We start from the raw sequence: 56,223 nt of genomic DNA, 5'->3' as shown, positions 1-56,223 counted from the left end.
ACATACTGGATCGGCATCGCGTTCGGAGTCGTCGGCGTCGCCGCCTGCCTCGTCGTCACGTTCACCCCCGCATCCCGCCGCCGCCCCCGCGCGACCGCGGCCGCCAGACCCGAGGCGGCACCCACCCCCGTACCCCAGGAGCATCGATGACCGCACCGATGAGCGGCCCCGCCGACCGCACGAAGATCACGAGCACCCCGGTGCTGCGCACCACCCTCATCTGGTCGGCGGTCGTCACCGCCGTCCTCGCCGTGATCGGCGCGATCCTCGGCTTCATCGCCGCCGGCGCGCACGGACTGTTCAGCGCACTGGCCGGCATCATCCTCGCCGCGGTGTTCCTCGGCATCACCGGCGCGAGCATCCTCATCGCCAACCGCTGGTTCGGAGACGCGCTGTACGTGCCGATCTTCTTCGGCATCGTCCTGGGCGGCTGGCTGCTGAAGTTCGTCGTCTTCATCGTCGTGCTGCTCGTGCTGCGCGGGCAGCCGTGGGTCGAGCCCACCGTGTTCTTCGTGGCGCTCGTGGCGGGAGTGCTCGCATCGCTCGTGATCGACGTCATCGTGATGACCCGGATGCGTGTTCCCGCCGTGGCGGTGGATCTGCCGCACGAGGTGCCCGACGAGCAGGCCCCGGGCGCCGATGAGACCGGGAAAGACGTCTGAGGGCGCGACTCGCCGACGCTGTGAGTTTGATAGGGTAGGAGAGCACCCGCCCGCTCGCGTCTGACGCTGAGTCGACTTGCGAGTGCGTCTCATCGACCATCGTCGCAACGGTTTCGACCGATGCCCCGAAGTTGGAGCCCGCGCTGTTCACCCTAGCTGCGACCATGTTTGTGAAAGCCGCTGATGACGGCGGCTTCCACCCGCCGTCGATCGACGAATTCTTCCCGCCGGTCGTGCTGTTCGAGGGTACTCCCTTTGCGCTCACGCGCATCAACCTCATCCAGATCATTGCAACGGTCGTCCTGATCGCGCTGTTCGTCATCGGCACCCGCCGCATGAAGCTCGTCCCGGGCCGCTTCCAGAGCGTCGTCGAGATGGGCCTCGACTTCGTGCGCAACGGCATCGCACACGACCTGCTGGGCCGCAAGGACGGCAACCGGTTCCTCCCGATCATCACCACGATCTTCTTCATGGTGCTGTTCATGAACCTCACCGGCATCGTGCCGTTCCTGAACATCGCGGGGACCAGCATCATCGCGGTCCCGCTGCTGCTGGCGATCGTGTCGTATGCGACGTTCATCTACGCCGGCGTGAAGAAGAGCCCGAAGGGCTTCGTCAAGAACTCGCTGTTCCCGTCCGGCATCCCGGTGTTCCTGCAGTGGTTCGTGGCGATCCTCGAGTTCCTCTCGACGTTCATCATCCGCCCGGTCACGCTCACTCTGCGTCTGCTGATGAACATGATCGTCGGCCACCTCATGCTGGTGCTGTTCTTCTCGGCGACGTGGTTCTTCTTCTTCACCGCCGGCAGCTGGTGGAGCCTCCTGGGCGCCGGAACGCTGGCATTCGGCTTCGCCTTCACGATCTTCGAGATCCTGGTGGCAGTCCTCCAGGCGTACATCTTCGCAATCCTCACCGCGGTCTACATTCAGCTCGCGATCGCGGACGAGCACTGAGCGGGCCGGCACAAGCCGACCCACCCAACGAAAGGAAAAACCCGTGGAAGCTACTACGGTTCTGGCCGCCGTCAACGGTTCGATCGCGACCGTCGGCTACGGCCTCGCCGCCATCGGCCCGGCCATCGGCATCGGCCTCGTCGTCGGCAAGACGATCGAGGGCGTCGCGCGTCAGCCCGAGCTGGCCGGCCGTCTGCAGGTTCTCATGTGGATCGGTATCGCGTTCACCGAGGCGCTCGCGTTCATCGGTATCGCCACCGGCTTCATCTTCGGCTACAACTAAGCCCCCTCTTCACGTAAGGAGACAGGATGCTTCCGGCTCTTGTCACTCTGGCCGCGGAGAAGGACGCCCCGAACCCGCTGCTGCCCGAGATCTATGACCTGGTCTGGGGTGCGCTGTGCTTCATCGCGATCCTCGTCGTGTTCTGGAAGTTCGTGCTGCCCCGCATGCAGGACATGCTCGACCAGCGCGCCGCTGCGATCGAGGGAAACATCGAGAAGGCCGATGAGGCCCAGCGTCAGGCCGAGGCCGCGCTCGAGCAGTACACCGCGCAGCTCGCCGAGGCACGGCGGGAGGCCGGCGAGATCCGCGAGGCCGCTCGCGAAGACGCCAAGAAGATCGTCGCCGAGGCGAAGGACGCCGCGACCGCCGAAGCGGCTCGCGTGACGTCGGCCGCGCACGCGCAGATCGAGGCCGAGCGCCAGAGCGCCCTCGTCTCGCTCCGCAGCGAGGTCGGCACACTCGCACTCGACCTGGCCGGCGGCGTCATCGGGGAGACCCTCTCCGACGACGCGAAGGCGCAGGCCGTCGTCGATCGCTTCCTGGCCGACCTCGAGGCATCCGAGTCCGAAACGGCAGCCCGGTAATGGGCAGCGCGACCACTCAGGCCCTCGCGGCATCGAACGCGGCTCTCGACGCCGCGTCCGGTGTCGACCTCGGCGTCGCCGGCGAGCTGTTCGCCGCGGGACGCGCCCTGGCCGACACGCCGCAGCTGAGCGGCGCGCTGGCCGACTGGGGCTCGACCGAGGACGCCCGGGCGAACGTCGTCGCCGCGGTCTTCGCGACCGCGTCGCCCACGGCGAAGGGCCTCCTCGAGACCGTGGCGCGTCAGCGCTGGTCGGGCGCCGACGACCTCGTCGACGCCGTCGAGGAGCTCGCGATCCGTGCGGCTTCGAAGGCGGATGCGTCGACCGACCTCGAGGGCGAGCTGTTCGGGTTCGGTCGCGTCGTGGCCACCGATCCGCAGCTCGAGCTCGCACTGGGCAGCCGACTCGGCGACCCGGAGCAGAAGGGCGCGCTCGTCGCGTCGCTGCTGGACGGTCGCGCGAGCGCCGCGGCCACGCTGGTGGCGGCATCCGTCGTCCAGCGTCCGCGCGAGCGCCGGGTGCGCGAGCTGCTCGCGCGCGCCGAGCGGATCGTGGCGGCCGAGCGGGGTCGCACGGTGGCCACAGTCACCAGCGCGGTGCCGCTCAGCTCCGCGCAGACCGACCGGCTCGCGGCGATCCTGAAGAGCAAGTACGACACCGAGGTCTCCGTGAACACGGTGGTCGACAGGTCCGTGGTCGGAGGACTGCGCGTGCAGGTCGCCGACGACGTGATCGACGCGAGCGTCTCGTCCCGACTGAGCGACCTGCGACAGAGACTCGCAGGCTGACAGACTTCCCGTCCCGCGGGACGGCGACTTCGGGGCCGAGGCCCCTCGAACAAAAGGAAGACAATGGCAGAACTCTCCATCAGCCCCGACGTCATTCGTGACGCGCTGAAGGATTTCGTCGCCGCCTACGAGCCCACCGGGGCTGCGGCGACCGAGGTCGGCACGGTCGTCGACGCGGCGGACGGCATCGCCCACGTCGAGGGCCTGCCCGGCGTCATGGCCAACGAGCTGGTCACCTTCGCCGACGGCACCCAGGGCCTCGCCCTGAACCTCGACGAGCGCGAGATCGGCGTCGTGGTCCTCGGCGACTTCTCCGGCATCGAGGCCGGCCAGCAGGTCACCCGCACCGGCGAGGTGCTCTCGGTCGGTGTCGGCGACGGCTACCTCGGCCGCGTGGTCGACCCGCTCGGCAACCCGATCGACGGGCTCGGCGACATCGAGACCGTGGGCCGCCGTGCCCTCGAGCTGCAGGCGCCGGGCGTCATGCAGCGCAAGAGCGTGCACGAGCCGCTGCAGACCGGCATCAAGGCCATCGACGCGATGATCCCGGTCGGCCGCGGTCAGCGCCAGCTGATCATCGGCGACCGCCAGACCGGCAAGACGGCGATCGCGATCGACACGATCATCAACCAGAAGGCCAACTGGGAGTCGGGCGACGAGAACAAGCAGGTCCGCTGCATCTACGTGGCGATCGGCCAGAAGGGCTCGACCATCGCCTCCGTGAAGGGCGCGCTGGAAGACGCCGGAGCGATGGAGTACACGACGATCGTCGCGGCTCCCGCCTCCGACCCGGCCGGCTTCAAGTACCTCGCTCCGTACACCGGCTCGGCCATCGGCCAGCACTGGATGTACGACGGCAAGCACGTCCTCATCGTGTTCGACGACCTGTCGAAGCAGGCCGAGGCCTACCGTGCCGTGTCGCTGCTGCTGCGCCGCCCGCCGGGGCGCGAGGCCTACCCGGGTGACGTGTTCTACCTGCACTCGCGTCTGCTCGAGCGCTGCGCGAAGCTGAGCGACGAGCTGGGTGCGGGCTCGATGACGGGCCTGCCGATCATCGAGACGAAGGCCAACGACGTGTCGGCGTACATCCCGACCAACGTGATCTCGATCACCGACGGCCAGATCTTCCTGCAGTCCGACCTGTTCAACGCGAACCAGCGTCCGGCTGTCGACGTCGGCATCTCGGTGTCGCGCGTCGGCGGTGACGCCCAGGTGAAGTCGATCAAGAAGGTCTCCGGCACGCTGAAGCTCGAGCTCGCGCAGTACCGCTCGCTCGAGGCGTTCGCGATGTTCGCCTCCGACCTCGACGCGGCCTCGCGCCGTCAGCTCGAGCGCGGCGCGCGGCTGACCGAGCTGCTCAAGCAGCCGCAGTACTCGCCGTATCCGGTGGAGGAGCAGGTCGTCTCGATCTGGGCCGGCACCAACGGCAAGCTCGACACGATCGCCGTGGAGGACGTGCTGCGCTTCGAGCGCGAGCTCCTGGACTACGTGCGCCGCAACACCGACGTGCTCGACCGCCTCCGCGAGACGAACGTCCTCGACGACGAGACCCTCGCGAAGCTCGAGAAGGCCACCGACGCCTTCATCCCCGAGTTCCAGGCGGGCGCCGGCCAGTCGATCGGCGCGCCGGGCAGCGAGGAGCACGAGGCGGCCGATGCCGCCGACGTCAACCAGGAGAAGATCGTCAAGGGTCGTCGGGGCTGAGGCGCACGTAAGACATGGGCGCACAACTCCGGGTCTACAAGCAGAAGATCGCTTCTGCTCAGACGACCAAGAAGATCACGAAGGCGATGGAACTCATCGCGGCTTCGCGCATCCAGAAGGCGATGGCGCGCGTACGCGCCGCCTCGCCCTTCGCGCAGGCCGTGACGCGTGCCGTGTCCGCCGTCGCGACGCACTCCGACGTCGACCACCCGCTGACCCGCGAGCCCGAGCAGATCCGTCGTTCGGCCGTGGTCATCTTCACCTCCGACCGCGGACTCGCCGGCGCGTTCAACTCGCAGATCCTGCGGGAGGGACTCGAACTCGGCCAGCTGCTGCGCGACGAGGGCAAGGAGCCGGTGTACTACCTGATCGGTCGCAAGGCCGTGGGGTACTTCCAGTTCCGGCAGATGGCCGCCGCGGCCGAGTGGGTGGGCGACACCGACACTCCGCGCTTCACGTGGGCCGAGGACATCTCGGCCACCCTGCTCGACGCGTTCGAGCGGGGCGGTGAAGACGGCGGCGTCGACGAGATCCACCTCGTCTACAACCGCTTCGTCAGCATGATGACGCAGAGCCCCGAGACGGTGCGCCTGCTTCCGCTCGAGGTGGTCGAGGCCGGCGCCGACGACGCGAAGGCCGCGGTGTACCCGCTGTACGAGTTCGAACCGGATGCCGAGACGGTGCTGGATGCACTCCTGCCGGTGTACATCCAGAGCCGCGTCTTCAACGCGCTCCTGCAGTCGTCGGCGGCAAAGCACGCCGCGACGCAGAAGGCGATGAAGTCGGCGAGCGACAACGCCGACAAGCTCATCACCGACTACACGCGCCTGCGCAACAATGCGCGCCAGGCGGAGATCACGCAGCAGATCGCCGAGATCGTCGGCGGCGCGGACGCCCTGGCGTCCGCCAAGTAGACCCCATCGAAAGAGAAGAAGCCATGAGCCTCACCGCACAGGACACCGCGACGCAGGTCGTCGGCCGTGTCGCTCGCGTCAACGGTCCCGTGGTCGACATCGAGTTCCCGCACGATGCGATTCCGGACATCTACAACGCGCTGAAGACCACGATCACGATCGACGAGACCTCGAGCGAGATCACCCTCGAGGTCGCCCAGCACCTGGGTGACGACCTCGTCCGCGCGATCTCGCTGAAGCCGACCGACGGCATGGTCCGCGGTCAGGAGGTGCGCGACACCGGCGGGCCCATCACGGTGCCTGTCGGCGACGTCACGAAGGGTCGCGTGTTCAACGCGACCGGCGACGTGCTGAACGCCGAGCCGGGCGAGACCATCGAGGTCACCGAGCGCTGGGGCATCCACCGCCAGGCGCCGAGCTTCGACCAGCTCGAGTCGAAGACGACGATGTTCGAGACCGGCATCAAGGTCATCGACCTGCTCACCCCGTACGTGCAGGGCGGCAAGATCGGCTTGTTCGGCGGTGCGGGCGTCGGCAAGACCGTCCTCATCCAGGAGATGATCCAGCGCGTCGCGCAGGACCACGGCGGCGTGTCGGTGTTCGCCGGCGTCGGCGAGCGCACCCGTGAGGGCAACGACCTCATCCACGAGATGGAGGAGGCGGGCGTCTTCGACAAGACCGCGCTCGTGTTCGGCCAGATGGACGAGCCGCCGGGGACGCGTCTGCGCGTCGCCCTCTCCGCCCTCACGATGGCGGAGTACTTCCGCGACGTGCAGAAGCAGGACGTGCTGCTGTTCATCGACAACATCTTCCGCTTCACGCAGGCGGGTTCCGAGGTGTCCACGCTGCTCGGCCGCATGCCGTCGGCGGTGGGTTACCAGCCGAACCTCGCCGACGAGATGGGCGTGCTCCAGGAGCGCATCACCTCGACCCGTGGTCACTCGATCACCTCGCTGCAGGCGATCTACGTGCCCGCCGACGACTACACCGACCCGGCTCCGGCCACGACGTTCGCGCACCTCGACGCGACGACCGAGCTGAGCCGCGAGATCGCATCGAAGGGTCTGTACCCGGCGGTCGACCCGCTGGCGTCGACGAGCCGCATCCTCGACCCGCGCTACATCGGTGAGGACCACTACCGCGTGGCCACCGCCGTGAAGCAGATCCTTCAGAAGAACAAGGAGCTGCAGGAGATCATCGCGATCCTCGGTGTCGACGAGCTGAGCGAGGAAGACAAGATCGTCGTGTCGCGTGCACGCCGCATCCAGCAGTTCCTCTCGCAGAACACCTACATGGCGAAGAAGTTCACCGGTGTCGAGGGCTCGACCGTGCCGATCAAGGAGACCATCGAGTCGTTCGACGCGATCGTCAAGGGCGAGTTCGACCACGTCGCCGAGCAGGCGTTCTTCAACGTCGGCGGCATCTCGGATGTCGAGGCGAAGTGGGCCCAGATCCAGAAGGAGAACGGCTGATCATGCCGCTGCAGGTCACTCTCGTCTCCGCCGAGGCCGAGGTCTGGTCGGGCGAGGCCTCCCTGGTGATCGCCAAGACCGTCGAGGGCGAGATCGGCTTCATGGCCGGCCACGAGCCGGTGCTGGCGATCCTCGCCGAGGGCCGTGTGCGCATCACTCCGGTGACGGGCGAGAAGATCGTCGCCGATGCGAAGGACGGCTTCGTCTCCGTGGAGAACGACCGTGTGACGATCGTGGCAGGCCAGGCGGCGCTCACCTCCTGACCCTGCGTCGAGATCGTACGATCTCGCCGAGAGCACATCAGACTGCGCGCGGTCTGATGTGCTCTCGTCGTTGTGATGTGCAGTCGCGCGGCGCGCGGTCTGAAAGAGGAGTGCTTGTGCTGCTGCTATTGCCGCCGTCGGAGACGAAGCGTCCCGGCGGCCGCCGCCGCCCCCTCGCCCTGGGCCGGCTCGCCTTTCCGCAGCTGACGCCGCAGCGCGAAGCCGTCGTCGAGGCGCTCGTCGCCCTGTCCGCCGACGAGGACGCGGCGACCCGCGTGCTCAAGCTCTCCGCGCGCCAGCGCGGCGAGATCGCCGACAACGCCGCACTGTGGACGGGGCCGACGATGGCGGCTGTCGACCGGTACACGGGAGTGCTGTTCGACGCCCTGGACGCGGCGACGCTGGATGCCTCGGCCCGACGCTGGCTCGGCGCGCACGCGCTGATCCACTCCGCGCCGTTCGGTCCGATCGGAGCCCTCGATCCGATTCCCGCGTACCGCCTCGCCGCCGGGACGAGCCTGCCGGGACTGCCGCCGCTGCGCAGGCTGTGGGCGGATGCGACGACCGCCGCGCTGTCCGACGCCCGTCCGCCGTTCGTGCTCGACCTGCGCTCCGAGGCGTATGCCGCACTGGGGCCGGTGCCGGAGGCCGTCGAGAGCGTCTATCTGCGGGTCGTGACGCCGGGCCCCGACGGTGCCGTGCGCGCCCTGAATCACTTCAACAAGCATGCGAAGGGCGCCCTCATCCGGCGGCTGGCGACCGAACGCCCGCGCATCGGCTCGACGGCGGCGTTCCGCCGCTGGGGCGCAGCGGCCCGTCTCGTGCTGCAGGACGGGGCGCACGGCGAGCTCGCGCTCGTCGTGTGAGACTGAGCGCCTACTTGATCAGGCGGAGCGTGAACGGGTAGCGGTAGCTGCCGCCGGCGTTCACCCGCACGCCGCCCATGATCGAGAACACCACGTTCAGCACCCACCAGACGAACGGCAGCCAGTTCAGCAGCAGAGCGAGCGGCCACGCGCCGACGGCGAACAGGATGGCGTTGAGGATGCCGACCACGATCCACAGCACGACCATGCCGATCGTGAACGTGATCTGCCAGTTGAGCGCTTCCTTGGCCTCGGTGTTCGTGCGGGGCCCCCGGTCCTTCAGGATCAGCCAGATCAGCAGCGACGGCAGGAAGCCGACGATGCCGCCGATGTGCGCCCACATCGCCGCCTGCTTGTCGGCTTCGGGGGAGAGCGGTGCGGCGGGAGCGGCGTACTGCGGCTGCTGCCCGTACGGCCGCTGCGGTGCCTGTCCGTACGGCTGCTGCGGTGCCTGCTGCCCGTACGGCTGCTGTCCGTAGGGCTGCTGTCCGTAGGGCTGCTGCGGCTGCTGTCCGTACGGCTGCTGCTGCTGAGGCGCCTGCGGCGGCTGCTGCGGAGCCTGCGCCGGCTGCTGCTGAGTCGGGTCGGTCGGCTGCTGGGGTGTGGCGTTCGGGTCACTCATCGCGGTGCCTTTCATCGGGTGGTCCCGGCCACGGAGTCGGCGGCCGGGAAGACAGAGGACGGATCAGGACAGACCTGAACATAGCGCGTGCACAGCCCCGGAGCAATGATCGGCGCACGCCCGGAGCGACGGCGATAGCGTGGGATGCGTGACAACTGTGCACCAGCGCCGGGTCGGCGCATCCGGTCTTCTCGTCAGCGTCGTCGGTCTCGGCTGCAACAACTTCGGACGGTCCGGCACCGCCACGGAGACTCTCGAGGGAACCAAGGCGGTGCTCGACGCCGCGATCGACGCGGGCGTGACGTTCCTCGACACCGCCGACATCTACGGCAAGGAGCCGGGGCTGAGCGAGACGCTCATGGGGCAGGCGCTGCGCGGCCGGCGCGACGAGGTCGTGCTCGCGACGAAATTCGGCCATTCCGCGATCCCCGCCGGGATCACGGGCGCCGCGAAGGGATCGCGCACCTACGTGCGGCGTGCTGTCGACGCATCCCTCCGCCGGCTGCAGACGGACTGGATCGACCTGTACCAGCTGCACACTCCCGACAACGACACTCCCATCGAAGAGACGCTCGACGCCCTCGACGACCTCGTCCGCGAGGGCAAGGTGCGCTACATCGGTCACTCGAACTTCTCCGGCTGGCAGATCGCCGAGGCGCATTTCGTCGCACGCGAGCGCCGCGACACCCCGTTCGTCTCGGCGCAGAACGAGTTCAGCCTGCTGCGCCGCGGCGCGGAGCGGAACGTGCTGCGCGCGGTGGAGCGGTTCGGGCTCGGGTTCTTCCCATACTTCCCGCTGCAGAACGGGCTGCTCACCGGCAAGTTCACGCGGTCCGGCGGTCCGGCGGACAGCCGCATCATGCGCCAGCGCCAGCATGTCTGGAAGGACGCGCCGTGGGATGCGCTCGAGGCGTACCAGGCGTTCTGCGACGAGCGCGGGATCACGATGCTCGAGGCGACGTACGGCTGGCTGCTGTCGCACCCGGCGCTGTCGAGCGTCATCGCGGGGGCTACGACGCCGGAGCAGGTGCGCGCGAACGCCGCCGCGGGTGCCGCCTGGACCCCGGACGCCGACGACCTTGCGGCGATCGACGGCTTCTTCCCCGGGCCGGAGCCGGCGCTCTGATTCCGCTCAGCGGGTGCGCAGGCCGTCCAGCGCCACGGCGTACACGTCGTCGGCCAGCTGTTCGGGATGCTCCGGCCCGGACGGCCGGTACCACTCCACGAGCGAGTTGACCATGCCGAACACGAGGCGGGTCGCGACCGGTGCCGCGATGTCGGCGCGCACAGAGCCCTCCCGCTGCGCGTCGCGCACGAGCGCGGTGACCCGCTGATCGAAGGCGCGGCGGCGGTCGAGCGCCGCCCGCTCGATGTCGCTGTTGCCGCGCACCCGCAGCAGCAGGGTCACCGAGGGCAGCTGAGCGACGAGCACCTGCACGGCCCCGCGCAGCACGGCTCCGAGCCGGTCGGACGCGGAGCCCGTGCGCGCCTGCGCGGTCTCGAGCACCGCCTCGAGTCCGCCGAGCGCGCGATCGAGTGCGACGGCGAGCACCTCCTCCTTGGAGGCGAAGTGGTGGTACAGCGCGGCCTTGCTCACGCCGAGCCGCTCGGCGAGCTGCGCGACCGAGGTGGCGTCGTATCCCTGCTCGTTGAACAGCGCCACCGCCGCGTGCAGCATCTGCTCCCGGTCGTACCCGGGGCGACCGCGCCGCGCCTGTTCGCTCACCGTGTCAGTCTGGCACGGCTGGGAGAATTCCTGAACGATCGGTAAGGTATTCGGTGTGGGCGAAGACGACACACCGACCGATCCGCTGCTGATCGAACGAGCGGATGACCGCGTCGTGGCGCGGCTGAACCGGCCGTGGGTGCGCAACGCGATCGATCAGGACCTCGTCGATCGACTGCACGCACTGTGCGGGGAGCTCGAGGAGCAGCCGCGGATCCTCATCATCACGGGCACCGACGGAGTGTTCGCGTCGGGCGCCGACATCGCGCAGATGCGTGAGCGCCGCGCGGCCGACGCCCGCGCCGGCATCAACACCCGGGTGTTCCAGCGCATCCGCGCCCTGCCGATGCCGGTGATCGCCGCGATCGACGGCTACGCGCTGGGCGGTGGCGCCGAGCTCGCGTTCGCGGCCGACCTGCGCATCGGCACCCCCGCCGCGAAGATCGGCAACCCCGAGACGGGCCTCGGCATCATCGCGGGGGCGGGCGCCACCTGGCGGCTGCCGGAGCTCGTCGGCGAGGCGCGCGCCGCGGAACTGCTGTTCACCGGGCGCATCCTCGACGCCGACGAGGCGCGGGAGTGGGGCCTGCTCTCGGCCATCCACCCCGCGGGCGAGCTGCTCGAGGCGGCCCACGCCCTCGCCGACAGGATCGCCGCGAACGACCCGCTCGCGGTGCGGCACACGAAGACCGCGCTGCGCGCCCCCGCGCACGCACATCCCGACATCGACCTCGAGCTGCAGGCCGAGCTGTTCGAGAGCCCCGAGAAGATCCGCCGCATGACGGCGTTCCTCGAGCGGAGGAAGCGATGATCCCCGCTCGCGTCGGCGTGATCGGCGGTGGGCGCATGGGCGCAGGCATCGCCCATGCGTTCGCCTGCGCGGGCGCCCAGGTCACCGTGGTCGAGCGCGACGAGCAGGCGGCGGATGCGGCGGCCTCCCGGATCCGCGCCCTCATCGCCCGCTCCGCGGAGCGCGGCACACTCGACCGCGACGCGGCGGAGGTCGACGCATCCGTCGTCACCGCGGCCGACGCGCTCGCCGACTGTGAGCTCGTGGTCGAGGCGGTGCCCGAGGACCGCGCACTCAAGGCCGAGGCGTTCGGCCGGGTGGAAGCCGTCATCTCCCCCGACGCGGTGCTCGCGACGAACACGTCGTCGATCTCGATCGACGCGCTCGCCGCGGCGGTGCGGCATCCTGCCCGATTCGTCGGCATGCATTTCTTCAACCCGGTCCCCGCCTCGAAGCTCGTCGAGGTGGTGACGGGAGCGGCGACGGATGCGTCGGTGGTCGCGCGCGTGCGCGGGTGGGTCGCCGATCTGGGCAAGACGGCGGTGGTGGTGCGTGATGCGCCGGGGTTCGCGTCGAGCAGGCTCGGCGTGGCGCTCGGGCTCGAGGCGATCAGGATGGTCGAGGAGCGGGTCGCGACCCCCGCCGACATCGACGCGGCGATGGAGCTCGGCTACGGGCACCCGATGGGGCCGCTGCGCACCACCGACATCGTGGGGCTCGATGTGCGGCTCGGCATCGCGGAGGAGCTGCACGCGCGGCTGGGGGAGCGGTTCGCTCCGCCCGCGCTGCTGCGCGAGATGGTCGCCGACGGGCACCTGGGCCGAAAGACGGGGCGTGGATTCTACGAATGGAGCGAAGGATGATCGTGCCGAGCTTTGTCAGTGGCGCCTGGTGGACGCCCGCCGAGGACGCCGACGCCGTCGTCGTGCGCGACGCGTCGACCGGTGCCGAGGCGGCGCGGGTGTCGAGCCGCGGCGTCGATCTGGCCAGGGCGCTGGAGTACGCGCGCACCGTGGGACAGGACAGCCTCGGCGAGCTGACGTTCCACCAGCGCGCGGTGCTGCTCAAGCAGTTCGCGCAGGCGCTCACCGAGCGCAAGGCGGAGCTGTACGAACTCGCGAAGACCGCAGGCGCGACGCAGCGCGACTCGCTGATCGACGTCGACGGCGGCATCGGGGTGCTGTTCACGTACTCCTCGAAGGGGCGGCGCGAGCTGCCGAACGCGACGATGTACCTCGACGGACCGGCTGAGACGCTGGCGAAGGACGGGTCATTCCTCGGCCGGCATGTGTACACGCGCCTTCCCGGCGTGGCGGTGCAGATCAACGCGTTCAACTTCCCGAGCTGGGGTCCGCTGGAGAAGTTCGCGCCTGCGTTCCTCGCCGGCGTGCCGTCGCTCGTCAAGCCGGCGACCCCCACGGCGCACCTCACCGAGGCGTGGGTGCGCATTCTGCTCGAGACGGGTCTCGTGCCCGACGGGGCGCTGCAGCTCGTGTCGGGCGCCGTCCCGGGCCTGTTCGACCTGCTGCGGCTCGGGGATCTCGTCGCGTTCACCGGCAGCGCGTCGACCGCCGACGCGCTGCGGGCGCAGACGCCGGAGGGGGTGCGGTTCACGGCCGAGACCGACTCGATCAACGCGTCGGTGCTGGGTCCGGATGCGTCACCCGGCACGCCGACGTTCGACGCCTACATCCGTCAGCTCATGGTCGAGCTCACCGCGAAGGCCGGGCAGAAGTGCACGGCCATCCGCCGGGCCGTCGTTCCGGCGGGACTCGTCGGCGCCGTGGCCGAGGCGCTGCAGGGCAAGCTCGCGAAGGTCGTGATCGGCGACCCGCATGCCGACGGCGTCACGATGGGGCCGTTGGTCTCGACCGGCCAGCGCGACGAGGTGCTGCGCGCAGTCCAGACGCTGCGCAACGCGGGCGGCACGCTGCTTCTCGGCTCCACGGAGGCGCCCGATGTGACACACGCCGACGGCAGCGTGGGGCCGGCGCCCGACGGAGCGTTCGTGTCGCCGATGCTCGTCGGGTTCGCCGGGGCGGTGCCCGAGGCCGCGCACGAGGTCGAGGCGTTCGGGCCGGTCTCGACGGTGCTGGGCTACGAGACGGTCGAGGAGGCGGCATCCCTCGTGAACAGCGGGGGCGGGTCGCTCGTCACGAGCGTGGCGACCGACGACCCGGCCGTCGCGGCCGAGCTGCTCACGCGCATCGGCGCGTACAACGGCCGCGTGCTGTTCCTTGATGCGACGGATGCGCGCACGTCGACGGGCCACGGATCACCGGTGCCGCACCTCGTGCACGGCGGGCCCGGGCGCGCCGGCGGGGGAGAGGAGCTGGGTGGCATCCGTGCCGTGCTGCACCATATGCAGCGCACCGCGGTGCAGGGCTCGCCCGAGATGCTCACCGCCGTCACCGGCGTCTGGCATGCGGGGGCGCCGGCGTCGACGGATGGCGTGCATCCGTTCCGCAAGCCGCTGTCGCAACTGCGCATCGGCGATCGCATCACGTCACAGTCTCGGGAGGTCACGCTCGACGACATCGAGACGTTCGCGCACTTCACCGGCGACACGTTCTACGCGCACATGGACGAGGAGGCGGCGGCGGCGAATCCGTTCTTCCCGGGGCGCGTGGCGCATGGGTACCTTCTCGTCTCGTTCGCGGCGGGGCTGTTCGTGGATCCGGAGCCGGGACCGGTGCTCGCCAACTACGGTCTCGAGGATCTGCGCTTCGTCACTCCGGTGTCGCCGGGCGACAGCATCCGTGTCGAACTCACGGCGAAGCAGATCACTCCGCGCGAGACCGACGAGTACGGCGAGGTGCGTTGGGATGCGGTGATCCGCAACCAGGACGACGACCTCGTCGCGTCGTACGACGTGCTCACGCTCGTCGCGAAGGATTAGCTCCGCGCTCAGCGGGGCTGGTCGGGATCGTCGGGGACGTTCTCGTCGGCGACGGGGCGCTCATCGTGGACGTGGACGTCGTGGACGTCTTGCTCGGAGACCGGCGCCGAGCCCGCTGGGCCTGTCTCGGCAGTCGTCGGGACGGTCACCGTCTGCTCGGTCACGATGTGCCGGCGCATGCGCGCCCGGCGGGGCGGTTCTGGCTGTGCGTCGGTCGGCTCTTCGCGACGGTCACCGACGTCGTTCGCGCGGTCGGTGGAATCGTCGTGCCGGTCGTGGGCCGTGTCGATGCGGCTCTCGTCCGTCTCGTCCGACGCCCCGCCGGCATAGTGCGCCCAGATCCTGTCCTCCTCCTCATGGGAGAGCTCGCGGTCGGGGTCGATGCGCGGCGCGTCCTTGATGGTGTCCTTGTCGTACCGCACGCGCAGGTCGTGACCGTCGAAGTCGGCGTCGCGCAGCGGCACGAACGACTGCGACATGCCGAAAAGGCCGGTGCTGACGGCGACGAAGAGCGGATCGCTGGTCTCGCTGTCGAGGTAGACCTGCTTGACGGTGCCGACCTTGGTGCCGTCGCAGTCGAAGACCGTCGCGTCGAAGATGCTGTTCACGCTGCGGGGATCGATCATGGTGGTGGCCTTCCTTCTGGTCGTCTTCGTTCGGGTCGGACTCGCGGTGGGTCAGCGCCCGAGCCCGGCGTGGTCGACCTTGCGGTGGTAGCGCATGCCGGCGGTGCCGCCGAGGACGGCGCCGACGAGGCTGATGACCGCTGCGGCGATCACCGTGATGATGCCCGTGACGGTGAGCGTTCCCTCGTCGACGGGGATGCGGGGGAAGCCGTTGAGGTTGCCGAGAACGTTGAACTGTGCGCCGGCGACCGCGGCGATGATCGCGACCACGATGGCGATGACGATCGCCCAGATCCAGACGGCGAGCCCCTGCTTCGCGCCCGAGAAGCGCGCCATGCGACCGGCGACGTAACCGCCGCAGTAGTACGAGACGAAGAGGATGACCGCCAGCGCGATCGCTCCGATGATCGTGACGGCGCCCGGGTTCGAGGTGAGGTCCTTCGTGGCCTGAGTCGCATCGCCGTTGTTCGTTCCGAGGCCGACGCCGGCGCCGACGGCGCTGAGCACCGCGGTGAGGAGGACGGCCATGCCCATCGCGGCGAGCCAGCCGAAGAACGCCGATCCCCACTTGAAGCCGCCGAACCTCTCCTTCTCACGGTCGACGACTTCCTCACGGTGGGTAGCGCCGCGTTCGGCCGCCACGGCGTGCGAGCCTTCGGGGCGCGGGTCGTTGTCGATGGGGTCACTCATGTCTCACTCCTGACCTCGGGCGGCGCGGCGGCGCCGCGTGTCACTTCTGCGAGACTCCAGCAGCGCGCGGCGTCTCACGAAGGGATTGACCTCCCGGGCGATTGCGGGTAGGGGCCCATCCGCGGCACAAAGCACCGGGCACGAAAGGCGGAGATCTCGCCGAAGGCGGAGGATTCGGCGCGGATGGGCCCGTCTTATGCGAGATCTCCGCCCTTCGTGGCGGGCGTGCGGCTACCGCAGGTCGTACACGCGCTTGTACTTGCCCTCGCTGCGGGGAAGCGCGCCCGGTTCCTCGAGCAGCACCTCGACGGTGGTGCCGATCTGCGCCTTGACGCGCTGCTTCAGCACTTCCGACGCCGCCTCGCAGACCTCGAGCGCCAGGGCGGGATCGCGCTCGATCCGCACCGTCATCGCGTCGAGCTGCCCGTTCTTCGTCAGCTCCAGCACGAAGTGCGGAGTGAGCGATTCGATGCCCAGCACGAGCTCCTCGATCTGTGTGGGGAACAGGTTCACGCCACGCAGGATGATCATGTCGTCGTCGCGGCCCGTGATCTTCTGGATCCGACGCATCCCCGGCCGCGCCGTACCCGGCAGCAGCCGCGTCAGATCGCGCGTGCGATACCGGATGACCGGGAACGCCTCCTTCGTCAGCGATGTGAACACGAGCTCACCCAGCTCGCCGTCCGGCACCGGATCACCCGATTCGCCGTCGATCGTCTCGGGCAGGAAGTGGTCCTCCCAGACGTGCGGCCCGTCCTTCGTCTCCACGCACTCGCTCGCGACGCCGGGGCCCATCACCTCGCTGAGCCCGTAGATGTCGACGGCGTCGATGCCCAGCCGCCGCTCGATCTCGGCGCGCAGCTCGTTCGTCCACGGCTCCGCCCCCAGCACGCCGATGCGCAGCGATGACGACCGCGGATCGATCCCGGCCTCCTCCATCGCGTCGGCGATCGTCAGCAGGTAGCTCGGCGTGCAGGTGATGACCTCCGGCTCGAAATCGCGGATCAGCTGCACCTGCCGCGCCGTCTGCCCACCCGAGATCGGGATCACCGTGGCCCCGAGCAGCTCCGCGCCGTCGTGCAGGCCCAGCCCGCCGGTGAACAACCCGTAGCCGTACGCGTTGTGCACCTTCATCCCGGGACGCACTCCCGCGGCGCGCAGCGACCGCGCCACCAGCTGCGCCCACCGGTCGAGGTCGCTCTCCGTGTACCCCACGACGGTCGCGCGTCCCGTCGTGCCCGACGACGCATGGATGCGGCGCACCCGGTCCATCGGCACTGCGAACATGCCGAACGGATACGTCTCGCGCAGGTCCGCCTTCGTCGTGAACGGCAGGCGCCGCACGTCGTCGAGCGACCGGATGTCGTCGGGATGCACGCCGGCCGCATCGAACTTCCGTCGATACAGCGGCACGTTCGCGTACGCGTGGTGCACGGTCCACCGCAGCCGCTCGAGCTGCAGCACCCGCAGCTCGGTCTCGCTCATCCGCTCCTCGACGTCGAGGTCATCCACGCGCGTCCCCCTCCATCAGGCGATTCGTCATCAGCGACCTGCCCCGGAACTCGGCCACGACATCCTCCGTCTCGTCCGTCACCGTGACGTCGTACAGCCCGTTGCGGCCGCTGACCGTGCGGCGGACCGCCGTCGCCGTCAGGGTCTGTCCGAGACGCGTCGACTTGAGGAACGTGATGTCCGCGCCGGCTGCCACCGTGACGCGCTCGTCCTCGTTGCAGGCGATCGCGAACGCCGTGTCGGCGAGGGCGAACACGAAGCCGCCGTGCGTGATGTCGAAGCCGTTGAGCATGTCCTCCCGGACCGTCATCGACACCACGGCGCGCCCCGGCTCATCGAGTTCCACCCGCAGTCCGAGCGCCGCCGACGCGCGGTCACGCTGCATCATCGGCCGCGTCGCGGCATCCGTCATCGTCGCCTCCCACGGCGCACCCTCGCGCCGCGACGAGTATGTCATAATTACTGAACGAGCGGTAGGTAATTACCCGAGGAGTCGACGATGACCGCGGTGACAACCACAGACGACGAGACCCAGCAGGCGGCGTTCGACGCGCTCGTCGAGGCCGACTCGCGCATCGAACCGCGCGACTGGATGCCCGAGGCGTACCGCAAGACGCTCATCCGGCAGATCTCGCAGCACGCGCACTCCGAGATCATCGGCATGCAGCCCGAGGGCAACTGGATCACCCGGGCGCCGAGCCTCAAGCGCAAGGCGATCCTGATGGCGAAGGTGCAGGATGAGGCGGGGCACGGACTCTATCTCTACTCGGCTGCGCAGACCCTCGGGATCGCCCGCGACGAGATGACCGAGCAGCTCATCAACGGGCGAGCGAAGTACTCGTCGATCTTCAACTACCCGACGCCGACGTGGGCCGACATGGGCGCCATCGGGTGGCTCGTCGACGGCGCGGCGATCGTGAATCAGGTGCCGCTGTGCCGCTGCTCCTACGGCCCATATGCGCGCGCCATGGTGCGGATCTGCAAGGAGGAGTCGTTCCACCAGCGACAGGGCTTCGAGATCCTGCTGACCCTCATGCAGGGGACGGATGCGCAGAGGGAGATGGCGCAGGACGCCGTCGACCGCTGGTACTGGCCGAGCCTCATGATGTTCGGGCCGCCCGACGACGAGTCGCCGAACTCGGCGCAGTCGATGGCCTGGAAGATCAAGCGGTTCAGCAACGACGAGCTGCGGCAGCGCTTCGTCGGGATGCTCGTGCCCCAGGCCGAGGTGCTCGGAGTGACCCTGCCCGACCCGGACCTCAAGTGGAACGACGAGACGCGGCAGTACGACATGAGCCCGATCGACTGGGACGAGTTCATGGCGGTGCTGAAGGGGCGCGGACCGATGAACGCCGTCCGCATCCAGAACCGCCGCACGGCGCACGAAGACGGCGCCTGGGTGCGCGAGGCCGCCGCCGAGTACGCGCGCAAGCAGGAACAGCGCGAACGGGAGGCGGCATGACCGAGACCTGGCCGCTCTGGGAGGTGTTCGTCCGCGCCGGACGCGGGCTCTCGCACGTGCACGTCGGCTCGCTGCACGCGCCCGACGCCGCGATGGCGGTGCGCAACGCCCGCGACCTGTACACCCGGCGCGGGGAGGGGGTGTCGATCTGGGTCGTCCGGTCCGACGCGATCACGACGAGCGATCCGGATGCGAAGGGCGCGTACTTCGAGAGCCCGGCCGGCAAGAACTACCGGCACGCGACCTACTACACCGCCAGCGAGGGGGTGCCGCACCTATGACCGGCTCCGGCGCCACCCATTCGACTCGGGCCTCCGGCCCTCGCTCAGGGACCACCCATTCGACTCGGGCCTCCGGCCCTCGCTCAGGGACCGCCCGAGCGGTGCACATCAGCGTCGACGAGGTCGAGCTCGCAGCCGAGCTGGCAGGTGAGGAGGGCCGCGTCGCGAGTCCGGATGTCGCGGAGTACGCGCTCTGGCTCGGCGACGACGCCCTCATCCTCGCGCAGCAGCTCGGCGGCTGGATCGCTCGTGCGCCCGAGCTCGAGGAGGACGTCGCCCTCGCCAACATCGCGCTCGACCAGCTCGGTCACGCCCGCAGCCTGCTGCGCTACGCCGGCACGGCGGACGGCCGCAGCGAAGACGACCTCGCGTACCTGCGCGACGAGCCCGACTTCCGCAGCGCCTGGCTCTTCGAGCAGCCGAACGGCGATTTCGCCCACACGATCGCGCGCGCGCTCGCCGCATCCGTCTACCAGTTCGCGCTGTACTCCGCGCTGCAGGAGTCGTCCGACCCGGTCCTCGCCGCCGTGGCCGCGAAGGCGGTCAGGGAGGTCGAGTACCACCGTGACCACGCGATCCAGTGGACGCTGCGCCTGGCGGGCGGCACCGACGAGTCGCGGCGACGCATGCTGCAGGCCGTCGACGACGTCTGGCCGTACGTCGCCGAGCTCTTCCAGGACGAGCAGCTGATCGACCGGCTCGAGGGCGTCGCGGTGCGGCCCTCGAGCCTCAAGGCCTCCTTCGACGACGTGATCGGCGCGGTGTTCGCGGAGGCCGAGATCGAGCCCCCCACCCGGTTCACGTCGTCGGGCGGCGGCCGCCGGGGCCAGCACTTCTCGAACCTCGGGTATGTGCTCGCCGAGATGCAGGTGCTGGCGCGGCAGCATCCGGGGGCGACATGGTGACCGGGGCCGATGTGCGCCAGCGGGCGTGGGATGTCGCATCCGCCGTGTGCGACCCCGAGGTGCCGGTGCTCACGATCGCCGACCTCGGCGTGCTCCGCGACGTCCGCATCGAGGACGAGCGCGTCGTCGTCACGATCACCCCCACGTACTCCGGATGCCCGGCCGTCGACGCGATCCGCGACGACGTGATCCTGGCGCTGACCGCGGAGGGGTTCGCCGACGTCGAGGTGCGCACGGTGCTCGCCCCGGCGTGGACGACGGACTGGATGAGCGACGACGGCAAGCGCAAGCTCGAGCGGTTCGGCATCGCCCCGCCGACGGGTCGGCGCGCGGCGGGACCCATTCCGCTGCGGCTGTCGGTCCGCTGCCCGCACTGCGGGTCGCTCGACACCCGCGAGATCGCCCGCTTCGGCTCCACCGCGTGCAAGGCGCTCTACGAGTGCCGCGGCTGCCTCGAGCCGTTCGACCACTTCAAGGCGCACTGATGGCGGCCGACACGGCGGAAGCCGAACGCCTCGCCGACGCGTTCCTCGCCGGAGCTGTCGGCGGCCCGACCCCGCGCGGCCGCGCGCGCTTCCACACCCTGACGGTCTCCGACGTACGACCGCTCACCGACGACGCCGTCGAGGTCACGTTCGCGGTGCCCGACGACCTCCGCGCGGAGTACGACTATCTCGCCGGGCAGCACGTCGCCCTGCGCGTGCAGCTCGACGGACAGGAGCTGCGCCGCTCCTACTCGCTGTGCCGTCCCCCTGCCGGCGGCGCCCTGAGTGTCGCGATCAAGCGCGACCTCGGCGGCCGGTTCTCGACCTGGGCGCAGACCGAGCTGCACCCTGGTGACACGATCGACGTGATGAGCCCGCAGGGCTCGTTCACGACGCGGCTGCCCGACCTGGACGGCCGGCACCTCGTCGGCATCGCCGCCGGAAGCGGGATCACGCCGCTCATGGCGCTCGCCGCCACGGTGCTCGCGCGCAGCGCGACATCCCGGTTCACCCTGATCTACACGAACCGGTCACGCTCCGACGTGATGTTCCTCGACGACCTCGCCGACCTGAAGGATCGCCATCCGGGGCGGCTCGCGCTGCACCACGTCCTGTCGCGCGAGCAGCGCGCGGCACCGCTGCTGTCGGGCCGCATCGACGAGCAGAAGCTGCGCACCATGCTCGACGTGCTCGTGCCGCCGGCGACGGTCGACGAGTGGTTCCTCTGCGGGCCGTTCGAGCTCGTGCAGCTGTGCCGTGACACCCTCGTCGATCTCGGCGTGGAGCGTTCGCACATCAGGCACGAGCTGTTCACGACGGGGGAGCCGGGGCAGCCGCTGCCGAGCGCCGGTCGCCCCGTCACTGTGAAGACGGATGAGCCGGTGCGGCACATCCGGTTCACGCTCGACGGGCAGGAGGCGAGCGTCGACAGCCCCGACAGCGCGCACGAGACGATCCTCAACGCCGCGCTGCGGGTGCGCCCCGACGTGCCGTTCGCCTGCGCCGGGGGAGTCTGCGGCACGTGCCGTGCGCGCCTCGTCGAGGGCGATGTGCGCATGACGGAGAACTTCGCGCTCGAACCCGACGAGCTCGAGCGCGGCTACATCCTGACCTGCCAATCGCATCCGACGACCGAGTCCGTCGTCGTCGACTACGACGTGTGAGGAGCATCCGTGATCGAATCGCGGGTCGACGGCGGTGTCGCCGAGATCGTGCTGAACGCCCCCGACAAGCTGAACGCCCTCGACGAGCAGGCGCTGCGCGACCTCGACGCGGCGTACGCCGACGCCGCGCAGGCGAACGTGCGCGCGCTGCTGCTGCGCGGTGAGGGGCGTGCGTTCTGCGCCGGTCGCGACATCGCCGGCGTGGATCCCGCCACCGACGACGTGCCGGGATACCTCGACGGCCTGCTCACGCCTCTGCTGCGACGGATGGCGGCGTTCCCCGCCCCGACGTTCGCCGCGGCGCAGGGAGCCTGCCTGGGTGTCGGCCTCGGACTGCTGATCGCCACCGACGTCGTGTACGTCGCCGACACGGCGAAGATCGGCTCTCCCTTCGCGGCGTTGGGCGCGACGCTCGATTCCGGGGGACATGCGCTGTTCGCCGAGCGGCTCGGGCCGCACAAGACGCTCGACCTGATCTACACCGGGCGGCTGATGTCGGGAGAGGAGGCGGTGACCTCCGGTCTGTTCTCGCGGTCGCTGCCGGCCGACGATGTGCGGGGTGCGGCGTCCGCCGCCGCACGGAAGGCCGCCGCCGGCGCGACGGCCGCGTTCCTCGCGAGCAAGATGATCGTCACACGGCTGCGCGACGAGCGGATGAACCTGTGGGAGACGATGGCGGCGGAATCCCTTGCGCAGACGCAGCTTGCGCAGACCGACGACTATCGAGAGGGCTTCGCGGCTTTCCAGGAGAAGCGGCAACCGCGATTCGAGGGCCACTGATCCTGTGCTGCGTCGAGGGGCGCCCAGGAGCGCCGTTCGCGCTGAGCGTACGTCCCGTTCTTGCGGAGTGAGTGCTCACTCACTAGTTTCGTACGGGTGACGGATCCGGCAGAGACCCTCGAGGCGCCCGCAGCGGACCGCCCCGGCGCCGAGCCCGTGTCGCCGGGGCAGCGCACGCGCGCCGAGCCCATGGCGCCCGAGCAGCGCCGCGCGATGATCGCCGAGCAGGCGCTGCCGCTGTTCCTCGAGCATGGGGCAGCGCTCACGACGCGTCAGATCGCCGAGGAGCTGGGCCTCGCCGAGGGGACGATCTTCCGCGCATTCGGCGACAAGGAGACGCTCGTCCGCGCGGTGGTCGAGACGTTCTTCGCGCAGGGCCGCGCACGGCTCGCGGAGGGGCTCGTCGACCCCGCGCTGCCGCTCGAAGACAAGGTCGCCGCGCTCGTGCACGGCACGCGGGTGTGGACGCAGAAGATGATGCGGGTGCTCTCGCTCGTTCCGCGCGACGACATCCCCGCTCTCTTCGGCGAGCCGCGCGACGACGCCTACCGCACCGCGGTGGCGGAGGTGTTCGCTCCCAACGCCGACGAGCTCACGATCGAGGTCGATCGGATGGCCTCGATCCTGCGGATGGCGGGGATGGCCGCCAACGCCGCCCGATTCGACGGACATGCCGCGTTCACCGACGAGGAGCTCGTCCATTTCATCCTCCACGGCATCGCGGGACGCCCCCGCGGAAGGGACTGACATGCTGGGAAGAATCCTCGCCCGCTACCTCGCGCCGGGCTGGCCGCTCATCGTCGGCGTGCTCGTCTTCCAGATCGCCCAGGCGCTCGCCTCGCTGTGGCTGCCGACCCTTCAGGCGGACATCATCGACGAGGGAGTGCTGAAGGGCGACATCGGCTTCATCTGGCGCACCGGCGGCATCATGCTCGCGATCAGCTTCGTGCAGATCGTGTGCTCGATCGTCGCGGTGTATTTCGGGTCACGCCTCGCGATGGGCCTCGGTCGCGACATCCGTCGTGATCTGTTCCATCGTGTGGTCGCGTTCTCGCAGCGCGAGGTGGGCCAATTCGGTGCTCCGTCGCTGATCACCCGCAACACGAACGACGTGCAGCAGGTGCAGATGCTCGTGCAGATGTCGGCGACCCTCATGGTCTCGGCGCCGATCCTCGCGATCGGCGGAGTGATCTTCGCGATCCAGCAGGATGTCGGGCTCTCGTGGCTGATGGCGGTCGCCGTGCCTGTGCTGCTCGTCATCGTCTCGCTCATCGTGGTGCGGATGGTGCCTGCGTTCCGCGCGATGCAGCGTCGCATCGACCGCGTCAACCAGGTGATGCGCGAGCAGCTGACCGGCATCCGCGTCGTGCGCGCCTTCGTACGCGAGCGCCAGGAGCACGGCCGCTTCGAGCGCGCGAGCGCCGACGTGATGGAGTCGGGCGTGCGGGCGGGGAACCTGATGGCGATCATGTTCCCGGCCGTCATGCTCGTGCTGAACGTCTCGGGTGCGGCGGTGATCTGGTTCGGCGCGTCGCAGGTACAGGACGGCGACGCGCAGATCGGCACGCTGTTCGCGTTCCTCACGTACCTGATGCAGATCCTCATGGGCGTCATGATGGCGACGTTCATGTTCGTCATGGTGCCGCGCGCGGCCGTCTGCGCGGGCCGCATCGGAGAGGTGCTCGAGACCGAGCCCTCGGTCGTCGCACCGGCGGGGCCGGTGACGGCCGAGCCGTTCGCCGAGCGCGGCGAAGACCTCGACGAGGAGCTCGAGCGCCTCCAGTCCGAGGCACAGCCGCGCGGCCGCGTCGTGTTCGACCACGTCGACTTCGTCTATCCCGGCGCCGACGACGCCGTGCTGCACGACATCTCGTTCACCGTCGAGCCCGGCACGACGACGGCCATCATCGGGTCGACGGGATCGGGCAAGACGACGCTCATCGGCCTCGTGCCGCGTCTGTTCGACGTGACCGGGGGACGCGTCACTGTCGACGGATTCGATGTGCGGGAGCTCGACCCCGACGAGCTGTGGAAGAAGATCGGCCTGATCCAGCAGCGCGCGTTCCTCTTCTCCGGCACGATCGCGTCGAACCTCCGCTACGGCGACGCCGCGGCGACCGACGACGACCTCTGGGAGGCCCTCGACATCGCGCAGGCCAAGGACTTCGTGGCCGCTCTGCCCGAGGGCCTGGATGCCGCGGTCGCGCAGGGCGGAACGAACTTCTCCGGCGGGCAGCGCCAGCGGCTGTCGATCGCCCGCGCCCTCGTGCACCGCCCCGAGGTGTACATCTTCGACGACTCGTTCTCGGCGCTGGACCTGCGCACGGATGCCGCGCTGCGGCACGCGCTCGACGAGCGGCTGCCCCAGGCGACGCGCCTCGTGGTGGCGCAGCGGGTCTCGACGATCCGCCACGCCGACCAGGTCGTCGTGCTCGAGCACGGCCGAGTCGTCGGCATCGGCACTCATGACGAGCTCGCGGAGTCGAACGAGACCTACCGCGAGATCGTCGATTCGCAGCTCTCGGCACAGGAGGCAGCATGAGCGGGCAGGGACCACGCGGCCGCGGGCCGATGGCGGGTGCGGGCGCTCCGGCGCAGAAGGCGCAGAACTTCGGGCCGAGCGCGAAGCGCCTGCTCGGGATGCTGCGGCCCGACGCGCTCTGGCTCGCGATCGTCGTCGCGTTCGGCGTCGTGAGCGTCACCCTCAGCGTCATCGGACCGAAGCTCCTCGGCCAGGCGACGAACGTCGTGGTGGCCGGGTTCGTGTCGATGCAGTTCAAGGACGTGCCGCCCGGCGTGACGAAGGCGCAGATCATCGAGCAGATGCGGGCGTCCGGCAACGGCCAGGTCGCCGACATGCTCGCGGGGATGCAGTTCACGCCCGGGCAGGGCATCGACTTCGCCCACCTCGCGTGGCTCATCGGGGCCGTTCTGACGGTGTACATCGTGTCGGCCGTCTTCATGTGGCTGCAGGGCCGCATCCTGAACGTCGTCGTGCAGCGCGCGATGCACCGCATCCGCATGCAGGTCGAGGAGAAGCTGCACCGCCTGCCGCTGTCGTACTACGACCGCACGCAGCGCGGCGAGCTGCTCAGCCGGGTCACGAACGACGTCGACAACATCGGTCAGACGCTGCAGCAGAGCATGTCGCAGGTCGTGATCTCGCTGCTGACGGTGGTCGGCGTGCTCATCATGATGTTCGCGATCTCGCCGCTGCTCGCAGTGATCGCGCTCGTCACCGTGCCGCTGTCGATCGTGATCACGGTGCTCGTCGCCAAGCGCTCGCAGAAGCTGTTCGTCGCACAGTGGGCGGCCACCGGCGTGCTGAACGCCCGCGTGGAGGAGACGTTCTCGGGTCACGCGGTCGTGAAGGTGTACGGGCACCAGCGCGACGTGGAAGACGACTTCAGCCGCGAGAACGAGGCGGTGTTCCGCGCGAGCTTCGGCGCCCAGTTCGTCTCGGGCATCATCATGCCGGCGATGATGTTCGTCGGGAACCTCGTGTACGTCGGCATCGCCGTCGTCGGCGGACTGCAGATCGCGAACGGTCTCATCTCGATCGGCGATGTGCAGGCCTTCATCCAGTACTCCCGGCAGTTCACGCAGCCGCTGAGCCAGCTCGGGTCGATGGCGAACCTGCTGCAGTCGGGAGTCGCCAGCGCCGAGCGCGTGTTCGAACTGCTCGACGAGCCCGACGAGTCGCCGGACGCGGATCCCGCGCAGACGGTGCCCGACGACGCCAGCCGCCTCGCGTTCGACGACGTCGCCTTCCGGTACGTCCCCGACAAGCCCCTCATCGACGAGCTGAGCCTGACCGCCGAGCCCGGCAGCACCGTCGCGATCGTCGGGCCGACCGGCGCCGGCAAGACGACGCTCGTGAACCTCGTGATGCGGTTCTACGACGTCGACAGCGGCCGGATCGTCCTCGAGGGACTCGACACCCGCGCCATGACGCGGGACGACCTCCGCCGCCGCACCGGCATGGTGCTCCAGGACACCTGGCTGTTCTCGGGGACGATCCGGGAGAACATCCTGTACGGCCGGCCCGATGCAACCGAGCAGGAGATCGTGGATGCGGCGACCGCCGCCTACGTCGACCGCTTCGTGCACGCGCTGCCCGACGGCTACGACACCGTGCTCGACGATGAGGCGACGAACCTCTCCGCCGGAGAGCGTCAGCTCGTCACGATCGCCCGCGCGTTCCTGGCGAACCCGAGGATCCTCATCCTGGACGAGGCGACGAGCTCGGTCGACACCCGCACTGAGCTGCTCATCCAGCGGGCGATGTCGAATCTGCGCGCAGACCGGACCTCGTTCGTCATCGCACACCGACTGTCGACGATCCGCGACGCCGACCTGATCCTCGTGATGGAGGAGGGGCACATCGTCGAGCAGGGCCGGCACGACGAGCTGCTCGCCGCGCGCGGAGCGTACTGGCGGCTGTACAACGCGCAGTTCGAGGCCCCGGTGGTCGACTCCGGCGCACCGCCCGTTCCGGCGATGGCGGGAGCGCCGGTGGGCGGGAACGCTCCCGCGCCGGCGGCCCGCGAGCCGGAGGGCGAGGACGGCGTCAACTAGTATGTGAACGTCGTCGGCCACCCTCGACGGCGCCGCTCCACCGTGAGGGAGGACCCGCGTGCCCGACGTGCGCACTGGATCGCGATCGATTCCGTCGAACGATGGCGCCGTCGATCTCGCGTGGGCGGCCGCCACCGATGTGGGCCGCCGCCGCGAGGTGAACCAGGATGCGCTGCTCGCCGAGTACCCGCTGTTCGTGGTCGCCGACGGCATGGGCGGGCATATCGGCGGCGAGATCGCCAGCACGAGCACGATCGAGCGGCTGCGTCCGGTGGCCGAGTCGGGCACGGTCACGCCCAAGGCGATCGAGAAGGCGCTCTCGCGTGCGGTGAAGGACATCGCATCGCATCCTGAATCCACCGACGACGGCACCGGCACGACGGTCACGGGAGTGTACTTCGACCACGCCGCGAGCGACCCGCACTGGGTGACGCTGAACATCGGCGATTCCCGGGTGTACCTCGTACGCGACGGGCAGATCGTGCAGATCACCACCGACCACTCGGTCGTGCAGGAGCTCATCGCCGCCGGCCGGCTCAGCCCCGAAGAGGCCGAGAACCACCCGTACGGGAACGTCATCACCCGCGCCGTCGGCGCGACCGACAGTGTCAAGCCCGACTACGTGCGGCTCGACCTCGTCGACGGCGACCGCTTCGTGATCTGCTCCGACGGGCTGACGAAGGAGCTCACCGACTACGGAATCCAGCACTTCCTGGCCGAGCATCCCGAGCCGGCCGAGGCCGTCGCGGCGATGCTCGACGCGGCGCTGGAGAACGGCGGACGGGACAACATCTCGATCATCGTCCTCGACGTGACCGTCCACGGGTCGAGCCGCCGCACGGTCGACGACGACTTCGACGACACGGCCGAGTCCGGCGGAGCGAACGCCGGCGCCGACGCCGGCCGCGGCGGCGCCTCCACAGACGCCGGCTGACGAGCGGTTCTCCACCGATCCGCGGGGGCCCGGCACGGACAGGGCCGCCCGGGTCTTGACTGGGAGCTATGTCCTGGCTCACCGCTTCTCCCGACGCGACGGCTCTCGAGCGCCCCGCACGCGACGACGATGCGGACGACGGCGCCCTGCGCCTCCCGCAGTCGGCTCCGCCCGCGCGACGGAGCACGATCCCGCTCGTGGCGTCGGCCGTGCCGGTCGTCGCGGCGGTGGGCCTGTGGCTCGCGACCGGTACGACCACGATGCTCTGGTTCGCCGCGCTCGGCCCCCTCATCGCGGTCGCCTCACTCGCCGACACCGCCCGGACCACCCGGCGCGACCGGCGCCTCGCCGCCCACGGCGCCGAGCGCGCACGCCGGCGCGCGACGGCCGCGATCGACGCGCGGCACGCGTCGGAGCGCGACGCACTCTGGGCGCGCCATCCGGACGTGCTGCGACTGCTCGAGCCCGAGGGGCCGCTCGACGAGGTCTGGCGTCCGGTCGCGGGCCGCGAGGGCACGCTCGTGGTGGGGTGCGGCCCGGCACGCAGCGCCGTGCGCCTCGAGGGCGGAGACGACGACGCCGAGACCCGCGAGCTGCGTCGCCGTGCGGCACGGCTGGATGCCGCCCCTGTCGCCGTTCCGGCCTCCGGCGGCGTGGCGGTGGTCGGGCCTCCCGCCCTCGCGGCCGCGGTCGTGCGCGCCCTCGTGCTGCAGTTGTGTCTGGCGCTGCCGCCCGGCCGGCTGCGCATCCGCCCGCTGGACGGTGGCGCCGACATCGACGAGTGGCTGGCCGGTCTCCCGCACGCCGCTGCCCGCCCGAGGCGCACCGATCGCCACGATGCGCTGATGCTCGCGGTCTGCGGGCCGCGGGATACGACTCCCGCCGATGCTGACATCGTCATCGCGCGCGTGACACCGGGCGAGCCGGCTCCGCCGCGCTGCCGTGCCGTGCTCACGCTCACCGGAATCGACACCGCGCGGCTCGCGCGCGACGGCGAGTCGACGCACGTCCAGATCGAGGGGATCGGTGCCGAACAGGCGCGTGCCGTCGCGCGCTCGCTCGCCGAGCGTGCCGAGGCGGCCTTCGGCCCGACCGCATCCGACGACCCGGTCGGGCTCGCGGACCTCCTCGCGGCCGACTCCACCCGTGCCGGGGCCGGAGCGTCGGACGTCCCGTCACGTTCGGGGCTCTCGGCCGTCGTCGGGACGGCAGGTGGCCGGCCGTTCCGCCTCGACCTGGTCGCCGACGGGCCGCACGCCGTCGTCGCCGGGGTGACCGGCTCCGGCAAGAGCGAACTCCTCACCACGTGGGTCACCGCACTGTGCGCGCGGTACACCACCGACGAGGTGACGTTCCTGCTGGCCGACTTCAAGGGCGGTACGGCGTTCGACGCCCTCGCGGGCGTGCCGCACGTGACCGGCGTCATCACCGACCTCGACGCACGCGGCGCGGGCAGGGCGCTGCAGAGCCTGCGTGCGGAACTGCGGCGGCGCGAGGCCGAGATCGTGCGTGCCGGCGGCCGCGACATCGATGACACGGATCTTCCGCGCCTGGTCATCGTCGTCGACGAGTTCGCCGCGCTGCTGGCCGGTCACCCCGAGCTGCACGAGCTGTTCACCGACATCGCGGCCCGCGGCCGAGCGCTCGGGATGCACCTCATCCTCGGCACGCAGCGTGCGACCGGCGCCTTCCGCGACGCGCTGCTCGCGAACTGTCCCCTGCGCATCAGCCTGCGTGTCACCGACCCGGCGGACAGCCGCCTGCTCGTGGGCACGGAGGACGCCGCCGCGCTGTCTGGAGCAGCCGAGCACCGCGGTGTGGCGCTCGTGCGGCGCGGCGCCGACGCCGACCCGACGACGGTGCGGATCGCGCTGTCGTCCGCGCAGCTCGTCGCGTCGGTCGCGGCCCGCGCACGCGGTCCGGTGCCGCGTCGCCCGTGGCTTCCCGCGCTTCCGGCACAGCTGTCGCTGGCCGAGGCATCCGCATCCGCCCCGCCGGGCGTCGTGCTGGGGCGCGCCGATGAACCGGAGCGGCAGCGGCAGTCGCCGGTGGTCCTCGAGCCGGGTGACCGCGGGCTGTGCGCGGTCGGAATGCCGGGCTCGGGCCGCACGTCGCTTCTCGAGCTCGTCGCCGCACAGGCGGGCACGGCGGTCTGGATCCCGCCGCACCCGGAGGCCGCATGGGACGTCGTCGCACGGCTCGCCGACGCCGTGCCCGAGCACGGAACCGTCATCCTCGCCGACGACCTCGACGCCCTGCTCGCGCAGTTCCCGCTCGATTACGCCCAGGCGCTGGGGGAGCGGCTCGAGCGGCTCTTCCACGCGGCCGGAGGCGGCGGGCCGCAGGTCGTGATGTCGGCGCAGCGCGTGACCGGGGCGCTGTCGCGCCTCGCCGATCTCGTGCCGCGTCGGGTGATCCTGCGCTGCGCCTCACGCATCGACGTCGTGAGCGCCGGCGGCGAAGCCTGCGACTTCGACGACCGGATGCCGCCGGGCCGCGCCGTTCTCGACGGGGCCCTCGTGCAGCTGGCGAGGTCGCCGCGGCCCGCCGTTCACCCCGCGTACGACCCGATGTCGTGGCGGCCGCACGACGGACTCACCGGAGTGGTCACCCGCCCCGGCGCGGCACGCGCCGTCGCCGCGCACGCCGACGCCTCGGGTGCCGAGACGATCACGGTCGATGCGGCCGCCGCGCGCTCGGTCGACGGCGTCGCCGGGCCGCTCGTCGTCATCGGCGACGGCGAGCAGTGGCAGCGATCGTGGCGCCTGCTGCAGACCGTCCGTTCCGAGGGCGACCTGCTGGTCGATGCCGGATGCGGCGCCGACTACCGGCTGCTCACCGGCGACCGCGCACTGCCGCCGTACTGCCTGCCCGGCCGCGGCCGGGCGTGGCTCGTGCGGGGCGGGGCGGCGCCGGTTCGCGTGGTCGTACCGGGATGATCAGCCGGCCGATCAGCCGATGAGCCGGTCGACCGGCGTGTGCTCCTGACCGTGCGCGGCGGCGACGCCGGCGTTCGCGATCTTGCCCTCGACCGTGTTCAGACCCGCTGCGAGCGCGGGATCGGCACGGAGCGCGTCGCGCCATCCGCGCCGCGCGATCTGCCGGATGTACGGCAGCGTCGCGTTCGTGAGCGCCGACGTGGACGTGTTCGGCACCGCTCCCGGCATGTTCGCGACGCAGTAGAAGACGCTGTCGTGTACGGGGAACGTCGGGTCGTCGTGCGTGGTGGGATGCGTGTCGGCGAAGCAGCCGCCCTGGTCGACGGCGATGTCGACGAGGACCGATCCCGGCCGCATCCGCGCGACCATGTCGTTCGTGACGAGCTTCGGCGCCTTCGACCCGGGCACGAGCACCGATCCGATCACGAGATCGGAGTCGACGACGGCGCGATCGAGATCGAGCGGGTTCGACGCCGCCGTCTTCACGCGGCCCTGGAAGTGCTCGTCGAGGTAGCGCAGACGCTGGACGTTCGTGTCGAACACCGTCACGTCGGCTCCGAGGCCCGCGGCGATGATCGCGGCGTTCGCGCCGGCCACCCCGCCGCCGATGATCGTCACGCGCGCCGGGCGGGTTCCCGGAACGCCCGACATGAGGAGGCCGAGACCGCCCGACGACCTCATGAGGGTGTGCGCACCGACCATCGGGGCCAGCCGCCCGGCGACCTCGCTCATCGGCGCCAGCAGCGGCAGTGAGCCGTTCGGCAGCTGCACCGTCTCGTATGCGATCGCCGTCACGCCGTCGTGCAGGAGCCGCTCGGTGAGGGCACGGTCGGCGGCGAGGTGGAGATACGTGAACAGCACGAGGTCGTCGCGGAAGTAGCCGTACTCGGTCGCGACCGGCTCCTTCACCTTCAGCAGCAGCTCGGCGCGCTCCCAGACCTCGGCGACGTCGGCGAGCATCGTCGCCCCGGCGGCCTCGTACTCCGCATCCGGCATCGACGAGCCGATGCCGGCGCCGCGCTGCACGAACACCTCGTGCCCTGCCGAGACCAGGTCGTGCACGCCGGCCGGCGTGAGAGCGACCCGGTACTCGTTGTTCTTGACCTCTGCGGGGACGCTGATCCTCATCGTGGGTCCTTTCCGCTCCTGGTGGGAGCTCGGTCGGGCTCCGACACTGGAGCCGATCTAGAACGCGGGGCGGATGGCCCCGACATCCCGTCCGCCGCCGGTGACGGCGAGCGGAAGCTGTGCGGCCGTCTCCGCGACCGACGACGGGTCGAGGGAGCCGGCCAGCTCGAGGAGGCGCAGCGCCACGATCGCCGAGGCGCGCGACGACCCGTCGAGCATCTTCAGCGCCACCGTGGTGCCGTCGGGGGCGACCATGATCTGCACGCCCTCGGCGCCGAACTTCGAGAACACCCCGAGCCGCTCCACCACGATCGTGTCGGCCTGGCCGGGCCCGGCGATGGTCCACGGGTTCTCGCGCACCGCGCGCACGAGCGCGCCGGCGTTGCGGTGCAGCGCGAACGGCGAGCTGGCCGACGATGTGCCGATGCGGTGCATGGCCCTCCCGAGCGCAGCGAGCGTGACAGCGTGCACCGGGGCACCGCATCCGTCGATCGCGGTCGCCGCGACCCGCGCGCCGGTGAGGCGCTCCACGAGCTCACGGATCTGCACCTGCAGGGGATGGTTCACGTCGAGGTATCCCGTCGTGTCCCAGCCGGCCGTGCGGCAGGTCAGGAGCATTGCGGCATGTTTTCCCGAGCAGTTCATGCGGATGCGCGCCGGTTCGGCGTGATCGCGGATCAGCTCCGCACGCGTCGCGGCGTCGGTCGGCCAGGCGGCGGGGCAGCCCAGGTCGTCCTCGCCCAGTCCGCCGGCGGCCAGGATGTCGCGGACCACGGCGACATGCCGATCGGTGCCCGTGTGACTGGCCGTCGCCATGGCGAGCTGCTCACCGGTGAGCGGTGCTCCGGCACCGAGGCACGCGAGGGCCTGGATCGGCTTCAGCGTCGAGCGGGGGAGGATCAGGGCGTCGGTATCGCCGTACTCCCGCACCGGTTCGCCATTGGGCCCGAGGACGATCGCCGTGCCCACGTGACGGGACTCGACGAACCCGCTGCGCTCGATCACGGCGAGCTCGACGGCGGCGTCGGCGGCGAAGGTCTGCGGCACGACTTCAGCCTAGCGCCGTGCCAGACTGGGCCCATGATCGGCGAGCACCACTACCGCCTGCGCGCGGTCTGGACGGGCAATCGGGGCGCCGGCACGACCGGCTATCGCGACTACGACAGGCTCGTGACGCTGTCGGCCGAGGGCAAGCCCGACCTGCACGCATCGTCGGACAAGCCGTTCCGGGGCGACCCGTCGCGCTGGAATCCGGAAGACCTCCTGGTGGGGGCGCTCAGCGAGTGCCACCTGCTGTCGTACCTGCACGCGTGCGTGGGCGCCGGTGTGGTGGTCGTGGGCTACAGCGACGACGCATCCGGTGTCATGCGCGAAGACGGGCGCGGCGGCGGTGCCTTCGAGGAGGTGGTGCTGCGGCCCCGCGTGCAGGTGGCGGATGCGTCCATGGTGGAGGCGGCGACGCAGGCCCACCATCAGGCGCACGAATGGTGCTTCATCGCGAACTCGGTGAACTTCCCGGTCCGCGTCGAGCCCGCCGTCGAGGTCGGCGTCAGCGACGCTCGTGCGGAAGGGCCTGCTTGATGCGCTCGATCGGCGTCTGGGCGGGCACCTCGTTGTAGGCGTGCGCGAGCTCCTGACCGCTCAGCGCGTGGATCGCCGCCATGATCTCGTCGGTCGCGAGGCGGCGCGCACGCCCCGAGGAGGCGGGACCGTGGGCGCTCACGTCGATCGGCTCGCCGAACCGCACCGACACGCGCGGGCGGAGCCGCGGAAGCTTCGCGCCGACCGGCATGATCTCGTTGGTCCCGACGAGGCCGACGGGGATCACCGGCGCCCCGGTCTGCAGGGCCAGGAACGCGACGCCGGTGCGGCCCTTGTACAGCCGCCCGTCGAGCGACCGGGTGCCCTCGGGATACAGGGCGATCGCCTCGCCGTCCTCCAGCAGCTGCTTCTGCTGATCGAGCGCCTCGAGCGCCGCCTGCCCCGCACCGCGGCGCACCGGGTTCGCGCCGAGCGCGGTGAAGAACGTCTTCGAGAACCAGCCCGACAGGCCCTTTCCCTCGAAGTACGCGGCCTTCGCGAGGAAGCGGACGTTGCGGGGGGACGAGACCGGGATCGCGATCGAGTCGATGAACGACAGGTGGTTGCTCGCGAAGATCACCGGGCCGCTGCGGGGCACATGCTCACGGCCGGTGATGTGCGGCCGATACAGCACACGCGCGAGCGGCGTCAGCACGAAACGGCCGACGGCGTAGGCGAACGCGACCGAGGTCGACGACGAACCGGGCGTGGCATCGGACGCGGGGATCTCCGGATCTGTCACCCATCGAGGGTACTGCCCCGCCCATTCCCGATGCGGAATAGCAGCGCAGTTCGGTCATGGTGCCCAGGCCGCGGTGACGGCTTTCCCAGCAAGCACTTGAGAAAGTGCGGGACGATGGACGTTCCGCCTTCCCCGAGAAATCTGAGGATCTCTGTGCGTATCCGCCCCATCATCGCTCTTTCGGCCGTCGCGCTCGCCGCGGTGGCGCTCGTCGGCTGCTCGTCGCAGGCAGCACCGAAGACGTCTCCCACGTCGACGTCGGCCGCCGCCGACCTGTGCACGGCGAAGGTCGCCTCCGGCGCCGCATCCGACGCCGTGAAGGTGACCGGCGAGGTCGGCAAGGAGGCGAAGATCAGCTTCACCAAGCCGCTGACCGTCGACAAGCTGCAGAGCACCGTCGTGACCGAGGGCAAGGGCGACAAGCTGAAGGCCGGCGACCTCGTGCAGTTCGCGCTCACCGAGTACAACGCGAAGACCGGCGACAAGAACGGCGCCATCGGGCAGACCGCGTCGAGCCTGCTGCCCCAGCAGGTCTCCGCCGACAGCGTGCTCGGCAAGGTGCTCGGCTGCGCGGGCGTCGGCACGCGCGTGGTCGCGACGATGCCCGGCGACGAGTCGACTCCGGCGAGCATCGACGTCGTCGACGTGCTGAAGATCGTGCCGACCGCCGCATGGGGCGCCGCGCAGGCTCCGGTGGCGGGAATGCCGACCGTCGAGCTCGCGAAGAACGGCACACCCTCGATCACGATCCCCAAGGGCGCCGCCGAGCCGAAGGACCTGAAGATCGCCGTCCTCAAGAAGGGCGACGGGGCGAAGGTCGCCGAGGGCGACCAGGTGCTCACCCAGTACCTCGGGGTCACCTGGGCCGACGGGAAGAAGTTCGACTCCAGCTGGGAGCGCGGCGCCCCCGCCCCCTTCAACACGCAGGGCGTGTACCAGGGCTTCGGCAAGGCCATGGTCGGGCAGACCGTGGGCAGCCAGGTCCTCGTCGTGATGCCGCCATCGATGGGCGACACCTCCGGGTCGCTCAAGGGGAAGACCCTCGTCTTCGTGATCGACATCCTCGGCGCGCAGCACGCGGGCACCCAGTAACGCGGTCCCGGCGCGCCGCGCGGCCCGGCATAGGCTGACGGGATGAGACGCGTCCTCATCCTCGGGTCCACCGGGTCGATCGGCACCCAGGCGCTCGACGTCATCCGCGCGAACCCGGGCCGGTTCGAGGTCGCCGGCCTCGCCGCCGGCACCGACGCCGAGGGCGTGGCGGCGCAAGCCGCTGAGTTCGCGGTCGAGCACACGGCGCTCGGCGCCGCCGAGGCCGAGCAGCTCGTCCGGGATGTCGACGCCGACGTCGTGCTGAACGGCATCACCGGCTCGGTGGGTCTCGGGCCGACGCTCGCGGCGCTGGAGAGCGGCCGCACGCTCGCCCTCGCGAACAAGGAGTCGCTCATCGTCGGGGGAGACCTCGTGACGGCGCTCGCGGCCCCGGGGCAGATCGTGCCGGTCGACTCCGAGCACTCCGCGATCGCGCAGGCGCTGCGTTCCGGCGCTCCCGCCGAGGTGCGCCGGCTCGTGCTCACCGCATCGGGCGGCCCGTTCCGCGGTCGCGGCCGCTCGTCGCTGCAGCAGGTCACCCCCGGGGAAGCGCTCGCGCATCCCACCTGGACGATGGGACGCATGGTGACCACGAACTCGGCGACCCTCGTGAACAAGGGGCTCGAGGTGATCGAGGCGCATCTGCTGTTCGCCGTGCCCTACGACAGGATCGACGTCGTCGTGCACCCCCAGTCCGTCGTGCATTCGATGGTCGAGTTCGTCGACGGATCCACGATCGCGCAGGCCTCGCCGCCCGACATGCGACTGCCGATCTCGCTCGGCCTCGACTGGCCGCACCGCGTCGCGGGGGTCGGCCGGCCCCTGGACTGGACGACCGCGTCGTCGTGGACGTTCGAGCCGCTCGACGGCGATGCATTCCCCGCCGTCGCGCTCGCGAAGCGCGTCGGCGCCGCCGGCGGCACGTATCCGGCGGTCTACAACGCGGCGAACGAGCAGGCGGTCGACGCGTTCCACGACGGCCGGCTGCCGTTCCTCGGCATCGTCGACACGATCGCCCGGGTCGTCGACGCACACGAGGCGCCCGGCGCGCTCACCCGCGAGACGCTCGGCGAGGCCGAGCGCTGGGCTCGCGCCGAAGCCGATCGGCTGATCGCTTCGCTCCCGGCGTGAACGCCGAGGGCGGTCAGGCCGGGCGCTCCGGATCGGAGGCCGGCGTGGAGTCCTCGGGATACGGCACCGGCCACTGCGGATCGGGCACGGCCCATCCGGCATCCCGCAGGGCGCGGCGCGACAGCTCGCGTGCGGAGTAGGGCGCTCGGCGTCCGCGGATGTCGCGGTAGTCCTGGTGGCCTGGCCCCGCCCACAGCACGGCGTCGCCGTCGCCCACGAGCTTCACGGTCTCGCGGATGGCGCGCTCGGGCGGCGAGAACTCGTGGATCTCGGCATCCGGGCGCGCCGAACGGGCACCCGCCACGAGCGTCGCACGGATCGCGTCGGGGTCCTCGAAGCGCGGATGGTGGTCGGTCACGACGAGGATGTCGCTGCCTTCCACGGCGGTGCGGGCCATGTCGTATCGCTTCGTCGCATCGCGGTCGCCGTCGGCGCCGAACAGCATCACGACCTTGCCCGGGGTCACCCGTCGCACCGCGGCGAGCGTCTTCTCGAACGCGTCGGGGGAGTGCCCGAAGTCGACGAAGATCGCCGGGCCCTCGGGACCCGACACCAACTGGGTGCGGCCGGGAAGGTACGCATCGATGCGTCGGCCGTCGAGCGCCGCGACGATGTCGTCCCACGGATAGCCGGCCTCGAGGATCATGACGATCGCGAGACCCGCGTTGGCCGCCATGTGACGGCCGATCGTCGGGACCACGGTCGTGAGCCGGCGCCCATCGCGCCCGTGCAGCGTGAAGGTGGTGCCGTCCTGGCGCTCCTCCACGATCTCGACGGTCCAGTCGGCGTCGGCCTCGGGATCCACCGCGATCGCCGGGGTGACGATCGTGGTGCACGGCACCTCGCAGCGGGCGACCACATCGACGCCCGACGCGGAGTCGAGGCACACGACGGCGCGGCGGGCGCGGGCCGCCGTGAACAGCGGCAGCTTCGCCTCGAAGTACTCGCGCATGTCGGCGTAGTCGTCGAGGTGGTCGTGGGACAGGTTCGTGAAGCCGGCGACGTCGAACATGAGACCGTCGACCCGGTGCCGACTGAGGGCCTGGGCGCTGACCTCGACCGCCACGGCCTGCACGCCTCGCTCCCGCATGAGCGCGAGCAGTGCGTGGAACTCGGATGCCTCGGGAGTGGTCAGCCGCGAGACGATGACCTCGCCGGCGATGTGCCGCTCCGCCGTCGAGGACAGCCCCGTGACCACGCCGAGCTGCCCGAGGACCCCCTCCAGCAGGTGCGAGACGCTCGTCTTGCCGTTCGTGCCGGTGGTGCCGAACAGCAGGGGCAGATCGTCGTGCGCGCCGGTCTGGTACACCCATGCCGAGAGATCCCCGAGCAGGGCGCGCGGATCGTCCACCACGATGAGCGGCAGCCCCGCGTCCGCCGCGATGTCGGCGCCGGCCGCGTCGGTGATGACGGCGACGGCGCCCTTCTGTGCAGCGGCGGCGGCGAACTCCGCGCCGTGCCGGAGGCCGCCGCGGATCGCGACGAACGCCTCGCCGGCGCGCAGGTCGGCGGTGGCGAGGGTGATGCCGGTCAGCGTCACGCCGTCGACGGTGCCGCGCACATCGCCCGAGAAGCGGGCGGCGAGCTCGGCGAGCGAGCGGATCGGGGGATGCTCCGGCCGCAGGACGGGCGGAAGGTTCGAGGGTGCGGAATCTGCGCTCATGGCTGGACAATCATCTCATCTCGCACCCTCGAGCCCTCCGTCAGCCGCGGGCGCGGCGGCGCGTGGCGGATGTGATCGCGACCGCCAGCGCGGCGACGCCGGCGACGAGGCCCCCCGCTCCGAGCCAGCGGGCCAGCGGGTCCGCCTCGGCCGTCGTGCCCTGCCCGGCTGCGTCGACGCCGTGGTGGTCCGCATCCGCGCCATCGGCCGACTTCGGGCCGACGGTCACCGCGGGCGCGGGCGTGTCGAGGTCCTCCGCGCTCTTGCCGGCGGGCGGGACCTGCGTCCAGTCGGTCTGGCCGGTCGTGCACTTCTGCACGACGGGGAAGGCGATGGTCTTCCCCTCAGCCGAGGTGTCGAACAGCACGTCCATCGACACGGAAGCGGAAAGGCCCGATTCGATGGGCTTGTCGGCCGTGTACACGACACGGGTGGGAACGCCGTTGTCACCGAGGGTGCGCTGGATGGTCCACCCGCCTTCGACCACGGGCGTGACGTTGCCGATCCCGTCGGGGATCGTCACCTCGAGGGCCGTGGTCGGGGCATCGTCGCAGCCGTGGTGGAACGTGAAGGTCAGCCCAGTCGTGGCGCCGGCGGGAGCGCTGTCGGGCCCCACCTCGACATGCGCGGACGCGGCAAGCGGCACGGCGACGGCGAGAAGAGCGCCGGCGGCGAGGCCGGCGCCCAGCCGGACGGCCGACCGGCGGCCGGCGCTCGTGCGGACGCGGCCGTGGCCGTGGACCGGGCGGGGAGAGGAGTGGGTGGTGCGGTTGTGCATGAGAGTCCTTCGATGTCTGCGGGCGCGACGAACGGCGTGCGGGCTCGACGAGCACCGCGCCGGTCGCGGGATGAGGGAGTGTCAGGCGCAGAGGGGCGGACCGCGCCGCAGCAGCGCGGTCTCGAAGAACCGGCGTGCGGGAGTGCGGCGGTCGTGGCCGTGCACGACGCGCACGACGGCGACGGGCGGGAGGTCGACGGCGATCGCCGGCAGGAGGCGCCGGATGCCGTGGCCGAGCGCACGCAGCATGCGCTCGCCGTCGTGCAGCAGTGCGACGGTGACGGCCGCCGCCACGAGATGGGCCGCGATCATCGGCGCCGACAGCGTGTGGACGCCGTCGTGCATCGCGTGGGCACTGTGCATCGCGTGGGCACTGGGCACCGCGACCATCGACATCGCGGAGTGGGCGTGGATGCCTGTCCCGGTCGGGAGGTAGGCCACCGCGCTGCTGTCGCCGAAGAGGGCGAACGCGCCGTGGAACACCGCCTGCGCGGCGGCGACGGCCGCCGTCGTGCGCATGGCGCGCGCCCGTCGGCCGATGAGTGCGACGGCGATCGGGGCGGCGAGCACGACCGCGATGCCGACCAGCATCGGCGACGGGGCGCCCCCGCCGGCGAGGGTGTGCGCCGTCGCGGCGATGACGACGGTGAGAGCGGATGCCGCGACGCCGCGCAGTGCGCGCAGCTGTCTCGTGACCCGGTCCACGACTCCAGCGTAGGGCGTGCTCGGCTCCTTCAAAGCAGGCCCCGCTACCGTGGGGGCGTGACCGTCCTCGCCTTCGTCATCGGCATCGTCCTCATGATCGTGGGGCTCGCCGTCTCGATCGCCCTGCACGAGCTCGGCCATCTGCTGCCGGCGAAGAAGTTCGGCGTGCGCGTCGGCCAGTACATGATCGGCTTCGGGCCGACGCTGTTCTCCCGCCGAAAGGGCGAGACCGAGTACGGCGTCAAGGCCATCCCCCTCGGCGGCTACATCTCGATGGCCGGGATGTACCCGCCCTCTCCGAAGGAGGCGGCCCGTGGAGGACGGGCGGCCGGCGGGTTCTTCGCGACGATGGTGCAGGACGCGCGCGCCGCGAACGACGAGACGCTGGTCGGCGATGACGACACGCGCGTCTTCTACCGGCTGCCGGTCTACAAGCGGGTGATCGTGATGCTCGGCGGTCCCCTCATGAACCTGCTCCTGGCGATCGTGCTGTTCACGATCGCGTTCAGCGGCATCGGGGTGCAGACCGCGACCACCACGATCGCGAAGGTCAGCCCGTGCGTGCCCTCCTCGGCCACCGCGACCTCGTGCACGGCATCCGACCCGGTCTCGCCCGCCAGCCAGGCCGGTCTCGAGCCGGGCGACCGCATCGTGTCGATCGACGGCACCCCGGTCGAATCGTTCGCCGCGGCGTCGAAGATCATCCAGTCCTCGCCGGGGGAGACGATCCAGCTGGTCGTGGAGCGCGACGGCGGCGAGCAGACGATCGCGCTCACGCCCGCCCCGCGGCAGACCGACGGTGAGACCGTCGGCGTCGCGGGGATCACCTCCCAGCTCGAATACGTCCGCCAACCCATCGGGGACGGGCCGGCGGCGGCGTTCCAGAACGTCGGCGCGGTCACCCAGATCATCGTCCAGCTCCCGCAGAAGCTCTACGGGATCGTGCACTCGATGATCACCGGTGGGGAGCGGGATCCGAACAGCCCGCTGTCGCCGGTGGGCGTCGGCGTGCTCGCAGGCGAGGCGGCGTCGTCGACCGCGCCGATCCTCGACCGCGTGTCGTTCTTCCTCGTGCTGCTCGGATCGCTGAACGTCTCGCTGTTCGTGTTCAACCTCGTGCCGCTGCTGCCGCTCGACGGCGGTCACGTCGTGGTCGCGCTGTGGGACGGCGTGAAGCGAGCGTGGGCGAAGCTCTTCCGCCGCCCGCCCCCGAAGCCGGTGGACGCCACCCGCCTCGTGCCGATCACGTTCGTCGTCGTGGTGCTGCTCGTCGCGATGGGCGCGGTGCTGATCCTCGCCGACGTGATCAACCCGATCTCGCTGATCGGACGGTAGTCAGGACCCGATCGCGTGCGCGACGAGCCGCTGCAGCGTCTGCAGCCCGTCCCGCGAGAGGATCGACTCCAGATGTCCCTGGACCGACGCGAACCGGGGACCGTGCAGCGCCGACACGTCGCCGGTCGTCGCATCCGCCGCGATCACGGCCGGGCCCGCGTCGGCGTCGCCGGGGGCGATGCGCGCCGTGAACGTGTTGTAGAACCCGATCGACGCCGGCTCGCCGAACATGTCCACCGTCTTCTGCAGCCCCTGGTGCGGGCGATCGAGCGGCACGAGGCGCAGCCCGAGCCGGTCGGCGAGGATCTGGTGGCTGAGGCAGACCGCGAGCAGCGGTGTACCCGCATCGAGGCGCCGCGCGACGATCTCGCGCACGCGGCGGATGCGGGGACTGGCGTCGTCGCGGGGGTCGCCGGGGCCGGGTCCGGATACGACGAGGGATGCGTCGTCGACATCGGCATCCGTCACCTCGTGCCACGGGGCGATCCTCACCTCGAGGCCGAGATGACGCAGCTGATGCGCCAGCATCGTCGTGAACCGGTCCTCCGCGTCGACCACGAGCGCGTCGACCCCGAGGAACGGCGCATCGGCCGCGGGGCCCTGCGGGTCCAGCCAGAACGGCGCGAGGCGGGCGTTGCGGGAGGCCAGCAGCTCCGCGACCGCGGGGTCGTCGGCGAGTCGCCGGGGCTCGGTCGGCGCGTCGTCGTCGGGTGCCGTCTCCAGCGGGGCGGCGTCGCGCGCCACGGCACCGATCGCGCCCAGCACGCCGGCGGCCTTGCCGTGGGTCTCGCCGACCTCGCCATACGGGTCCGAGTGGCGCACGAGCGTCGCGCCGACGGGCACGCGCAGCCGGCCGTCGACGAGGTACGCGGTGCGGATGAGGATCGGCGCGTCGAGGTCGTGCGTCGGCTCTCCGACGGCGAGGGTCTCGCGCGGCGTGAACAGCGCCGCGACGCCGGAGTAGTAGCCGCGGGGACTCCGCTCGTGACGCGTGATCACGGTGCACGCGTTCTGCATGGGGGAGCCGGTCACGGTCGGCGCGAACATCGTCTCCCGCAGGATGTCGCGCGGGTCGAGGCCGCTCCGCCCCCGCAGGACGTACTCGGTGTGGGTGAGCCGTGACATTTCCTTGAGGTGCGGTCCGGTGATCCGTCCGCCGTCGGTACAGACGGCGCTCATCATCTTGAGCTCCTCGTCGACGACCATGAACAGCTCCTCGGTCTCCTTCGTCGACGACAGGAACTCGGTGAGCGTCTCGGCCGTGGCACCGCCGGCCGGATGCCGGAAGGTGCCGGAGATGGGGTTCATCGTCACGATGCCGTCGTGCGCGACGACGTGAGCCTCGGGGCTCGCACCGACCGCGAGGTGGCCCTCGGTCGCGACCACGAACGTCCAGTACGCGCCCCGCTCATGCTCGAGAAGGGCGCGGAACCACGTCAGACCGGCGGTGCGCGCGTCGGTGGAGACGCCGGCGGTGAAGTCGCGCCGGATGACGAAGTTCGCCCCTTCGCCGCGGCCGATCTCGTCGCGGATCACGGTGCGCACGATCTCGGCGTACTCCTCGTCGGGGATGTCGAAGCCCGCGTCCTCCAGCGGGACGGCCTCGGTCGGCAGCGCGGCGATCACCTCCCGCCGTGGAAGGGAGATGTGCTCGCCGACGACGAGGCAGCGCAGCGGCGCATCGTCGTCGTGACACACGAAGCCGCGCTCGCGCACCTGGCGGAACGGCACGAGGGCGAGGACCTCGCGCGCAGTGCCGGATGCGTCGACGAGCGGGATGTCTGCGAGCAGCTCGACGTCGACGACGTCGCCCGTGAGCACCTCGACCGTGTCGGCGTCACGCGCGAGCAGCGCGAACGGCCGGTCGCCGGTGCGCAGGGCGTTCAGGACGTCGGATGCGGTGGCGGGGCTCGGGGTCATCGCCGGCCTTTCGTTCTGGGCGGCCGCATACGCAAAGACCGCCACGGGGGCGGTCTGTCGTCAGTATCGCGAAAGCACCGCCTCAGCGGGCGGGCCACCAGGAACGGGTCGCGAACATGCGCCGAAACTACCACACGGCTGCCCGCGTCCCTGCCGTGTGACGCCGTCGCTGTCCGGGGCGACGAACGGTCCGCGGCGTAGGCTGTTCGCGTGCCTGCAGTGAACCTCGGGATGCCCCGCGCCCCGCACGTGCTCTCCCCGCGTCGCAAGAGCCGGCAGATCAGGGTGGGCGCGGTCGCCGTGGGAGGCGATGCCCCGGTCACGGTGCAGTCGATGACGGCGACGCCGACGACCGACATCAACGCGACGCTGCAGCAGATCGCCGAGCTGACGGCATCCGGCTGCGAAATCGTCCGCGTCGCGGTGCCCAGCCAGGACGACGCCGACGCGCTGCCGGTCATCGCGCGGAAGAGCCAGATTCCGGTGATCGCCGACATCCACTTCCAGCCGAAGTATGTGTTCCAGGCGATCGACGCGGGTTGCGGCGGAGTGCGGGTCAACCCCGGGAACATCCGTCAGTTCGACGACAAGGTGGGCGAGATCGCGAGAGCGGCGAAGGACGCCGGAGTCTCTCTGCGCATCGGCGTCAACGCCGGCTCCCTCGACAAGCGGCTGCTGGAGAAGTACGGGGCGGCGACGCCGGAGGCGCTCGTGGAGAGCGCGGTGTGGGAGGCGTCGCTGTTCGAGGAGCACGACTTCCACGACTTCAAGATCTCGGTGAAGCACCACGATCCGGTCACGATGGTCCAGGCGTACCGGCTGCTCGCGCAGCGCGGCGACTGGCCGCTGCACCTCGGAGTGACCGAGGCGGGGCCGGCGCTGCAGGGCACCGTGAAGTCGGCGACGGCGTTCGGCATCCTCCTCGGCGAGGGGATCGGCGACACGATCCGGGTGTCGCTGTCGGCGCCGCCGGTCGAAGAGGTGAAGGTGGGCCACCAGATCCTGCAGTCGCTCGGGCTGCGCGAACGCACGCTCGAGATCGTGTCGTGTCCGTCCTGCGGGCGGGCGCAGGTCGACGTGTACTCGCTCGCCGAGGCGGTGACCGACGGCCTGAAGGACATGACGGTCCCGCTGCGGGTGGCGGTGATGGGATGCGTCGTGAACGGCCCTGGGGAGGCGCGCGAAGCCGACCTCGGGGTGGCGTCGGGCAACGGCAAGGGGCAGATCTTCGTGAAGGGGCAGGTCATCAAGACCGTGCCGGAGGACGAGATCGTGCCGACCCTCATCGCCGAGGCCAACCGGCTTGCCGACGACCTGGGCCCGGATGCCGCCGTGGGCACCGCTCAGGTCGTGACGGCCTGACGCCTCACTCGAGGCAGAACTCGTTCCCCTCGGGATCGCGCAGCTGGTAGTACAGCTCCGGCCACGGTCCCCACTGCTGGTCGATGAGTCGCACGACGGTCGCGCCCAGCGCGACGAGGCGGTCCTTCTCGGCCTCGAGCCGCTCACGGAACGGCGCCTCGCCGTCGGGGGTGCGGATGTCGAGGTGGAGGCGGTTCCGGTTCGCCTTGGGGCCGTCGGCATGATGGAAGATCAGGCGGGGGCCCTTCTTCTGCGGATCCTCGGCCAGTCCCCGGGTGGCGAGGTCGGCTTCGGTGAGCCCGGCCGCGAGGAGCTGCTCCTTCAGTGGGCCCTCGAAGTCGGCGTGCGGGTAGCCGAACACGTCGCTCCAGAAGTGGGAGAGCGCGCGGGGGTCGTCCGCATAGAACGTGATGTTGCCGAGGGTCGCCATATCGTTCCTCCTGAGCGGTGCGGTGAGCCGGTGTCGTCACGGTAGCGCGAGGCCCGGACATCGAGCGGGTTGATAGTGTGCGAGGCGCGAAGGAGGCCCATGTCAGCGACAGTCGTGACGTTCCCCGAAGGTGCCGTGACGGGGGAGGGTGTGGTGCAGTACGTCGTCGGCGAGGTGGCGGTGCTGGATGTCACTCCCTTCCATCCGGTCGACCACACCTGGCCGGATCAGCCCGGCGATGCGGGCTACCTGCGCGCCGATGAAGCCGCCGTGCGCGTCGAGGAGGCGGTGATGGCCGCCGTCGATCCCGAAGGCGAGGTCTTCGTCGGAACCGACATCCCGGTCAAGCGCGGCGTCGACGGCTGGACGTGGCTCGTCGCGCATCGGCTCGACGGCGGCCGGCCGGTGTGGCTCGCGCCCGGAGTGAGCGTGACGGCCGAGGTCGACGCCCCGCGGCGGGAGGGGCTCAGCCGCGGCCACACCGCCTGCCACCTGGCGTCGCTCGCGCTTGACCTCGCACTCGCCGACCTGTGGCGGAAGGACCCCGGTGGCGACGCGCTGGGAAACCCCGACTTCGAGGGCCGCGCGAATCAGACGAGCCGCATCCGCGAGGACGGCTCGGTGGACGAGTACCGCCTCGGCAAGAGCCTGCGCAAGGCGGGGTTCGACACGGAGGGCTTCGCGGCCTCGATCGGCGAGCGCGAGGAGCGGATCAACGATCGGCTCGCCGCGTGGGTCGCGTCTGCCGCGCCGAGCCGCCTCGTCGTCGAGGGGCCGTCGATCGTCGATCGACGGCGGTGGGAGTGCGACCTCCCGGAGGGGACGGCCTCGATTCCGTGCGGCGGCACCCATGTGGGGTCGCTGGAGGAGTTCGCGTCGATCACGGTGTCGCTCGACCTGTCCGACCCGCAACTGCTCGTCATGACGACGACGGCCGTCCCCCGCTGACCCGGTTCCCGGTCGTCGGGCGAGCGGCGCGGCGACCGAGTCGGAACGCGATGGCTTAGAGGCCGGGAGCGTCGGCCGCGAGCTGTGCTGCCGTGTGCCGCCCGAGCGCCGCGAGAGCGGGGTGATCGTCACTGGCCACCAGCAGCGCCGACGCCATGATGGCAGCCCATGCCCGCGCGCGACGCCAGGTCGCGGCATCCGTCCCGGTCAAGACGGTGTATCGGTCGATGAACGCCGACCGCCCGACGGCGGTGAAGCACAGCCAACCGGCGGCGAGATCGGTCGCCGGGTCGCCTGCGGTCACGTCGCCGAAGTCGATGAGCGCCACCAGCGCGCCATCCCGGCACAGCATGTTCAACGGATGCGGATCACCGTGGATCCACAGCGGAGCGCCATCCCGCTCGGCAGCGGCGAGGCCCGACGCGAGCGCCGCCCGCAACCTCTCGACGAGGGGCCGGGGAAGAGCGTCGTCGAGCAGGGCGAGACGCTCGTGAACCGCGTCGGCGCGGTCGGCGAGCGGGACTCCCCGCACCGGGTTCGCCGGCGCGTCCGCGTCTGCCGGCGCGTGGAGCGCCGCCATGACTCCGGCCAGCTGGCCGGCCCAGGCGTCCCGTTCGTGCGCCGGGTGGGCGGCGGCGACCTCGCCCTCGAGCCACGGGACCACCGACCAGGCCCAGGGATAGAAGCCCGTCGGGCGTCCCACCCGCACGGGGACGGGAACCGCGATGGGCAGCGCCAACCGCGGCAGCACGAGCTGCTCGTGCTCGACGAGCCGCGCCGCCGCCTCCCGTCGCGGCAGCCGAACCGCGAGGTCATCGCCGAGCCGGACCATCACGTTGTCCCAGCCGTTCTGCGCGATCCGCATCGGCCGACCGGCGAGGTCGGGATGCTGCTCGCGCAGAAGGCGCGCGACCAGATCAAGGTCGATGTCGACCTCGGCCTCCGGCATCCGCGGCATCGGTGGGCTCAATGCAGCGTGCCGCCGGGCGCGACGAGGTCATGCTCGACCTCGAGCGCCGTTCCGGCGGCGATGAGGAACGCCCGTGCCACGTCAGCCACATCGAGCTCGGGCTGCCCGGCGGGCGCCTGCCCGCGGCCCCACGGCACGTGGATGAACCCGGCCCGGGCGCCCGGTCGCACGGCATCCAGCGCGTGCGCGAACACGTGGTTGCACACGTACGTGCCGGCCGTCATCGACGCCGCGCACGGGATCCCCGCATCCGCCACCGCCCGGACGATCGCCTTGACCGGAAGAGTCGCAAACCATGCCGGGGGGCCTCCGGGAACCGACGCCTCGTCGACCGGCTGCTCGCCGGCGTTGTCGGGAATGCGCGCATCGATGAGGTTCACCGCCACCCGCTCGATGGTGATCGTCGCGCGTCCGCCTGCGAGACCCGTCGCGATGACGACATCCGGATCGTGCGCGGCGATGAGCTCGCGCAGCGCGGCAGCAGCCCCGTCGAACGTCACGGGAAGCACCGCGGTCACCAGCGGCTCCGGCCGCTCCCAGAGCCCGGCGGCGGCCTGCACGGCGTCTCCCGACGGGTTGACCGGATCGGCGCCGAACGGCTCGAACCCTGTCAGCAGCACGCCCGGCATCAGTCCCGGCCTCCGCCCGGCCCGTCCGCAGCCGCACCAGAGGCGGAGATGTCACCGGATTCGGAGGAATCCCCGGCGGAGGCTCCGCCTTTCACGCGATCTCCGCCTTTCGCGCGCTGCACGCGGGGCGCGGAAGCCCCGTCGACCGCCACCAGCACGATCTCGCCGGTCGCGATGTCGGCCCGCTCCAGCCGCAGCCGCACCATCGAGCCTGCCGCCGTCTCCAGCTCCGCGACCTTCACCGACACCAGCGGTCCGGTCAGCTGCACGCGCGCGCCGTCGCCGCGGCGTCCGAGGACGACGCCGGTGAACTCGCGCCCTTCCTGCCCGGTGAGCACCGCCGCCTCGACCCGGTCGATCGTCGCAGCGGCGAGCTGCGCGGCGCGCTGATCGCAGCGCCCCATGATCTTCGGCAGCTCGTGCAGGCTCGAACGTGCCCACTCCGGCACCGCACGCCCGTTCGCCAGCGCCTCGCAGATCACGAGCGACCACCGGTCGACGAGCCGGCGCAGCGGAGCCGTGGTGTGCGCGTACGGCGCAGCGATCGCCGCCTGCACGGTCTCGTCGGGCACGTCGCCGTCGAACGCGGTGTAGCCGGCGCCGCGGAAGAGGCTCGTGGCGGCGTCGAGCACCGCGAGCGTCGCCGGGTCGTCGGCGTGCAGCCCGCGCAGATACTCGCCGTACGGCATCCCCTCGGGCCACGGCTTGCCGAGCGCGACGGTCTGCGCGCGGAACGCCGTGACGTCCTCCTCGGCCGCCGCGGGCATCGTGCGCAGGATGCCGACGCGGCCGTCCAGCATGATGCGGGCCGCCTCCATCCCGGTCAGCAGCGACACCTGTGCGTTCCAGTCCTCGAGAGGCACGATCGCGCGGCGCTCGAGCCGGTAGCCGCCGTCGACGGCCACCACCTCGACCTCGGGCGAGTTCAGGCTCGCGCCTCCGCGTTCCGCCTCGCGCGCCGCGCGCTGCTCGCCGAACCACGGCAGCGCCCGCAGGCCGTCGGGGGCCGAGCCGTCGTCGATCGCCCGCTGCGCGTCGGGATAGCTCCACTGCCGGCGCGACCGGACGACCGCCCGCTGCAGCGTGGTCGAGACCGGCCGCGCGCCTTCGTCGAGCTCGACCCGCCACACGAACGCGAGATGGTCCTCATCGGCGAACAGCGATGCCGCGCCCTCGCTCAGGACGACAGGGTGCAGCGGGACGTGTCCGTCCACGGCGTACAGCGTCTCGCCGCGCGAGCGCGCCTCGGCGTCGACGGCGCCGCCCGGCCGCACATACGCGGGAACGTCGGCGATCGCGTAGTGCAGGATGCCGCCGGTCGGCGTGCGCTCGAGGTGCAGCGCCTGATCGAGGTCGCGCGCGCCGGCGGGATCGATCGTGAGGAACTCGATGTCGCGCAGATCGGCGAGGTCTCCGCCCGGCGCCACGGAGACGTCGCGGGCGGCCGCCTGCGCCTCGGCGAGCACCTCCGGGGGGAAGTCCTCGGGCAGCTCGAGCTCGGTGTGGAGCGCGGCGAGCGAGGCGGCCAGGGCGTCCCCGGCCGCCGCGGACACGAGATGAGGGCGACGTCCGGGCACGTCGTCAGTGTACGCAGGCCGTCTCCGACATCCCGCGGGGCCACGGCATCCCGCGCCCTAGACTGGGGGATCGTGGTCACCCGTCTGTCGAACTTCTTCGTCCGCACGCTCCGTGAAGACCCCGCCGAGGCGGAGGTCACGAGCCACAAGCTGCTCGTGCGCGCCGGCTACATCCGGCGTCAGGCGGCCGGCGTCTTCGCGTGGCTGCCGCTGGGCCTGCGCGTGAAGGCGAACATCGAGCGCATCATCCGCGAGGAGATGGCGGCCGCGGGCGCCCAGGAGGTGCACTTCCCGGCCCTCATGCCGCGTGAGCCGTACGAGGCGACGGGGCGCTGGGAGGAGTACGGCGATCTGCTGTTCCGGCTGCAGGACCGCAAGGGCAGCGACTACCTTCTCGCGCCGACGCACGAGGAGGCGTTCACCCTGCTCGTGAAGGACCTCTACTCGTCCTACAAGGACCTGCCGCTGACGATCTTCCAGATCCAGGACAAGTACCGCGACGAGGCGCGGCCCCGCGCGGGGCTCCTGCGCGGCCGCGAGTTCACGATGAAGGACGCCTACTCGTTCGACTACACCGACGAGGGGCTGGATGCGTCGTACACGGCGCAGCGCGACGCCTACGAGCGCATCTTCCAGCGGCTGGGGCTCGAATACGTCATCGTGCAGGCCGACGCCGGTGCGATGGGCGGATCGCGCAGCGAGGAGTTCCTCCACCCCACACCGGTCGGCGAGGACACGTTCGTGCGCTCGGAGGGCGGCTACGCCGCCAACGTCGAGGCGTTCACCACGGTCGCGCCCGCGCCGCTCCCGATCGACGGTCAGCCGCAGCCGCAGATCTTCGACTCGCCGGACACCCCCACGATCGACACGCTCGTCGCCCACTCCAACGCCGTGCTGGACGGCGAGTACACCGCCGCCGACACTCTGAAGAACGTCGTGCTCGCGCTCACGCATCTCGACGGCACCCGCGAGCTCGTCATCGTCGGCCTCCCGGGAGACCGCGACGTCGACGACAAGCGCGCCGAGGTCGCCTTCGCACCCGCCGAGGTCGAAGCCGCGACGCCCGAGGACTTCGAGAAGAACCCGCTGCTCGTCAAGGGCTACATCGGTCCGTGGTCCGAGACCGGTGCGGTGTTCGGCGAGGAGTCGGCCACCGGCATCCGGTACCTCCTCGACCCGCGCGTCGTCGACGGCACGAGCTGGATCACCGGCGCCAACATCGACCAGAAGCATGTGCACTCTCTCGTCGCCGGCCGCGACTTCACCGCGGACGGCTTCGTCGAGGTCGCGACGGTGCGCGAGGGCGACCCGGCGCCCGACGGCTCCGGTCCGGTGACCCTCGCGCGCGGCATGGAGATCGGCCATGTCTTCCAGCTCGGCCGCAAGTACGCCGAGGCGCTGGGGCTGAAGGTGCTCGACGAGAACGGCAAGCTCACGACCGTGACGATGGGGTCGTACGGCATCGGCGTGACCCGCATCCTCGCGATCATCGCCGAGCTCAACAACGACGACCGTGGCCTCATCTGGCCCGAGTCCGTCGCGCCGTTCGACGTGCATGTCGTCGCGACCGGGAAGGATCCGGTGGCCTTCGAACTCGCCGAGGCGCTGTCGGCCGAGCTCGAGGCGGCGGGGCTCGAGGTGCTGTACGACGACCGGCCCAAGGTCTCGCCCGGCGTGAAGTTCGGCGACGCCGAGCTCATCGGCATCCCGCGCGTGCTCGTGGTCGGCCGCGGCGCCGCCGAGGGGCGGGTCGAGGTGTGGAACCGGCGCACCGGGGAGCGCGAGACGCTGCCCGCCGCCGACGCCGTAGCCCGGCTGCGGTCCTGACCGACTCCCGCCCGTGGGAGGGTGGGGGTATGGCGGAGAACAGGATCCCGGCGGAAGTCACCGAGGCGCTGCGGCAGGCGATCGACGCCGCGGGCATCACCGAGCAGACCGATCTCGTGGCACGCATCCTCGCGACAGGGATCGGCCTCGGAATGGACGACACCGACCGCCTCGATCTGAAGATCAGCTCGGCGGCGCTCACCGAGATGCGGGCGGCGTTCGAACTGTTCGCCCCGTACGACGACGTGCCGAAGGTCACGATCTTCGGGTCCGCGCGCACCAAGCCCGACGATCCGCTCTACCGTCAGGCGCGGCACGCCGCGCACATCCTCTCCGAGCGCGGGTGGATGGTCGTCACGGGTGCCGGCCCCGGCATCATGCAGGCAGCGGCCGAAGGCGCCGGGCCCGACCGCTCGATCGGCATCTCCATCCGGCTGCCGTTCGAGGAGAAGCCGAACGCGCTCATCGCCGACAGCACGAACATCGTCTCGATGAAGTACTTCTTCACCCGCAAGCTCATGCTCATGAAGGAGTCGCACGGCTTCGTGTGCGTGCCCGGCGGCTTCGGAACCCTGGACGAGATGTTCGAGCTGCTCACGCTGCAGCAGACCGGCAAGGCCGAGCCGATGCCGATCGTGCTCCTCGACGAGCCGGGCGGCACGTTCTGGGCAGGGCTGCGGCGCTTCGTCGATCAGCACCTCGTGCCCGCGGGCGTGATCGACCCCGACGACTTCGAACGGGTGCTCGTGACCGACTCGGTGCCGGCGGCGGTCGAGCAGCTCATCGGATTCTGGCGCAACTACGACTCGCTGCGCTGGGTGCGCGACCGGCTCGTGCTGCGCGTGCGCACCGCACCGACCGACGAGCAGCTGAGCGAGCTGAACGAGCGGTTCCGGCACCTCCTCCTCGACGGAGCGATCGAGCCGTCGGGGCCGCTGCGCGACGAGCGCGAGGACGACGACCGGCTCGACCTTCCCCGGCTCGTGATGAGGTTCAGCCCGTTCCGGGTCGGCGAGCTGTACCGCCTGATCGGCGCGATCAACTCGTGGGTCGATCCGGAGTGATCAGCGGCGGCGCAGGGCGCCGACCTATCATGGCGCGTGATGGCGGAACGTGAGGGAAGGCGCTGGAGCGTTCTGCCGCGCCTGCTCGCCCAGGCACCCCCGCGCGTGCTCATCGTCGTCGGTGCGGCAGTCGCCGTCCTCGGCGTCCTGATCGTCGCACGCCCGCTCACCTCGCTTCTGCTGCTCGGGCTGTACGTCGGGGCGAGCGCGATCGTCTCCGGCATCCTCGAGCTCGTCTCGACGCACCGCTCGCCGCGCTGGTGGACCCGCGCGTTCGCGATCGCCTGGATCGTCGCGGGACTCGTCGTGCTGGTCTGGCTGGGCGCGAGCCTCAACCTCCTGCCGCCGGTGCTCGCGGTGCTGCTGATGCTCGGCGGAGTCGGGTCGCTCGGCGATGCGGTGTCCCGGCGTCGAGCCGGTGAGCGGGTGCGCACGAGCGCGCGGGTGCTGACCGCGACGTGGGGTGCCGCCCAGGTCGCGTTCGGACTGCTCGCGCTGACCTGGCCCGATGTCACGGTGCTCGTCGTCGCCGTCGTGTTCGGCGTGCGCACGCTCGTGTTCGGCCTCATCCAGCTCACGCGCGGCGTCACCGCGCTCGCGCGGCGCCCCGACCGCGGCGGGATGAGCGGTCCCCGGCGGCGTCCGCACCCGCGACGCGGCGACGCCGGGCGCTTCGCCGTCGCCGGCCTGCTCGTGGTCGTCACGGTCGCCGGAGGCTTCCTCAACGGCTGGCTGCAGGGCGGCGCCCCGGTCATCGACGCCTTCTACGACCCGCCGGCGACGCTGCCGACCGGCCACGGACAGCTCATCCGCACCGACGACTACGGCGGCACGCTGCCGGCGGGCGCGACGGTCAAGCGGATGCTGTACACGACGACGGATGCGCACGGGCAGCCGGTCGCCGCGAGCGGACTCGTGATCATCCCCGACGTGGCACTGCCCGCGCCCCTGCCCGTCGTGCTGTGGAACCACGGCACGACCGGTGTGGCGCGCGGATGCGCGCCCAGTCTGCGCGATGACGCCGCGACGCACTGGGCGATCCCGGCGCTCGACGCGGCGATCGCCCACAACTGGGTGGTGGTGGCACCCGACTACGCCGGCCAGGGTGCCCCCGGCGTGTTCCCGTACCTCATCGGCGAGGGCGAGGGCAGGTCGGCGCTCGACGCGGTGCTGGCCGCCCAGCGCCTTCCGCACACCTGGATCTCCGACGAGGTCGTCGTCTGGGGGCACTCGCAGGGCGGGCACGCGGCGCTGTGGGCGAGCAGGATCGCGTCGAAGTACACCCCCGAGCTGACGATCCTCGGCACCGCGGCCCTCGCTCCGGCCGCCGACCCGCTGTCGCTCGCGCGCGACCTCACTGCCGGATACGCGAGCGTGCAGCTGACGGTGCTCACCGCATGGGTGCTCGTGCCGTACTCGGAGACGTACGCCGACGTGCGCGTCACCGACTACGTCTCGCCGGGGGCCCGCGCGATCGTGCGTGAGATGGCGCAGCGCTGTCCCACGGAGCCCGGCGTCATCGTCTCGGTCGTGGCGGCGCTCGGGGTCTCCGAGGACCGCCCGCTCTACATCGGCGACCTGACGAAGGGGGCGCTGGGCCGGCGCCTCGGCCAGAACGACGCGACCGGCACGTGGAAGGCGCCCCTGTTCATCGCGTGGGGCGAGCGCGACGAGGTGATCCCGCGCAGCCAGCAGGTCGCTCTCGTGGGACGGCTGTGCAAGGCGCGCAACAGCGTCGAGTGGGACGAGTACGCCGCGATCCGGCACCAGACGATCCTGCAGCCGGGCTCGCCCGTGCTCCCCAAGCTCGTCGACTGGACCGCGGGCCTGATCGGACATCGCGCGGCTCCGCCGTCGCAGTGCGCGTAGCGCCGTGCGGCGCCCCGTGACCGGGGCATCCTCCCAGCCGCCGGCAGACGCATCCGGTACCGTTGTAGGGATGTCGGCGTGCGCGCACGCCTGCGAAAGCTGAAGAGAGAGGTCGCGATGGAAATCGATCTGGGACTGCTGAGGACCGTCGAGCGGGAGAAGGAGATCCCCTTCGACGAGCTCGTGCGGATCATCGAGCAGGCGATCCTCACCGCGTACGCGAAGAACACCTCCACCGCCGGGACCCTCCCCGAAGGCGCCCGGGCGCACCTCGACCGCAAGACCGGTCACGTCGCCGTCTTCGTGCCGCTCCTCGACGACTCCGGCGCCGTCATCGGCGAAGAGGAGAGCACTCCCGAGGACTTCGGCCGCATCGCCGCGTTCGCCGCGAAGCAGGTGATCAGCCAGCGGCTGCGCGACATCGCCGACGACGCCGTGCTCGGCGAGTTCCGCGGCAAGGAGGGCGACATCGTCGCCGGCGTGGTGCAGCAGGGCCCGAACCCCCGCATGGTGCACGTCGACCTCGGCACCGTCGAGGCGATCCTGCCTCCCGAGGAGCAGGTGCCGGGCGAGGACTACGCCCACGGCGCCCGCCTGCGCGTGTACGTCACGAGCGTCGGGAAGGGCGCCAAGGGGCCCGCGATCACCGTGTCGCGCACGCATCCCGGGCTCGTGCGCAAGCTGTTCGCGCTGGAGGTCCCCGAGATCGCGTCGGGCCTGGTCGAGATCGTCTCGCTCGCCCGCGAGGCCGGGCACCGCACGAAGATCGCGGTCAAGGCGAACGACCCGTCGATCAACGCCAAGGGCGCCTGCATCGGCGAACTCGGCCGCCGGGTGCGCGCAGTGACCGAGGAGCTCAGCGGCGAGAAGATCGACATCGTCGACTACGACGCCGAGCTGGCGAAGTTCGTGGCGAACGCGCTGTCGCCGGCGAAGGTCACCTCGAGCTTCATCCTCGACCCGGGCACCAAGGCCGTGCGCGCGCTCGTGCCGGACTACCAGCTGTCGCTCGCGATCGGCAAGGAGGGGCAGAACGCCCGCCTCGCCGCCAAGCTCACCGGCGCGAAGATCGACATCCAGCCCGACTCGATCCTCGACGAGGGCTGACGGTCCAGGGCGAGCGCCGAGCCGGTCAGCGGTCGCACCGCCGGGGGAGTGTAGAATGGAACCTGTACGAACGTGCGTCGGATGCCGCATGCGTGCGCCCCGGTCCACACTCCTGCGAGTCGTGGCCGTCGATTCAGTCCTCGTCCCCGATGAGCGCGCGTCGATGCCGGGGCGAGGCGCCTGGGTACACGACACACCCTCGTGCGTGGGCACCGCCATCCGGCGCCGCGCATTCGTACGAGCATTGCGTGTGTCAGGCCCGCTTGACACGCAGACCATCGAACAGCACATCCAGCGAAAAGGCTGAACGGCTATGGAATCAAAGTGAACGGCTCGAAATGAGACCCGTCCGCGACTAACGGTCTGCCCTGTCTGGGGGAGGCCTCAGACAGGAGAATTGTGGCAAAACCACGCGTACACGAGATCGCTTCCGAGCTCGGCGTCGACAGCAAGGTCGCCCTCGCGAAGCTGAAGGAGCTCGGCGAATTCGTCAAGAGCCCTTCCTCGACCATCGAACCTCCGGTGGCCCGTAAGCTCCGTGCCGCCCTCGAGGCCGACGGAGTGAAGAAGGCCGCCGACAACGGCGGCGGTGCCGCGGGGCCCGCAGCAGGCCGTCCCGGCCCGGCGCGTCCGGCGGCACCCAAGCCCGGCGCATCCGCCGGCAAGCCCGCGGACGCGGCCCCGGCCGCTCCGGCCAAGCCCGTCGCGGCGAAGCCCGCCCCGGCCGAGGCCGAGGCCGCCGAGCCGAAGACCGCGGCGCCGTCGGCTCCGTCTGCGCCGAAGCCCGGTGGGACACCCAAGCCGGGCGGCCCCCGCCCCGGCAACAACCCCTTCGCGTCGTCGCAGGGCATGGGCCAGCGTCCCGCCGGTCCCCGCCCGGGCAACAATCCCTTCGCCCCCTCGCAGGGCATGGGCCAGCGTCCCTCGCCCGGCAACATCCCGCGTCCGCAGGCGCCGCGGCCTCAGCCGCCGCGCCCGGGTTCGCCGCGTCCCGGCGCTCCGCGTCCGGGTCGTCCCGGTGCCGGCGGCGCCGGCCGTCCGGGTCGTCCGGGTGGCGGTGCGCCGTTCCAGCAGCGTCCGGGTCGTCCGGGCGCCGGCGGCGGACCGGGCGGTGCCGGCGGTGGCTTCGCCGGTCGTCCCGGCGGCGGTTTCGCCGGTCGTCCCGGTGGTGGCGGTCGCGGTCGTGGTCCCGGCGGCGGCACCGCCGGTGCCTTCGGCAAGGGCGGCGGCAAGTCGAAGCAGCGCAAGTCGAGGCGCGCGAAGCGGCAGGAGTTCGAGATGCGGTCGGCGCCGGTCGTCGGCGGCATCAACGTCCAGAAGGGCAACGGCGAGATCATCCGCCTGCGTCGCGGTGCGTCGATCTCCGACTTCGCCGACAAGCTCGAGGCGCTGCGCGGGTACACCGTGCAGCCGGGCACCCTGGTGACGATCCTGTTCAACCTGGGTGAGATGGCGACGGCGACCGAGTCGCTCGACGAAGCCAC

55 protein-coding genes (2 of these 55 running past the window's edge) are annotated in these 56,223 nt (G+C 71.0%); 38 read left to right on the top strand and 17 right to left on the bottom strand.

Features of this window, described 5'->3' with window-relative positions; genetic code table 11:
• From AC3RX1_RS14040 to AC3RX1_RS13990, 11 genes are all read left to right on the top strand, one after another.
• Positions 1–150, top strand: partial view of an MraY family glycosyltransferase gene (locus tag AC3RX1_RS14040; RefSeq protein ID WP_491501870.1) — the final stretch only. It extends 1,041 nt beyond the left edge of the window; the window shows 150 of its 1,191 coding nt (coding positions 1,042–1,191); the start codon falls outside the window, past its left edge; it ends in the stop codon at positions 148–150.
• A complete protein-coding gene (locus AC3RX1_RS14035; RefSeq protein WP_491501869.1) occupies positions 147–662 on the top strand; it encodes a Cg1360 family ATP-synthase-associated protein in 516 nt (171 codons plus the stop codon). The genes AC3RX1_RS14040 and AC3RX1_RS14035 overlap by 4 nt, the downstream gene beginning before the upstream one ends.
• A 164-nt stretch (positions 663–826) precedes the next feature.
• Positions 827–1,615: a F0F1 ATP synthase subunit A gene (gene atpB / locus AC3RX1_RS14030; RefSeq protein WP_491501868.1), complete on the top strand. Its 789-nt coding sequence runs from the start codon at positions 827–829 to the stop codon at positions 1,613–1,615.
• Positions 1,616–1,658: 43 nt separating this feature from the next.
• Positions 1,659–1,898 (top strand): ATP synthase F0 subunit C, encoded by a 240-nt coding sequence (gene atpE / locus AC3RX1_RS14025; RefSeq protein WP_491501867.1) that lies wholly within the window; start codon positions 1,659–1,661, stop codon positions 1,896–1,898.
• A 26-nt stretch (positions 1,899–1,924) separates the two neighbouring features.
• Positions 1,925–2,482: a F0F1 ATP synthase subunit B gene (locus tag AC3RX1_RS14020; RefSeq protein ID WP_491501866.1), complete on the top strand. Its 558-nt coding sequence runs from the start codon at positions 1,925–1,927 to the stop codon at positions 2,480–2,482.
• Entirely contained in the window at positions 2,482–3,270 is a 789-nt protein-coding gene (locus AC3RX1_RS14015; protein ID WP_491501865.1) for a F0F1 ATP synthase subunit delta, read from the top strand. The genes AC3RX1_RS14020 and AC3RX1_RS14015 overlap by 1 nt, the downstream gene beginning before the upstream one ends.
• Before the next feature lie 63 nt (positions 3,271–3,333).
• Complete coding sequence (atpA, locus tag AC3RX1_RS14010) at positions 3,334–4,974, top strand: F0F1 ATP synthase subunit alpha (protein WP_491501864.1); 1,641 nt, start codon at positions 3,334–3,336, stop codon at positions 4,972–4,974.
• Positions 4,975–4,988: 14 nt separating this feature from the next.
• Positions 4,989–5,888, top strand: a complete 900-nt coding sequence (locus AC3RX1_RS14005; RefSeq protein ID WP_491501863.1) for a F0F1 ATP synthase subunit gamma — start codon at positions 4,989–4,991, stop codon at positions 5,886–5,888.
• 23 nt (positions 5,889–5,911) lie between these two features.
• Positions 5,912–7,360, top strand: coding sequence for a F0F1 ATP synthase subunit beta (gene atpD, locus AC3RX1_RS14000; protein WP_491501862.1), 1,449 nt, complete (start codon positions 5,912–5,914; stop codon positions 7,358–7,360).
• Positions 7,361–7,362: 2 nt separating this feature from the next.
• The gene (locus AC3RX1_RS13995) at positions 7,363–7,623 is read left to right on the top strand and encodes a F0F1 ATP synthase subunit epsilon (protein ID WP_491501861.1); all 261 of its coding nucleotides are present in this window, start codon (positions 7,363–7,365) and stop codon (positions 7,621–7,623) included.
• Between the two features lie 116 nt (positions 7,624–7,739).
• Positions 7,740–8,489 carry a YaaA family protein gene (locus tag AC3RX1_RS13990; protein WP_491501860.1) on the top strand — a complete coding sequence of 250 codons (750 nt, stop codon included), beginning with the start codon at positions 7,740–7,742 and terminating at the stop codon, positions 8,487–8,489.
• A gap of 10 nt (positions 8,490–8,499) precedes the next feature.
• On the opposite strand, the gene AC3RX1_RS13985 is transcribed toward AC3RX1_RS13990, so the two are convergent.
• Positions 8,500–9,111 carry a DUF4870 domain-containing protein gene (locus tag AC3RX1_RS13985; RefSeq protein WP_491501859.1) on the bottom strand — a complete coding sequence of 204 codons (612 nt, stop codon included), beginning with the start codon at positions 9,109–9,111 and terminating at the stop codon, positions 8,500–8,502.
• Positions 9,112–9,259: 148 nt separating this feature from the next.
• Here AC3RX1_RS13985 and AC3RX1_RS13980 point away from each other — a divergent pair, with 148 nt between their 5' ends.
• Complete coding sequence (locus tag AC3RX1_RS13980) at positions 9,260–10,237, top strand: aldo/keto reductase (protein ID WP_491501858.1); 978 nt, start codon at positions 9,260–9,262, stop codon at positions 10,235–10,237.
• Between the two features lie 6 nt (positions 10,238–10,243).
• Here the strand turns inward: AC3RX1_RS13980 and AC3RX1_RS13975 are convergent, their stop codons facing one another.
• Entirely contained in the window at positions 10,244–10,789 is a 546-nt protein-coding gene (locus AC3RX1_RS13975) for a TetR/AcrR family transcriptional regulator (RefSeq protein WP_491501968.1), read from the bottom strand.
• 103 nt (positions 10,790–10,892) lie between these two features.
• On the opposite strand from AC3RX1_RS13975, the gene AC3RX1_RS13970 reads away from it, so the two are divergent.
• Genes AC3RX1_RS13970 through paaZ form a run of 3 tightly spaced genes read left to right on the top strand, consistent with a single transcriptional unit; the run spans position 10,893 to position 14,526 of the window.
• On the top strand, positions 10,893–11,648 hold the full coding sequence (locus tag AC3RX1_RS13970; protein ID WP_491501857.1) for an enoyl-CoA hydratase/isomerase family protein: 756 nt from the start codon (positions 10,893–10,895) through the stop codon (positions 11,646–11,648).
• A complete protein-coding gene (locus tag AC3RX1_RS13965; protein WP_491501856.1) occupies positions 11,645–12,490 on the top strand; it encodes a 3-hydroxyacyl-CoA dehydrogenase family protein in 846 nt (281 codons plus the stop codon). Before AC3RX1_RS13970 ends, AC3RX1_RS13965 begins: the two co-directional genes overlap by 4 nt.
• Positions 12,487–14,526, top strand: a complete 2,040-nt coding sequence (gene paaZ / locus AC3RX1_RS13960; protein WP_491501855.1) for a phenylacetic acid degradation bifunctional protein PaaZ — start codon at positions 12,487–12,489, stop codon at positions 14,524–14,526. The genes AC3RX1_RS13965 and paaZ overlap by 4 nt, the downstream gene beginning before the upstream one ends.
• 8 nt (positions 14,527–14,534) lie before the next feature.
• On the opposite strand, the gene AC3RX1_RS13955 is transcribed toward paaZ, so the two are convergent.
• The 4 genes from AC3RX1_RS13955 to paaI all read right to left on the bottom strand — a co-directional run bounded on the left by AC3RX1_RS13955 (position 14,535) and on the right by paaI (position 17,811).
• Entirely contained in the window at positions 14,535–15,152 is a 618-nt protein-coding gene (locus AC3RX1_RS13955; protein WP_491501854.1) for a PRC-barrel domain-containing protein, read from the bottom strand.
• A 51-nt stretch (positions 15,153–15,203) separates the two neighbouring features.
• Positions 15,204–15,842, bottom strand: a complete 639-nt coding sequence (locus tag AC3RX1_RS13950) for a hypothetical protein (RefSeq protein WP_491501853.1) — start codon at positions 15,840–15,842, stop codon at positions 15,204–15,206.
• A gap of 231 nt (positions 15,843–16,073) precedes the next feature.
• Positions 16,074–17,327: a phenylacetate--CoA ligase PaaK gene (gene paaK, locus AC3RX1_RS13945; protein ID WP_491501967.1), complete on the bottom strand. Its 1,254-nt coding sequence runs from the start codon at positions 17,325–17,327 to the stop codon at positions 16,074–16,076.
• 19 nt (positions 17,328–17,346) lie between these two features.
• On the bottom strand, positions 17,347–17,811 hold the full coding sequence (gene paaI, locus AC3RX1_RS13940; protein WP_491501852.1) for a hydroxyphenylacetyl-CoA thioesterase PaaI: 465 nt from the start codon (positions 17,809–17,811) through the stop codon (positions 17,347–17,349).
• 42 nt (positions 17,812–17,853) lie between these two features.
• Between paaI and paaA the strand changes: the two genes are divergently transcribed.
• From paaA to AC3RX1_RS13885, 11 genes are all read left to right on the top strand, one after another.
• Positions 17,854–18,816 (top strand): 1,2-phenylacetyl-CoA epoxidase subunit PaaA, encoded by a 963-nt coding sequence (paaA, locus tag AC3RX1_RS13935; RefSeq protein WP_491501851.1) that lies wholly within the window; start codon positions 17,854–17,856, stop codon positions 18,814–18,816.
• Complete coding sequence (gene paaB / locus AC3RX1_RS13930; protein WP_491501850.1) at positions 18,813–19,097, top strand: 1,2-phenylacetyl-CoA epoxidase subunit PaaB; 285 nt, start codon at positions 18,813–18,815, stop codon at positions 19,095–19,097. The genes paaA and paaB overlap by 4 nt, the downstream gene beginning before the upstream one ends.
• On the top strand, positions 19,094–20,002 hold the full coding sequence (paaC, locus tag AC3RX1_RS13925; RefSeq protein ID WP_491501849.1) for a 1,2-phenylacetyl-CoA epoxidase subunit PaaC: 909 nt from the start codon (positions 19,094–19,096) through the stop codon (positions 20,000–20,002). The genes paaB and paaC overlap by 4 nt, the downstream gene beginning before the upstream one ends.
• On the top strand, positions 19,996–20,487 hold the full coding sequence (gene paaD / locus AC3RX1_RS13920) for a 1,2-phenylacetyl-CoA epoxidase subunit PaaD (protein ID WP_491501848.1): 492 nt from the start codon (positions 19,996–19,998) through the stop codon (positions 20,485–20,487). The genes paaC and paaD overlap by 7 nt, the downstream gene beginning before the upstream one ends.
• On the top strand, positions 20,487–21,650 hold the full coding sequence (paaE, locus tag AC3RX1_RS13915) for a 1,2-phenylacetyl-CoA epoxidase subunit PaaE (RefSeq protein WP_491501847.1): 1,164 nt from the start codon (positions 20,487–20,489) through the stop codon (positions 21,648–21,650). Before paaD ends, paaE begins: the two co-directional genes overlap by 1 nt.
• 9 nt (positions 21,651–21,659) lie before the next feature.
• Positions 21,660–22,430: an enoyl-CoA hydratase/isomerase family protein gene (locus AC3RX1_RS13910; protein WP_491501846.1), complete on the top strand. Its 771-nt coding sequence runs from the start codon at positions 21,660–21,662 to the stop codon at positions 22,428–22,430.
• A 96-nt stretch (positions 22,431–22,526) separates the two neighbouring features.
• The gene (locus AC3RX1_RS13905; protein WP_491501845.1) at positions 22,527–23,177 is read left to right on the top strand and encodes a TetR/AcrR family transcriptional regulator; all 651 of its coding nucleotides are present in this window, start codon (positions 22,527–22,529) and stop codon (positions 23,175–23,177) included.
• A 1-nt stretch (position 23,178) separates the two neighbouring features.
• On the top strand, positions 23,179–24,972 hold the full coding sequence (locus tag AC3RX1_RS13900; RefSeq protein ID WP_491501844.1) for an ABC transporter ATP-binding protein: 1,794 nt from the start codon (positions 23,179–23,181) through the stop codon (positions 24,970–24,972).
• Complete coding sequence (locus tag AC3RX1_RS13895; protein ID WP_491501843.1) at positions 24,969–27,008, top strand: ABC transporter ATP-binding protein; 2,040 nt, start codon at positions 24,969–24,971, stop codon at positions 27,006–27,008. The genes AC3RX1_RS13900 and AC3RX1_RS13895 overlap by 4 nt, the downstream gene beginning before the upstream one ends.
• 58 nt (positions 27,009–27,066) lie before the next feature.
• Entirely contained in the window at positions 27,067–27,942 is an 876-nt protein-coding gene (locus AC3RX1_RS13890; RefSeq protein WP_491501842.1) for a PP2C family protein-serine/threonine phosphatase, read from the top strand.
• Between the two features lie 68 nt (positions 27,943–28,010).
• Positions 28,011–30,881, top strand: a complete 2,871-nt coding sequence (locus AC3RX1_RS13885; RefSeq protein ID WP_491501841.1) for an FtsK/SpoIIIE domain-containing protein — start codon at positions 28,011–28,013, stop codon at positions 30,879–30,881.
• Positions 30,882–30,893: 12 nt separating this feature from the next.
• Here AC3RX1_RS13885 and ald read toward each other — a convergent pair whose 3' ends face one another.
• Positions 30,894–32,009: an alanine dehydrogenase gene (gene ald / locus AC3RX1_RS13880; protein ID WP_491501840.1), complete on the bottom strand. Its 1,116-nt coding sequence runs from the start codon at positions 32,007–32,009 to the stop codon at positions 30,894–30,896.
• 57 nt (positions 32,010–32,066) lie between these two features.
• Positions 32,067–33,056 carry an asparaginase gene (locus AC3RX1_RS13875; RefSeq protein WP_491501839.1) on the bottom strand — a complete coding sequence of 330 codons (990 nt, stop codon included), beginning with the start codon at positions 33,054–33,056 and terminating at the stop codon, positions 32,067–32,069.
• 33 nt (positions 33,057–33,089) lie between these two features.
• Here AC3RX1_RS13875 and AC3RX1_RS13870 point away from each other — a divergent pair, with 33 nt between their 5' ends.
• Positions 33,090–33,590 carry an OsmC family protein gene (locus tag AC3RX1_RS13870; RefSeq protein ID WP_491501838.1) on the top strand — a complete coding sequence of 167 codons (501 nt, stop codon included), beginning with the start codon at positions 33,090–33,092 and terminating at the stop codon, positions 33,588–33,590.
• On the opposite strand, the gene AC3RX1_RS13865 is transcribed toward AC3RX1_RS13870, so the two are convergent.
• Positions 33,559–34,317: a lysophospholipid acyltransferase family protein gene (locus AC3RX1_RS13865; RefSeq protein WP_491501966.1), complete on the bottom strand. Its 759-nt coding sequence runs from the start codon at positions 34,315–34,317 to the stop codon at positions 33,559–33,561. The two genes, AC3RX1_RS13870 and AC3RX1_RS13865, sit on opposite strands and share 32 nt — an antisense overlap.
• A gap of 168 nt (positions 34,318–34,485) precedes the next feature.
• On the opposite strand from AC3RX1_RS13865, the gene AC3RX1_RS13860 reads away from it, so the two are divergent.
• Positions 34,486–35,424 carry an FKBP-type peptidyl-prolyl cis-trans isomerase gene (locus AC3RX1_RS13860; protein WP_491501837.1) on the top strand — a complete coding sequence of 313 codons (939 nt, stop codon included), beginning with the start codon at positions 34,486–34,488 and terminating at the stop codon, positions 35,422–35,424.
• Between the two features lie 42 nt (positions 35,425–35,466).
• Complete coding sequence (gene dxr, locus AC3RX1_RS13855) at positions 35,467–36,555, top strand: 1-deoxy-D-xylulose-5-phosphate reductoisomerase (RefSeq protein WP_491501836.1); 1,089 nt, start codon at positions 35,467–35,469, stop codon at positions 36,553–36,555.
• A gap of 13 nt (positions 36,556–36,568) precedes the next feature.
• On the opposite strand, the gene AC3RX1_RS13850 is transcribed toward dxr, so the two are convergent.
• The 3 genes from AC3RX1_RS13850 to AC3RX1_RS13840 form a co-directional block, all read right to left on the bottom strand.
• Complete coding sequence (locus AC3RX1_RS13850) at positions 36,569–38,218, bottom strand: Mur ligase family protein (RefSeq protein ID WP_491501835.1); 1,650 nt, start codon at positions 38,216–38,218, stop codon at positions 36,569–36,571.
• A gap of 40 nt (positions 38,219–38,258) precedes the next feature.
• Positions 38,259–38,996, bottom strand: a complete 738-nt coding sequence (locus tag AC3RX1_RS13845) for a DUF1775 domain-containing protein (protein WP_491501834.1) — start codon at positions 38,994–38,996, stop codon at positions 38,259–38,261.
• 81 nt (positions 38,997–39,077) lie between these two features.
• On the bottom strand, positions 39,078–39,701 hold the full coding sequence (locus AC3RX1_RS13840; RefSeq protein ID WP_491501833.1) for a hypothetical protein: 624 nt from the start codon (positions 39,699–39,701) through the stop codon (positions 39,078–39,080).
• A gap of 57 nt (positions 39,702–39,758) precedes the next feature.
• On the opposite strand from AC3RX1_RS13840, the gene AC3RX1_RS13835 reads away from it, so the two are divergent.
• Positions 39,759–41,036 (top strand): M50 family metallopeptidase, encoded by a 1,278-nt coding sequence (locus AC3RX1_RS13835; protein ID WP_491501832.1) that lies wholly within the window; start codon positions 39,759–39,761, stop codon positions 41,034–41,036.
• Here the strand turns inward: AC3RX1_RS13835 and AC3RX1_RS13830 are convergent, their stop codons facing one another.
• Positions 41,037–42,956 carry an anthranilate synthase family protein gene (locus AC3RX1_RS13830; protein ID WP_491501831.1) on the bottom strand — a complete coding sequence of 640 codons (1,920 nt, stop codon included), beginning with the start codon at positions 42,954–42,956 and terminating at the stop codon, positions 41,037–41,039. It lies immediately after the preceding gene.
• A gap of 231 nt (positions 42,957–43,187) precedes the next feature.
• Here AC3RX1_RS13830 and ispG point away from each other — a divergent pair, with 231 nt between their 5' ends.
• Positions 43,188–44,318, top strand: a complete 1,131-nt coding sequence (ispG, locus tag AC3RX1_RS13825; protein ID WP_491501965.1) for a flavodoxin-dependent (E)-4-hydroxy-3-methylbut-2-enyl-diphosphate synthase — start codon at positions 43,188–43,190, stop codon at positions 44,316–44,318.
• Between the two features lie 4 nt (positions 44,319–44,322).
• On the opposite strand, the gene AC3RX1_RS13820 is transcribed toward ispG, so the two are convergent.
• Positions 44,323–44,748: a VOC family protein gene (locus AC3RX1_RS13820; RefSeq protein ID WP_491501830.1), complete on the bottom strand. Its 426-nt coding sequence runs from the start codon at positions 44,746–44,748 to the stop codon at positions 44,323–44,325.
• A 99-nt stretch (positions 44,749–44,847) separates the two neighbouring features.
• Here AC3RX1_RS13820 and AC3RX1_RS13815 point away from each other — a divergent pair, with 99 nt between their 5' ends.
• Positions 44,848–45,696, top strand: a complete 849-nt coding sequence (locus AC3RX1_RS13815) for an alanyl-tRNA editing protein (RefSeq protein WP_491501829.1) — start codon at positions 44,848–44,850, stop codon at positions 45,694–45,696.
• A 55-nt stretch (positions 45,697–45,751) separates the two neighbouring features.
• Here the strand turns inward: AC3RX1_RS13815 and AC3RX1_RS13810 are convergent, their stop codons facing one another.
• Genes AC3RX1_RS13810 through AC3RX1_RS13800 form a run of 3 tightly spaced genes read right to left on the bottom strand, consistent with a single transcriptional unit; the run spans position 45,752 to position 48,872 of the window.
• Positions 45,752–46,645 (bottom strand): aminoglycoside phosphotransferase family protein, encoded by an 894-nt coding sequence (locus AC3RX1_RS13810; protein ID WP_498239494.1) that lies wholly within the window; start codon positions 46,643–46,645, stop codon positions 45,752–45,754.
• 17 nt (positions 46,646–46,662) lie between these two features.
• On the bottom strand, positions 46,663–47,295 hold the full coding sequence (gene pcp / locus AC3RX1_RS13805) for a pyroglutamyl-peptidase I (RefSeq protein WP_491501827.1): 633 nt from the start codon (positions 47,293–47,295) through the stop codon (positions 46,663–46,665).
• On the bottom strand, positions 47,295–48,872 hold the full coding sequence (locus AC3RX1_RS13800) for an RNB domain-containing ribonuclease (protein WP_491501826.1): 1,578 nt from the start codon (positions 48,870–48,872) through the stop codon (positions 47,295–47,297). Before AC3RX1_RS13800 ends, pcp begins: the two co-directional genes overlap by 1 nt.
• Positions 48,873–48,944: 72 nt before the next feature.
• Between AC3RX1_RS13800 and AC3RX1_RS13795 the strand changes: the two genes are divergently transcribed.
• The 6 genes from AC3RX1_RS13795 to infB all read left to right on the top strand — a co-directional run.
• Complete coding sequence (locus AC3RX1_RS13795) at positions 48,945–50,699, top strand: proline--tRNA ligase (protein ID WP_491501825.1); 1,755 nt, start codon at positions 48,945–48,947, stop codon at positions 50,697–50,699.
• A gap of 29 nt (positions 50,700–50,728) precedes the next feature.
• On the top strand, positions 50,729–51,763 hold the full coding sequence (locus tag AC3RX1_RS13790) for an LOG family protein (RefSeq protein ID WP_491501824.1): 1,035 nt from the start codon (positions 50,729–50,731) through the stop codon (positions 51,761–51,763).
• Positions 51,764–51,802: 39 nt separating this feature from the next.
• Complete coding sequence (locus tag AC3RX1_RS13785) at positions 51,803–53,632, top strand: lipase family protein (RefSeq protein WP_491501823.1); 1,830 nt, start codon at positions 51,803–51,805, stop codon at positions 53,630–53,632.
• A gap of 117 nt (positions 53,633–53,749) precedes the next feature.
• Complete coding sequence (nusA, locus tag AC3RX1_RS13780; protein WP_491501822.1) at positions 53,750–54,739, top strand: transcription termination factor NusA; 990 nt, start codon at positions 53,750–53,752, stop codon at positions 54,737–54,739.
• A gap of 55 nt (positions 54,740–54,794) precedes the next feature.
• A complete protein-coding gene (locus tag AC3RX1_RS13775) occupies positions 54,795–55,046 on the top strand; it encodes a YlxR family protein (RefSeq protein WP_491501821.1) in 252 nt (83 codons plus the stop codon).
• Positions 55,047–55,138: 92 nt separating this feature from the next.
• Positions 55,139–56,223 carry the 5' portion of a translation initiation factor IF-2 gene (infB, locus tag AC3RX1_RS13770; RefSeq protein WP_491501820.1) on the top strand. 1,663 nt of this gene lie beyond the right edge of the window, so only the first 1,085 of its 2,748 coding nucleotides appear in the window; the start codon lies at positions 55,139–55,141; the stop codon falls past the right edge of the window.

The sequence above is a fragment of the Microbacterium altimontanum genome (genome assembly GCF_058349865.2).
This window is presented reverse-complemented; position numbering and strand designations above follow the sequence as displayed.

Bases quoted from the DNA above. Each gene is read 5' to 3' on its own strand.
- paaI (WP_491501852.1), bottom strand. From the start codon at position 17,811: ATGACATACTCGTCGCGGCGCGAGGGTGCGCCGTGGGAGGCGACGATG.
- paaE (WP_491501847.1), top strand. From the start codon at position 20,487: ATGGCGGCCGACACGGCGGAAGCCGAACGCCTCGCCGACGCGTTCCTC.
- atpB (WP_491501868.1), top strand. From the start codon at position 827: ATGTTTGTGAAAGCCGCTGATGACGGCGGCTTCCACCCGCCGTCGATC.
- paaB (WP_491501850.1), top strand. From the start codon at position 18,813: ATGACCGAGACCTGGCCGCTCTGGGAGGTGTTCGTCCGCGCCGGACGC.
- AC3RX1_RS13775 (WP_491501821.1), top strand. From the start codon at position 54,795: ATGGAACCTGTACGAACGTGCGTCGGATGCCGCATGCGTGCGCCCCGG.
- AC3RX1_RS13900 (WP_491501844.1), top strand. From the start codon at position 23,179: ATGCTGGGAAGAATCCTCGCCCGCTACCTCGCGCCGGGCTGGCCGCTC.
- AC3RX1_RS13950 (WP_491501853.1), bottom strand. From the start codon at position 15,842: ATGAGTGACCCCATCGACAACGACCCGCGCCCCGAAGGCTCGCACGCC.
- AC3RX1_RS13830 (WP_491501831.1), bottom strand. From the start codon at position 42,956: ATGACCCCGAGCCCCGCCACCGCATCCGACGTCCTGAACGCCCTGCGC.
- AC3RX1_RS13820 (WP_491501830.1), bottom strand. From the start codon at position 44,748: ATGGCGACCCTCGGCAACATCACGTTCTATGCGGACGACCCCCGCGCG.
- paaZ (WP_491501855.1), top strand. From the start codon at position 12,487: ATGATCGTGCCGAGCTTTGTCAGTGGCGCCTGGTGGACGCCCGCCGAG.
- atpD (WP_491501862.1), top strand. From the start codon at position 5,912: ATGAGCCTCACCGCACAGGACACCGCGACGCAGGTCGTCGGCCGTGTC.
- paaD (WP_491501848.1), top strand. From the start codon at position 19,996: ATGGTGACCGGGGCCGATGTGCGCCAGCGGGCGTGGGATGTCGCATCC.
- paaA (WP_491501851.1), top strand. From the start codon at position 17,854: ATGACCGCGGTGACAACCACAGACGACGAGACCCAGCAGGCGGCGTTC.
- AC3RX1_RS14005 (WP_491501863.1), top strand. From the start codon at position 4,989: ATGGGCGCACAACTCCGGGTCTACAAGCAGAAGATCGCTTCTGCTCAG.
- AC3RX1_RS13885 (WP_491501841.1), top strand. From the start codon at position 28,011: ATGTCCTGGCTCACCGCTTCTCCCGACGCGACGGCTCTCGAGCGCCCC.
- AC3RX1_RS13815 (WP_491501829.1), top strand. From the start codon at position 44,848: ATGTCAGCGACAGTCGTGACGTTCCCCGAAGGTGCCGTGACGGGGGAG.
- AC3RX1_RS13850 (WP_491501835.1), bottom strand. From the start codon at position 38,218: ATGAGCGCAGATTCCGCACCCTCGAACCTTCCGCCCGTCCTGCGGCCG.
- AC3RX1_RS13985 (WP_491501859.1), bottom strand. From the start codon at position 9,111: ATGAGTGACCCGAACGCCACACCCCAGCAGCCGACCGACCCGACTCAG.
- paaK (WP_491501967.1), bottom strand. From the start codon at position 17,327: ATGAGCGAGACCGAGCTGCGGGTGCTGCAGCTCGAGCGGCTGCGGTGG.
- AC3RX1_RS13975 (WP_491501968.1), bottom strand. From the start codon at position 10,789: ATGCTGCACGCGGCGGTGGCGCTGTTCAACGAGCAGGGATACGACGCC.
- dxr (WP_491501836.1), top strand. From the start codon at position 35,467: ATGAGACGCGTCCTCATCCTCGGGTCCACCGGGTCGATCGGCACCCAG.
- ald (WP_491501840.1), bottom strand. From the start codon at position 32,009: ATGAGGATCAGCGTCCCCGCAGAGGTCAAGAACAACGAGTACCGGGTC.
- AC3RX1_RS13995 (WP_491501861.1), top strand. From the start codon at position 7,363: ATGCCGCTGCAGGTCACTCTCGTCTCCGCCGAGGCCGAGGTCTGGTCG.
- atpA (WP_491501864.1), top strand. From the start codon at position 3,334: ATGGCAGAACTCTCCATCAGCCCCGACGTCATTCGTGACGCGCTGAAG.
- AC3RX1_RS13965 (WP_491501856.1), top strand. From the start codon at position 11,645: ATGATCCCCGCTCGCGTCGGCGTGATCGGCGGTGGGCGCATGGGCGCA.
- AC3RX1_RS13895 (WP_491501843.1), top strand. From the start codon at position 24,969: ATGAGCGGGCAGGGACCACGCGGCCGCGGGCCGATGGCGGGTGCGGGC.
- AC3RX1_RS14020 (WP_491501866.1), top strand. From the start codon at position 1,925: ATGCTTCCGGCTCTTGTCACTCTGGCCGCGGAGAAGGACGCCCCGAAC.
- AC3RX1_RS14015 (WP_491501865.1), top strand. From the start codon at position 2,482: ATGGGCAGCGCGACCACTCAGGCCCTCGCGGCATCGAACGCGGCTCTC.
- AC3RX1_RS13955 (WP_491501854.1), bottom strand. From the start codon at position 15,152: ATGATCGATCCCCGCAGCGTGAACAGCATCTTCGACGCGACGGTCTTC.
- nusA (WP_491501822.1), top strand. From the start codon at position 53,750: ATGGAAATCGATCTGGGACTGCTGAGGACCGTCGAGCGGGAGAAGGAG.
- AC3RX1_RS13845 (WP_491501834.1), bottom strand. From the start codon at position 38,996: ATGCACAACCGCACCACCCACTCCTCTCCCCGCCCGGTCCACGGCCAC.
- AC3RX1_RS13810 (WP_498239494.1), bottom strand. From the start codon at position 46,645: ATGCCGGAGGCCGAGGTCGACATCGACCTTGATCTGGTCGCGCGCCTT.
- paaC (WP_491501849.1), top strand. From the start codon at position 19,094: ATGACCGGCTCCGGCGCCACCCATTCGACTCGGGCCTCCGGCCCTCGC.
- pcp (WP_491501827.1), bottom strand. From the start codon at position 47,295: ATGCCGGGCGTGCTGCTGACAGGGTTCGAGCCGTTCGGCGCCGATCCG.
- AC3RX1_RS13870 (WP_491501838.1), top strand. From the start codon at position 33,090: ATGATCGGCGAGCACCACTACCGCCTGCGCGCGGTCTGGACGGGCAAT.
- AC3RX1_RS13790 (WP_491501824.1), top strand. From the start codon at position 50,729: ATGGCGGAGAACAGGATCCCGGCGGAAGTCACCGAGGCGCTGCGGCAG.
- AC3RX1_RS14035 (WP_491501869.1), top strand. From the start codon at position 147: ATGACCGCACCGATGAGCGGCCCCGCCGACCGCACGAAGATCACGAGC.
- ispG (WP_491501965.1), top strand. From the start codon at position 43,188: ATGCCCCGCGCCCCGCACGTGCTCTCCCCGCGTCGCAAGAGCCGGCAG.
- AC3RX1_RS13785 (WP_491501823.1), top strand. From the start codon at position 51,803: ATGGCGGAACGTGAGGGAAGGCGCTGGAGCGTTCTGCCGCGCCTGCTC.